The following is a 52,715-nucleotide window of genomic DNA, read 5'->3' on the forward strand; positions in this document are numbered from 1 at the left end:
GACGCAAACTTCACCCATGATCCGGCGCTGCTCGAGCCGGATTCAAAAATTGCACCAGTAGGAACGCCGGCGTTTTGTGAGACCGTGCCAAGCACTGCCGCTACAGCAGCAGTTCCCAGCCCGAGCCCGGTGCGAGCGTCAGGAGCATTCTTACCGCCGGTTCCGCCTTGGGCCACAGAAAGCGCTGTGGTCAGAGCCGACAGGGAATTGATGTCGCTGTTGGCGCCCGATTTCGCAGCGCCTAATGTTTGCCTAGCGGCACCATCATCAGCATCATTGAGTAATCCCTGCATGAATATCGACAGGTCTGTAATGCCTGTGCCGCCTTTTTGCGCGGGCAGGACGTCATAGTTGCCAGTGGTTCCGAGCGCGGAAAGAGTCGCGCCCCATTGCCGATTGATTTCGCTGAACGCGTCAGCGAGCGCCTTCGGATACCCTTGAACGGGCATGATCGCGTATGCCGCACCACTTGCTGTTGGCCCTTTATAAGCCGGGATGATGGAGATGACAGTGGCGCTGGCGACGTTGCCAATCTCATAGTTCGCACCGTCCGGGCCGACGAATGCGTCACCATTTTTTGCATTAGCAGCAAAATCTGCATTCGTGCCGACAACGGTCGTTGATCCGTTGGTGACGGCAACAGTCCCACCTCTAAGCCAAGGCATGGAAGTATCCTAATTCTGGTCAATAAAAAACCCGCACTGGGCGGGCCTGGGTTCTCATAGCGGACGCATGGGTCGTGCTGCAAAAGTGGTTCTGCCGTTTTTGGCAGTGCCTCCCTCAGAACTGACCATCGCCCCGACGTAGCCGTTGAGTGTTGTGCGGATGCCGGCATGGAAGCCGCAAGGTGTCTCAAGCGTCGAGTTGCCGTTGTAGATTTTCCCACCAAGCAACGTGGAGGCGAGGAAATAGTCCTCGTACAACCCCGTCCATGGCATCTGGCACCCACTCCAATAAACCCCGGATACCTCGCCCCCGCGATTGTCCAGCGACCATCCCTCGTTGATAGGGAAGCCGGTCATCACCAGAAGATTGTCCGCGCCGACAAAAATCTGCTCATTGGCAGCATTGCGTAAACGCAGATCGTATTCATTGGGTGGTGACGTAGACCGAAACGTAGCGACCAGCCAACGCCCACTGCAGTCGGTACTGTTGAAGGGCGCCATCAGGTGCAATTTGAAGTAGAACCCGGTCCAGTTGCCCGGGCCGCCGGTCTGCATCAGCGTGTGATACATGCCGTGGTTGTTCGGATTCAAGAACACGTGTGGCGCTTCGGCAGTTGTTATTGGTGCTGGGTAAGTGATCACCGCCGTGGTGATCGTGGTCGATGACGTGGGGGTTTTCCCTATGGCGTAGCTGCCAGATGCCGCCACGTTCAAGACTTTGTTGTCACTGTCGATCTGGAAGAAATTCTGGCCGTTACGCGACCTGAATCCATAGTCCATGCCGCCTCCTATTGGAAAGTAAGAATAAACACGTTGAGCACCAGACCCGGACCCCGCCGAACTCTGAGCTGCCCTGCCGACCAGAAAACAGCGGGCAAAGCGAGGTTTTCATTTGTGTGGCTGGCGAGGGTCACGCATACAAACGACTGCGCGGTGATCTCAGGCATGCTGATGAAGCTGGTGAAGTCGCTGGTGATGGGCGGCACGGTGACTTGCCTGGTCACAATCGACCGGACTGTCATCGTTGATGACTCAAGCGTCACCCGACCCATCGCGTCTTTCGTTCTCGCACCGTAGTAGTCCATTACGTCATCTTCCCGAGCGCTGCGCGCTCGATGTAGTTCAAGTCGTAGACGTAGATGCCGTTATTGTTCAGCAACGTATAACCGGTGCTGGACTGGCCACGAAGCGTGAACGTACCCGCCGGTATATTGATCTCCAGCAGCGGCAACCCTTGCGAGTTGAGAGCCGCCGATCGCAGGGTCATGCCCAGGACCAGCTCCTTGATAAAGGCTTGGCTGATGATTGCGGTGTTCATGAACACCTGGCCACCCTGCACAACAAATGGCGCAATCATTTGGCCGCTCACCTCATCGAGGATCGCGAACCGTTGGGCGAACGCAAGGATCTGCGACTCTTGCTGTTCACCTTCCACGCCGATGGCGAGACCGGCCATTACCGTCCTGTTCCCAACAGTGGTGGATGTTTTGATGGTCGTCAGCGCAGACACTTTGCCGTTCAAGCCGGAAACAGCGGTGCTCGCGGTTTCGGCTTTTGCAGTGGCATTGTTGGCAGTGGCCGAGATCGTCTCGATGCGCTGCGCAGTCGCTTCCTTGTCCGTTGCAACCGCAGACTCAAGCGTTGAGAGATTGGCGGCATTCTTCCCCACCGCAGCATCGAGGGACGTAAAGCGCGTCGCTGACGCAAGCTTCTCCTCCGCTATCACCTTCTCACTCGTCACGATGCTGGCCGTGTTCTGATACGCCTTGAGCGCCTCGCTCATTGCGCCGGTGCCGTCATCCTCTCGCCACGCCGCTTGCAGGGCCTGCATCGTTGACGCCTGCGCGGTGACCTTGCCGTCGATGGTTTCGATTTTGGTCGAATGCTGCTGGATCTGCAGCGCCATCGCGTTGGTGGTCTCGGCAATCGTCCCCATGTCGTACCAGAACTCGGCATTCGGAGGAACAGTGCCGACCGGCACGGCCTTCATCGCCGAGAACAATCGTCCGTCAAGCCGGACCACCTCGCCTTTGCTGTAAGGCCTGGTCGGGTCATAAGCCATGGCGTCGGTGATTTCGCTGATCAGGTCCTGCAGTTCCTGCTTGGCCTGCTCAAGCCTCTCATTCACCGAGCCTTCACCGTTACCAGAAATCTTCCCGATCTCCTCAAGCAGCTTTTGGCCGAGCGCCGACTCCTGGATCTTGCCAAGGAAGTACTGCTCGTATTCGGCCTGGTCGATGCTTACCTGCCCGTTGACACCGTTTACCGCGGGGAACCATGGGCCGACATTTCCAGTTCGATCGACAAGCCGAGCCCAGAAAAACAGGCTGGTACCGGGGACGACGTTCTGCATTTCGTGGTTTGCCTGTGGGTAGGCAAAGTCTGCCAACTTCACAGCAGCGGCGAGGTCGTTGGTCTTGCTGTTCCAGATCTCGGTGCGCTGAGTATCTTCCGCACCAGGTGGAAACCCCCACTCAAGGCCAATGCCGTAGACCTTGCTGACGGTACGTAGGAACGACACTGCCGGCGGCAAACCGGTTTTGCCCAGCAGGTCCGTCAGCACCGAGTTGGTCGGCACCGATGAGACATTCATGGCGCTGACCGCGCGCACACGCGCCAGGTACTGACCCGAATAGATCCCGCGAACGTCGACCATCAGCTCACCGGTGCGCGGAACCTTGATCCACTCCCGCGCCCCCCAACGCCATTCGACGTCGTAACCGACCGCACCAGGAGCAGCGTCCCAGGCGATCGCCATACTGGTCACGGCAATGCCTTGCTCGACCACAACGTTCTGACTGATCAACACCCGGGCTGGTGCGGCCTGAGTGCCGATAGGAATCCCGGTGATTGGCCGAGTATCAACCACGGCGCCGAAGTCGATCGCGTCAAACTTGCTGGGTTCGTGCTGAATCATTTCCAGCTGGAACTGGTGCCATTCCGGGCGCGTCACGTTGCGCACATAAAACTGCATCAGCTTTAGGTCGTCGTAGTCGAGCGCCCACCCGCATTCAGCTTCTGGCGCTTCGCTGTAATCCGCCATGACAGTGATCGCCCGGCCGACAGCAGACCGGACTACACGGGCTTCCGACTTGCCACTCGGCAGGTTTACGAGGAGTCGAGCGCCTGCTGGAACCGGAGTGTCCCGGTCAAGCGTAATGACCCGGCCAGCGACCGCCGAGATACGCCCGCCATTCGCACGCCCGGCCAACGACGGATCGGCTATCGCGATAACTTGACCTGGCTTGGGAATTTGCCCATCCAACCCCACGCGCATGGTGGCGCCTCGTGTTTGCAACTGCTCGGTCAACAGCGCCCACTGGCCGGCGCGCTGAGCCTGTCCAAGCGATGTGCAGCCAATGGCATCTACTGAAAGCTCGCGCACCATGCCTAGCTCGGTCATGGCCTCGTCATCAAATACCGGCTCCTTGTCGGTCTCAAAACCTTGATCCGGATTGTCCCAGGAGACCATGGCCAGCGTATGCCGATCCCGCGCGCGAGTGCCCTCGTATTTGATTTCGCCGTTGTTCAGGATCTGGGCGGGACTGTAGGTGTACACCGGATCACCAGGCATATCAGCATTGACGACGATCTGGCTACCATCCCAATAGGCCATGCCGTGAAAGATCGAGGCCAGATCCTGCAGCACGGCGTAGGCCTCGGCTTGCTTCTGGAAATACAAGTTGCAGGTGAACCGCGGAACCTGACCGCCCTCGCCATCCGGCACCATCTGGTCGCAGTACTGGGCAATTCGGTACAACGACCATCGATCAACCATTGTTGCGTCGATGCGCTCGCCAAGCCCGTAATACGGATGCAGCACCAGGTCGTAAAAGATCCACGCCGGGTTGTTGGTGTAAGCCTCCTTGAAGGTGCCGTCCCAAACACCGTTGCTGGTGCCGGGGCCGCCAGTCGAATACGTACGGGTGTCGGCGTTGTAGTTGGCCGGCACACGAATAATGCGACCACGCATCAGGGCGGCGACCTTGGCGATATCGCCGCCGAATTGCTGGGCGTCATACTCGAGGCAACCCACGGCGGTCAGCGGGTATTCCTGATCGCTGTCGACAACCTCGGCAATAGCCTCGACCAGCATCCCGTCTTGCACCAGCGAGCTGTTCGCCTCTGACGTCAGGCGCCGCGCGCGGATCGTCCAGCGACTTCCGGCAGGCAAGTCGATCCGATGCGATCGCTCGTACTTGGTGACGTTTTTGCGATCAACGAACGAACTCAGGACCTGCAAATATGGGCCGCTGTCAGTCGAGACCTCAACGACATATTCGATCCGAACGCCGTTGATGTTGCCGCTAGCGTCCTGGCTCTGCAGTTGTGGCCAGCCGAAGCGAATCCGCACCGCATCAATCTGCGAATTGGTGATGCTGTGCAGCCAGGGGCTGGTGCTGCGCAACTCCTGGTTGACCTGAATTTCGTTGCTGGCTTCCGAGATGCCATCCAGCCGTGGCTGGTTCAATTCACCGGAGCGGAACTGCCATTTCACACCGGGGTAGTTGAGCGTGCCGTCTTCGGCCTGCATCGGAGTGCCATCGAGCTTGATTGAGCGCAGCCCGTTCACCGGCCCAACAATTGGCCCCCAGCTCCAGAGATAGACGATTCGCGCGGTAGCAATCGACGGCACGCTATTGGTGGCGATGCTCGGCTGCTTCTGCTTGGCCTGCCCGCCCTTGCTGCCAGCGACAGCGCGGCGCTTTCTCGGTGCTGCGCGCGAAGCCTTCTTTGCTGCTGCGCTCATGCGCCCTCCTGAATGCAAAAACCCGCCGAGGCGGGTTGGGGAAATAGCAATTTAGATTGGTAAAAATCGGTGCAGGACTGTGAACATTTCCGTCAGCTTGCTATAAGCATCGGCCTTAATACAGGGAGTTCAATCATGACTGTTTTTACATTATTTCCAACGAATGCTAATGGGGAACCGCTTGAGGATGCGCCGAATGGAGTCTGGTACGTACTGGAAGGGGACTACGTTCATTTCAAATGCACTGACCCAAAACAAGCATTAGCGATACTCGAATATATAAAAAACACAACAATTCCCGCAAAAAATCGATGCACCAAGCTGGCACATGAATTTTATGAGCTGGGAGGAGCCAGAGCCGAAGCCACGTCTCTATTTGCAAAGATGACTCTGCGCAGCATGAAATGGTTAAAGTCTGAAACACTCAGAACCCCCCTTCCAGATCGAGCCCAGCAAACTCCAGAAAAACAGCAAAAAGCGAGTTCTAATGGCTCGCGAAAAAACAATCCGACCTCGCCCGACAGCAGCAAAAACAAGATCTAATGTCAGGCATCCACGATGCGAGTTAAATGTTGTCTTGGGTGTAGATGCCACCGGACTCGATAGCCCCGCCTATCTCTCGCTCGCCATAGAGCAGCGGATAGGGGTTGCCTTGAGCGATGGTGGTCACCGCGCCGCCGAAGCCGTAGCTGGGGTTGTTGCCGTCTTCGTTGCGGTCGCTGGTGTTCGCCTTGGTAGTGGGTGAAAGCATCTGTACCACACCACCCAGCCCGACAGCCGCGCCGGTGGCCAGCAACCCCATGCCCAGCGCCGAGGTGGTACCGCCGGTGAACAAGCCCGCCACGATCAGCGCCACGCCCAGCAGCGTTTGAAACATGCCCGCCTGCTTGCTGCCCTGAATGATCGGCATGATGCGGATAGCGCCGGCGCTGGGGTCTTTCATGGCCAGTTCTTCCGGGGCGATATTGCGTTCGTCGACGAACACAGCGAAGACCAAGCCCCGCTCTTCTGCGGTGCGCATGAACTGCTCGAAGCCCGGCTTCAGGTTGCACAGCGCGCTCGTGGCATCCAGCACGCCATTGACATCAAGGACGTACTCGCGCCCAAAACGCTTACCCAGCACTCCGCCGAGTTTGATGGTGCGCTTCATGGTCGGTAATCCTTGTGCCGGAGAATCAGCTTTACCCGGTTGGCCATCGACCAGCCGTAAATCTCACGGCTGGCAAGTCGCCCAGGCATATGGTGGTAAATGAACGGCCCAGCACCACCGAGAGTGGCAGCGGGTTCGCTCACCAGCGCGGGTTCGTCGCCCAGATAGATCACTGCGTGGTTGGGGTGGAAGCAGTTACGGCCCGGCGTTGGGATCTGCAACACCAGCATGTCGCCGCGCCGCGCCGCGCTCACCTGGTAAAAGCCGCTGGCTTTGAAGTTGTCTTCATAAAGGCTCGGCCCGGTTTCGTCTTCCCACCACAAATCCTGTCGCTCGAAGTTAGGCAATTGCAGCCCAGCCTCGCGTGCGTACCAGTCGCGGCACGCCGCCCAGCAATCGAGCAGGCCGTGGGAGAAGTCGCGGCCCAGCAGCGGCGCCTGAAAGCCAGAAGGCTTGAACCATTCGAACTCACCGCCGGGCCAACCGACGATGCCCCAAGGCAGTTCGTGCAACTCACAACTGACCCGATCGGCCATGCTCGGCGCGGGTGCTTTGTCGGGATGGCTGTGAATGATCGCCAGCACTTCGCCGCGATCCTCTGCGGCAGCCTGATCTCGCTCACAGATTTGGAAGTTTTCGCGATCTGTCTTTGCCCGGTTGGCGCACGGCACGTACTCGCGGCCGGTGGCGGTGCTGATCAGAAGACCACAGGCTTCAGCCGGGTACGACTGTTCCGCGTGGGCGCGAATCGCGTCCTGCAGCTGTCTGTTAATGCGCATGGGTTACCTCGAACTGGTGATCAGGCTCGCGCCCATTGAGCCGCCAAATCGGCGAGTGTTGCCGCGCAGCTTGCAGCTGCTCCACCAGCCGCCACAGCGATCCAACGCTGGGTTGTCGGTGGGTTCGTTCTTCTTGGTGAACATCGCGCCGCCCATGTAGGCGCAGGCCTCGCCCCGGTATCCACCGCGACACGCCCAGCGGCAGAGCTTGGTGATTTGCTGGGATGGCAGTTGCTGCCCTTCCATGTCCGTGGGGCTGGACAACGAAAACACCACCGCAGCTCGGGTTTCTTCGGTCTTCTGCTCGATGTACCAGAGGTTGACCTTGCTCTGATCACTGGCGTCCGGATTACCTTCTGGAAAATTTGCCGCATCGAGGAAATGCCGGAACGTTTCGATGACCCGAACCTTGGCGCCAGCAAGATCACGGAACTGCAAGCACAGCGCCGTGATGGCTCCAGGTACGCCGTCCAGCTCGTTGACTACCTGCAGCGTTGGGGAGGCTGGTCGGCCATCACCGCGAATGTCGAACCCCTTCGCGGTGATCTGGATCGGGGAGTAAACCTGCCCTTGCCAAATGATCTCGCCCTCTTGGGCGTGGCCATGGAAGCGCCAGATATTTGCACCCAGGCGCGTGGCATCCAGCTCGAACAGTCGGATCTGATTACCCGGCTCGAGTTTCTGAATATCGGTGTTGTAATTCATAGGACTCCAGAAACAACAAACCCCGCACGTGCGGGGTCAGTCATTGCTTTCAATCAGGGGGTGTAAACCTGCTTGAACGCGAAGGTGAGAGTGAAGAGGCCAGGGCCAGCAGCGCGTGGCTTGTATCCGTTGCACCGGTACCGACCACGGACGCCACCTGGCGGCGTCCAGAGGAACGACTTGTAGCCTTCATGCCGATCGAGGAACGCCCAGATCAACGGCAGCTCCTCCCCCTGTTCCATGGAGCCGGTGTGGGTGAGATTCCAGGCCTGGCTTTTCGTGTTGATGCCGATGCCGCCGGCCTGCACGTAACCGTCGCCAAACTCGTTTTCCCAAGTCCGCTGGGAGACGTCGCCATCGGCGCCCACCTCGACATCGTAGATAAATTCCTCGGCCATCAGCCTCGCCTCCAGAGTCGCCCGCCTTGGCGCATCTCCCGATCAAGAAACTGTCCCATCCGAGCTTCAAGCGCCGCGCCAATCGAATCGCCCTGCGCCTGTGCTTCCTGATTGCTCATGCCTGGCTGAGCCTGAACGGTCACTGGCGCGTTGAAAATGATGGGCGCCGGCACCGACGCGGGCGAACCACTACCCGCGCTCGAACCGGATTGCCCGACCAAAGCAGCTTTCCCGTTGCTCAGCGCTTCAAGCGTCCCTACGCCAATACGTGCCGTCGCGTCGGCATTGAACACGTATTCGCCGCGGTGAACCGGGCCGGCGATCTCGTCTCGCCGACCGTCGCCGGTGTAGCCGCCCTCCATGAAGCCAGCGCCAGCCATGGCGGTCATGCCAACGGCGGACGCCAGCGGGCCAGTTACGCTCAGGGCTGTCGCCATCGCCGCCGGCGCAGCTGCCGGGCCGATGATCGGGATTGCGGCTGTCGCGGCGTAAGCATTCAGACCTGCCTGCAACGACATGGCCGCAGCGTTCGCGCCGAGCGTGCCTGCGGCACTGGCCTGCGTGGTTTTACCGACCAGCATTTGCACGCCCTGATAGATCAACCACTGAGCCGCCATGTCACCCAGCGCCTTCAGCATCGACTTCGCAAAGTTGCCAACCATATCCCCCAGCGCATCGCCGGCGTCTTCAGCGCCGCTCGCCACGTCAGAGAAGAAGGTGCCCAGTTCACTGGTCCCGGTGCTCAGCGCGGTAGAGGTCACATCGGCAGCGATCTGCGAGTAGTCCCTGGCGGCGTCCGCGTAGTTCGCCCAGGCCTCGTTGACGCCATTCATCCAGTTCGCTTGCTGCTCATCGGTGGACGCGTAGAAGGCTTCCTGAGCAAGCAGCCGTTTGTTCAGCTCATCCTGCAGAACCTGCGTTTGCTTGGCATACAGATCCGGCGCAAGCTGCCCGGTGTTGCGTTGCTCGTTCAGCGCAGCCACGTCGGCGGCGTACTTCTGACGCATGGCCAGGTCTGCGCGCATCCGATCGCGCGCCTTTTCGCCCATACCAACGCCGGCCAGTTCCTGGTCGAAACCGTCCTTGGTCGTTTGGGTGGTCAGCGCCTGAGCGTTCTTGAACGCCGTCAGCTTCAGGTCGTCTTCGTTGGCCTTCTTTAGCTTGTTCAGCGCGTCGAGCTCGGCGGCCATTCCCATCAGCCGCTTCTTTTGCGCTTCGCTGAGCTTGCCCAGCTTTCCTTCCTGGAGTTCGAACGAAAGCTTTTGAACCTCGGTGGCGTCCTTCTGCTTGTCACCGGTGGTGTTGATCAACTCGATCTGGCGCTTGTAGCCTTCCTCGGCGGACTCGAACGATTTGAGCTGTTGCTTGGCGGCAGAGGCACCCTCGGTAGTGTTCTTCCGTGCGGCTTTAGCGGCCGCATCATCAGATGCTTTCTGGGCGTCCTTCGCCGCTGCCGCTGAGCGGATGGCAACGACCATTTCTTTTGTGAGCAGACTGTTCTCGGCGATATACCGATTTGCCGCTTCCAAGCTGGTCTTGTCCTGAGCCGATGCAAGTTGCTTAAGCAACTGGTCCAGATACTTTTGCCCGGCTTCGTTTGCGCCAGCCCGGGCCGCAGCATTTTCACGCTCCGCCCGGGTATTGGCGTCCGTCTCGCCGGTGAGCTGCGCAATTACCTCACTCAGGCGCTGAACTGTCTTCGCCTTTTCCGTTGCCGCGCCGCCGCTATCTGTCAGGGCGTCGGCCATCTCAGCAGTAATGCCAGGAATCACGCGCAACTGATCCGCGACAGCCTTCCAGTCAACAATCTGGCCTGCCGCCTGGTCAGCTGAAGCCTTCTTGATTATCTCCATGGCCGACTGAAACTCAGCCGGCAAAGGCGCGATGCCAGCCATGAAGCCGGACGCGCCAGCAAGACCTGCGTTTGTCAGATTGCTCTGAAACTCAAATGCGATCGAACCAGACGCGTCGGCCAGTTCCTTCTTGGCATCCTCTAACTCAGACTTCAGCCCTCGAAGGGCGGTCGATTGTGAGGCACGGTCCAGCTCGTTGAATTTCTCTATGAGCTTGTCAATCGGGCTAGATAGATCTCCGAGCTTCTTTTCGAGAAAGCTGGTGTTGTCGCGCAACGTGAGAAACGCGGCGGCAGCGCCAATCGCCAGTGATGCAATACCGAGGGGGCCGCCGAGGACACCCATAATTACACCCGTGGTACGGCTCAAGCCCGCTTGCGCGGCCGCGACAGCGGATGTAGCGCGAGCTTCAACCAATCGCGCTTCCGCGAGCTGTATCGACATTTGCGTTTGCACTGCCGTGCCGCGCGCAGCAACTGCCTCTTTCTGAGCCAAAAATACGGATGTCTGTGCTTTTTGTTGCTCGGCCTGCGCAGCTAGTAACACGGCTGCGGCTTGGGCTTTTCTCGCAGCTGCGTCTTTGAAAGCGGAGTAAACAGCAACGGCTGCAGAATCTGCAGCACTCACCCCGTAGCGAGTGAGGGCCGCAATCGCCGAGATGATAGCGACGTCTGCGAGCGTTTCGAAGTTGTCACCGAGCGCGCTTATCCCGCTGGCGAGAGTTCCGGCAAAATCAGTCGTTTCATTCAGGCGGCCGATGTAAACGGCGAAAGCGTTTGAAAGATTTTGCACAGCATCGCGAACCGCCACGCTCATGCTGTCGGCCAGAATTCCGTTTGCCACGGAAGATTTTTGCAATCCCTCGGTCAGGATATCGAGACTCAACTTACCCTGCGCGCCGAGACTGCGGATTTCTTCTGCTGTCTTTCCGGTGGACTTGGCAATGGTATCAACCACGCTCGGCATGGCCGCAAGAATTGCCTGCCAGCCATCGGCTTCAACTTTGCCCGTCTGAAGTGCCTTGGAATACGCATCGATTGCAGAGCTGGCTTTGTCTGCCGTGGCGGAGTTGGTCACCAGCAAGAAGCTGAAACTGTCCATCACATCCAGAGCCTGGCTGGTGTTCTTCCCCATCGAGCGCAGGCTGTCAGAGGTTCGGATGTACAGCTCCTGGGCTTCAGCAAGGGGGCGATACGTACGCTTCGCCGTCTCCAAAAGCCGGCCTTGCACTAGGTCGTATTCGCTAACGCTCGAAGTAGCCATTCCGATGCGATCGGACATCTGACCGTAGGAGTCAGCAGCCTCGATTATCTTACCGATGGATGCTGCTCCAATGGCGCCAGCAAGCGCGCTCTTGATCAGCCCAGCAGCATCTTGGGCGCGGTCGCCAGCACGATCGAAAGCCCCGTCGATGCGGCCCAGACTTTTGTCGATCTTGCCCGAAGCCTGAGCAACGCTGGAGTCTGCGCGCGCCATTTCCTGACGCAGCTGGGCTGTAGTCGCCTCGATGCGGACGAGCATCCCGTGTACGTCGCTATCGGCCATGCTTTTCTCCAAGCATAAAAAAACCCACCGAAGTGGGCTTAGAAAAGTGTTGTTTAAATCACCTCAATACCCAACTTAGCCTCGTCGCTATAAACTCGGCCAGTTTTGATATTCACAACTTTCACCCAATACACTTTCGCAGAAAAGAAATAGTTATTTATCACAGACTCAAACGGATTCGATATTTTTGGCTGCTGATAATTTTTTGTGACCTGCAAATAATTTGGTGTTGCTTTGACTGTAAACACTATACGGATGTTTTCGCGTTCGGACTCCACCTCCGCACCGGTAATATTAAGCCTTGATCTAACGTGGAAAAACAGCGTATTTAGCGGAGGCTTTGGTACTGGACTAAAAACAAGATAGTACCTGTTAATCGTCCTTTTCGTTATAAGTGCCGATGCACCGTAAGAATTTTGCCCCGAATACTGACTTTCATTGTAAATATCCTCACCCGCAATGAAGGCTGGGTAGACAGTTTTTAAAGCTGTCACTGCATCGAGGTTGCTTTTAAAACCGAAGGCCTGAGCATTGTGCATCGAGGCGTCTAAAGTGAATTCACCAGAAGCCGCATTGAACTTTATCTGAGCAGGTGACACCTTCGAAGCTATTGAGAAGTCGCCAAGTTTAGACATCCGCCCATAGAACGCTGAGTCTGTTTCGTATTCTCCCCTTGCGCCGCCCAGTTTTTCCACTTCGCGCAAAAGCTCTTCACCAGAACTGAAGAGTCGTGCCTTCACCTCTTTACCTGCTGGATCAAGATTTAAACTAACTTCCTGTGATCCAACTTTCCCAGAAGAGGACGGCACACGTTGAGTTTGACTCGACTGCGGGACAGAACATCCGGCAATCAGCGCGAAGACAGCGATATAAAGACAGCCACGCATAAACGATACTCCCTGTAGAAAAGGGGAATTTATCATTACTGAATGCTCGGGTGCAGACTTTGAACATTATCTATCCTGCCGCCCCGTCAGAGCCTGTCGCAACTTCGCCGCAACGGTAGATGGCTTTGGCTTCTCCTTCTTCCCGCCAGGCTTGCCGCCGAAGGGGTTGGTCATTTGCGTCCATTCGAGCTTGGCGTCCATTGCCAGGAACAGCTCCGGCATGGGCGTGCGCCACGCCAGATCCGGCGACCAGCCGAGCCAGCCAGTGGCTACTGCATACAGCCGGTCGACGTAGCTGCCATCCTCGACAGCACTTACGCCGCCGCCGGCTTCGTCTTTCCCGGAGCGGTACCGCGCGGGTTGTACAGCGCCACCAGGTAAGCGTTGAGCTGCACAGATACTTCCAGAACGCCAGCCTGCCAGACCTGTTCGGCGACAGCCTCTGCGACCTTGCCCTTCAAGCCAGCGCCGCCGGCGATGATCACCGCGCAGCCGTCGACACTCAGTGCGTTGATTGCCTGGGACGCGCCGCGCAGGCCGCCGAAGTGCGCCTCGATCGCGCGAACGGCCTCAAGCGTGGGTTTCAGTGTGTAGGTCTCACCATCCAGCTCGACTTCAACGGTGCCGTAGAGGGTTTTGCTCATGCGTCAGATCCTTGGGAAGCGGGGCCGAAGCCCCTCAGATTACGGCGCAACGGCGGCCGGGAGGATTTCGAGAATGTCGGAGTTGATGCCGATCGTGACATTTCGGCGAACCACGTTGTCAGCGGCGCCAGCGGCGACAGTGTTGTTCATGACCTTGCCACGCATGTAGAACGTGGTCGGCAGCACTGCTGGCGTTGCGTCCGGGTCGCCGTCGTTCAGGGTGATCTTGATGTTGTAATCGCCCTTGCTGCGGTCCTTGTGCGCGACCTTCAGCGCAGCCTGGCCGGCGTCGCCATTGTCGAGGCCTACGGTCAGCGTCATGTCGCCGGCGTCCGCGGTGCCCTTGTACTTGCGCACCCGGCCGTCGCGCAGCGAGGTGAAGGTCACCGAGCTGAAGGTGTCGCCGAACTCACCGAGGTCTTCGATCTCGCCCACTTCGACATAGGTGTCAGCTTTGTAATCCGTTTCGGTCGTAGCGCCGGACTTGGTGCCCAGCGAGAATCGGCAGCCGGCGGCTGTGTTGAGGTTGTCATCGGCCATGGGTAATCCTCCAAAGGCACATTGGATAAAGCCGCGGTGCGGCCGGTGTTGGGTTTAATGGGTGGTGATGACGCGGACCGTGATCGATCCCTGGTACGTAACGCCGTCGGCGTCACGCTGCGCATCTGCTTGCTCAACCCTGACCGATACTGCCCGGCCAACAGCCAGAGGCAGGCGGCGCTCGTCCAGTGCTGAAACGACCTCGCCGATGATCCGCTTTACCTCGGCCTGGCCATGAGCGTCTGACCAGACCGAAAGGTAGATCAGTCTTTGCTCGCGCTTTCGGCCGGCAATCGGAGAAGTGTTGGTCGAGATCTCGCGGTCGATCGAGACATACGGCATATCAGTGTCCATCGGCGCACCGTCGTAGACCGGGCATGAAACCTCAGCTTCGAGCCTGGCAAACACCGCTTCCTGCAGAGCAACAGACGGATCACTCATTGCCCGCTCCCATGCTGGCTTTGCGCAGCGTCCTGGATACCGCGGCACGGATGTTGGCCAGCACGAATTCGCGGTTCACGTCCTTGGCGGGTCGCAACCATGGGTGTGCCGGCCGGGCTGGAATGTCCGGATACTTGCCGTAGAAAGTGGAGCCGTCGGACTTGTTCTTCGTGTCGCGCGCGCGCAATGCGTTGCGTCGACCGGACAGCTTGGACTTGTCGCGGTTGTTGGTGTGCTCACCGCCCACGGAATTACTGTCTGCTCGACGGTATAGCGTGCCGCTGTACCCCTTCGTCCCGTACTCCAAGAAGCGGAGGTAGAAAAAGCGCTGGGTGTCACGCTTGCCCCGGATGCCGATCTCGGCGTTCAGTCCGCTCTTGGAGACGAACACCCTCAACGCAGCGGAAGCGGCGCCGGTGTCCTTCGGGATGAGTTGCCTCATCGTAGCCAGGATCTGGTCGGCACCTTCACGCATCACGCCGACCAGCTCGTTATCCATCGTGGCGTGGATGTTGCGCAAGGTTTTGCGCAACTTGAAATCGCCAGACATGCGCGACCGTCGGGCGGCCATGGGTTACTCCTTGGCCTTGGCCGGTTTATCTGCTGGTGCAGCCTCGGCCGCTGGCTTCACCAGACCGCGCTGAATGAGGTCGGCGCCGAGCTTGGCGTCGACCACGAACTCTTCGCCTTTTTCCCGATCGCCAGTGGCGCCCGACAAGGCGCCCAGTGCAATAACTTTCATAAATTCACCCTTAAGGGTTGGGAACGTTTGAGCAGAGCAGCCGGAGCATGCTGTGCTCGTTGTCGATCAGCGCGGCGCCGATCAGGTAGGTGGTGGTGATTCCTTTCGCCGTGTGCACGATGCGATTTCCTGCGACGGCATCGGCCCTTGGCCGGACGCGGATCTCGGCGGTGACCACAGCCTTCAGCTGCTCGGCCACCGGCGCAATTCGCCCGGTCGGGATGGTTATCTCAGCCCACAGTTTTCCAACTTCAGTCCAGACGACTTTGAAGCCGCCGGAACCGTTCGGGGTGCGCACCTCTTTATGGATGGCGCACCGGTGACGCATCGGGCCTGCTCTCATCAGAAACGCTTCCTTGGCCAGAGAAGTCGGTCAACGGCCAGCGGAACAGCCGATGAGATAGTGCCGATCACCACGGCCTCGCGGTTGGCGTACCAGTGCCCAACGAGCAGCAGTACCGCCTGCTCGACGTCCGGGGTGAGAGCCATTTGCTCAGGCCCGGTCGGCACCGATTCGACGAGCTCGCGATCGCAGTGCATGGCCACGTGCGCCTTTGCGGCCTCGAGGTAACCGGTGATGATCGAATCTTCGTCGTCGCCGTCCACTCGCAGGTGGAGCTTCACGCGTGCCAGATCGATCATTTAGGTTGCCTTCGCTTTCTTGACCGAGGTCGGCTTCTCTTTTGGAGCGCCGCCGGCTTCGACTTCCTCGGCCAAATCCATACTGATCAAAGCCTCGGCGATGTCATCCGTTACCGGGCGCTCCTCGAATTGATCGAAGTGGCCGGCGTGATAGTGCGAGAACTGACGCAGAGCGCGAATCGTCTTCATGCTGTGATCGGGGCAGTTACCTGCCCCCCTCCCGTGGTTATGCTGCAGGGGTGAAAGTGCCTTTGATGATCGCGGTCGGACGATAGTGGGTCACCGCCAAACGCTCTTCGCACAGGATGGTCAGCATGTTCTTCACGAAGTTGTCGCGATCCTGGTTGCTGATCTCGATAGTCGCGTCCATGCGGTCCCAGATTTGCGATGCCAGGTCGAAGCCGCCGACGGTGAATGTGCCTTGTGCCTGAGCCTTGGTTGCCACCACCGGCAGCCCCCACATGACCTTGGCCGCGAAGGCCGCTGGACCACCGAAGACGTAGCGACCGTCGGCGTCTTTCAACAGCGCGATCGCGTGCCAATCACGCGGGTTCAAAATCAGGCCGGACGCTTCGAACTCGGACTCGCTGGTTTGGAAGATAGCGTGGGCGATCTGGTCTGCGCGGGTGTCACCGGCGGCATTGAGCGCAACGTCGTAGGCGCTAGCCACCTGGTTCAAACCGATCAGGTTATCGCCGGTACCGTCACCGTTGAGCAGCTGGCCTTCTTCGACCAGGTCCAGGCCGAACAGCAAGCGGCCGTTCACGTAGGACTCCAGCATCGGCGCATCGTCCATGATCTGGCGCGAGGCCTGAATCCAGTGGGCGATGGTTTTGACGTTGGCCGTTTCCTTCGTGAAGGTCAGCTGCGATTCCGGCTTGAGCGCGCCTTCAGCCACCGGCGCGGCGCTGTTGGTGAATACGTTCTCGCGCACGTACTCGATGGCATTGGATGTAGTTCGACCCTGCGCCAGCAAGTCACGGATAGTCAGGCGCCGCAGGCCTGGCATCAGGATGCCGGCGTTCTGCTGCGGCTGAACCAGTGCGCCTGCCGAAGCAGCGCCAGCGCCCAGGGCTTTGCTGAAGCTTTTCACGTCAACCTTGCCGGACGTGGAACCGTTCCAGCCTTTTTTGAGGTCTTCGGCGGCACGTTCGGCAAACGACTTTTTGGTTTCCGGGTTGTCGAGGTTGCCGGTAGCGAGCTTCGATTCGAGATCGAACAGACGAGTGCCGGCGGTTTTCAGTTCGTCCTGGACGGTTTGCAAATCGGTCTGCAGCTTTTTGCTGATCTCGCCGGTGCTGCTGATTTCTTTCTTCTGCGCATCGAACAGTTCGGTCATGTTCTTCTGCGCGTCTTCGATCGCCTTTTGGATTTGGGCCAATTCGGACATGGTTTATTTTCCTACAGATGGGAAGGACTTGATGCGCTGCAAGAGCGCGGTGATTTCGCCACCTTCGGAATCACTCCGAACTGCGGACTTGAACCGGGCGATGAAGCCCAGGGCTTGCGACTTCGAAAGCCCAGCCGAATCCCTCAGCCAGTGCTCAACGTCGCGAATCGTGGTGATCGATTCCATGCTCTTCATGGACTCGACGGTTGCTTGTTCATTGGCCGGGAAGGTGCAGATGCTGATCTCACGAAGGGCTTGCACATTTTTGAAAGCACGGCCGGTATCGATCATGTCGAAGTCGTCTTTGAGGACGGTGAATCCGACGGACATACCTTCGACTGTCTTGTGCTCCATGGCCGCGCGTAGATCGGTGGACACCGACAGGCCCGGGGTCAACTCGCCGTGCGTCAGCAAGCCTTTGCTGTCCTCTTCGAGCGACAGCCATTTGCCCACCGGCAACTCCCAAGTGCGATGGTTAAAAAACATTCCAACCTGACGGCTTTGGCTCGATAGCGCTTTTTTGAAAGCGCCGGGCAGGATGATGTCGCCGTCGCTGTCGACCACGCCGAAGACGCTCGCGTAGCCCTCGAAAGTCCCCTTTTTTCCGGACGAATCGAACTTGATCTCGACCTGATCAAAGGCCAAGGTCTTTTGAATATTTGACATTGGGTAGCTCCAGAAAAACTAAACCCCGCTAGGTGCGGGGTTCGTTTGGCCAAGTTGGGTAAGCGGCACGTTCTGAGACTGCCGGGTTGCGACATCACCACCAGGCAGTGGTGGCCGGTTATCAATGCGGCGTCCTTCGTTGATCGTTAGAAGCCCCGTGTCCACTTTGGTCTTCATGTAATTCGCCCGCGCAGTCGAGTCACCACTCAACAATCCGTCGCGGTTGTGCTCGGCGTGGATTCGCCCAAGGTCTGCCGGTTTGACAAGCCATCGTAGGATGCACCCCTCCCAGATCTCGAGGTATGCGTCGAGGCTGTACTGGAGGAATCCAAGGTTCTGCTGCTCGATGCCAGAGCCCCAGCTTGTAGACTTTTCAACGTCGCCCACCAGGTGCGGTGGCACGCCGAAGAAACGGGCCAACTCGCTGACCTGGAACTTGCGGGCGGCCATCGTTTCGGCGTCTTGAGGGCTCACGCCGATGGGCTGGGTCGTAAACCCGCCCTCCAAGATCCATAGGCGTTTCTTTACCGGGCCGCCGGCGATCTCCTTGAAGTTGGCCTCCGTCTGGTTGCGCTGCTCAGAGGTGAGCAACTTCCCATCGCCCGTCATGAGCAACTGAGGCGATTTCGCGCCATTGGCGTAGAAGTCGCGCTGCTGATCCTCCATCGCTACAGCGACGCTCGCTGTCTTGGCGGCGAAGGCGATCGGCGAGAGGCCGACCAGACCGTTGAAGCCGAAGCCCTTGAGATGGAATATCTCGGCTTGCTTGAAGTCGGCGTACTCGGTATCCCTTCGATACCGGTAAACGATTCGCTTCCCCTCAAGGCGAACGTCCATGTTCACCGACATCAGAGGCACAAGGCTGATGACATCACCGACGCCGTTGCGCTCGATCAGGGCGTACGCGTTGCCGTAGTAGCAGAGCTGCATGGTCATCGCGACGCGAAAGTCGAAGGCCGTCATGAAATCGTTTGGTCGGTACTTCAACAGTCTGGCCAGCGGTTGGTCCAATCCCACCTTGGTCCGGTCCTCCCCTTTCGTTTCAAACACATCCAATGGCATGCACGCGGTGACGCTGGAGATAAGCCGAACACAGGCGAAGACTGTAGCGATTTGCAGGGAGCGCTCGTCCGTTACGGCCGAGTCGCCGACCTGGCCTGTGGCGGATACTGGCCCCGTTTGCGAACCCTTCTCTGGCGTCGACAAGCGACCGCCGACAAAGAAGCTCGCCAAGCGCGCCCAGAATGGGCTGCGAGTGCGCAGGTCAATGCTGTAGTCGGTATCTGCCATTACATGCTCATCGGTCGATTGAGGAAGTCATCAAGGTTCTGCGTCACGGTTCTTTGCTCTGCTGCGCCCACGGCCATAGCCAAGGCAACTGCGCCGTCGATCCGGCCAGTTCGTTTTCGCTTCGAAAAGCATCTGTTTTCCTGAGCGTCGGCCTCCATTACGGCTGACGCGACGTTCCAGGTCAGGCATGGGTTTTCCAATACCTGAATCTGCCCGGTGAGGATCAGGTCCTCCACCAGGTCAATGGAGTGGGTCATCCAGAGGTTCGACTCGCGCGCCGGCCGGAAACCTTGTCCATGGGGGACCAGGTTCAGCTCAATCCCCTGGGCCTCCAGCTCTATCTCCAGATAGGTCATGTGGTACGGGTCAAAGGCCAGCGCCTTTATGTCGTACTTCGCGGCGAGCTCGCCCAGGCGTTTAGCGACGAAGGCATAGTTGATTGCCTTCCCCGGCGGTGCGTGGATGTGTCCATCCTCAAGCCAGACGTCATACGGGACGCCATCGATCGCGGCGCGGTCGAGCATCGTGTCCTTGGGCGTCCAGAACTCAGCGATTGATTTCCCTTGTTCCGGGAAGTACAGGTTCAGCGCCGTGAGGTCGCGCTTGCCTGAAAGGTCGAGTCCCGCATAGCAGGCTTCGCCGGCCAGCTTCTCGGGGTCAAACTTCGCACAGCAAGACAACCAGGTGTCGATATCAACCCATGGGTTTGCTGCGTCCACCCACTGACAGAAATTCAGGCGGCGGACAGTGCTCGCTTTGGCCGGCATACCCTTCGCATCGGTCACCTGCTCACGCAGATACTTCGGCTGAAATGTGTGGCCCAGCGATGGGTTGGCCTTGCCCCAGCACTTCTCATCCTTGAACGGATCGTCGCCTTTATCCAGCGAACAGATGAAGGCAAAGAAACCGTCGTTGAAGTGCCGGTGCCGCTTGGTCACACCCTTGGCACCAGCCTCGCAGACGTTCACGCCGAGCTGGTGATAGCTGTAGCAAACCGAATTACGGTCGTGCCCGCTGTTGGTGATCATCAAGATCAACGCTTGGCGCCGGCCCTTGGTGCCCGCTCGCATGAACTCGACGGTCTTGTTGTTCTTGTGTTCGTGGACCTCGTCGATCAGAGCGCAATGCGGACGCGGACCAGACTGCCCATCGTCGGAGCTGATCGGGCGAAAGAACGATCCGGTTGCCAAGTAGGCCAAGTTCCAGACCTTCTCATCTCGGCCCGACTTCTTGATTTTCTTCATCAGCGCCGGCGACTGATCGACCATCGCCACCGCATCCCGGAACAGGATCATTGCCTGATCGCGCTTCGTTGCTGCGGCATAGACCTCAGCGCGCGGCTCGTTGTCTGAGGTCAGGCAGTAGAGGCCGATGCCTGCTGCCAGCGGCGACTTGCCAGAGCCTTTTCCCGACTCAATGTACACGGTGCGGAATCGCCGGAAGCCGTCGGGAGCCATCCAGCCAAATATCGAACCGACGATGAACGCCTGCCAAGGCAGCAAAACGAACGGCAAACCTTCGTGCTCGCCGCCGTTGAGCTTCAGCACTGTCTTGAAATACCGGATAGCCCGGTTGGCTTTTTCGAGATCCCAGGTCAGCCCGCGCTTCGGCCCATCTTCAAGGTCTCGTAAGTGGCGACCACAGACGTTTCGAATATCTGGACCGGCCAACACCTTGCCGGCGTAAACCTCCTGAGCCCAAGCCGTTACTGGGTCGACCGCATAGGAAACCTTCTTGACCTCAATTGAAGAACTCGTCTTCCGGGTCTTTGCTTGGAGGTTCGCCAATGGCCTGGACCTTGGATCGGGCGGCGGGTGTCATGCCGAAGTGGGTAAGGTAAGAGAGCAGCCGGCGGTCGGCGTCAGCCGCCATCGCGACGGCCGGGTGCGCTTTTATCAGCCCGGCATCGGTCGAATAGGTATGGCCCTCTTCGGAAATAACTTTGGTCAATCGGCGAACCTCGGCGGCGACTTCGCATAGACGCTCAAGCGTTTGCAGATCGGCTTCAGTGAGCACGCCCATTGACGCGGCGAGCGGGCAGAATATTTTCCACACCGCCTGGCCCTCGGCAGTCATCGAGGCCGGCGCCGACTGATATGATGCGACCGCGAGCTGAGGCTCCCGCTTGTTTTCCCGACTGGCACGCAAAGTGCCGGTGACCTTTTTCTGGGTCGTCGGGGCGGGGGTTCTTCCCTTCAAAAAAAACTCTCCAATTCTGGCTTTTTGCGTAAAGAGGGTCGAGGGCGGTCCTATGTGGGGAAATCCTGAACTTTTCCCCTCCCCCGTGGGGCAGTGACGTGCCGCACATTTCGGGCGCCATAGCCGAGATTCCTTCTCGTCTCATCGCTTCGACCGGTTCCAATGATGGTTAGGGTCGATGGGCAATCCGTTCACGTCACAGCCGACCACAACACCTGACTTCTCTTCTCTCTGCTTGGCGCTGTCGTGGCAGAGCTTGCACAGGCTTTGCAGGTTGGTCCCATCGAAGAACAGCGTGACGTCGCCACGGTGCGGCTTGACGTGGTCGGCGATGATCGCGGCGACAGTCCTTCCCTGCGAAGCACAGCGACGACACAGCGGCTCAGCCTGAAGCTGTGCCCAGCGGAGCCTGTACCACTCTTTGGTCTTGTACAGGTGGTGCCACGGTGAGGTATTAGCCACTACCAGCCTCCTGTCATCTTGGCGCCTACCGCTACACCAATGAAGAACACCAGCACGATCCACAGCGCCCCGGCGCTTGGCATCACCGACGCGTTAGGGTTCCGAAACGGCGGCGGTGAGGGAAGCCCGTGCCATTCACTTGTGAGCGGAGGCATCAGTGATCGTCGGCAGGATTCACACATCAGGCCGCTACCGTAGTACGGCACCGCCTCTGTCTTGATGTGACGACACCCGGCACATTCGAAGGCGTGCCCCATGATCACGGCTCCAGCGAAAGTTTGATCGAGGCAAGGATCACACCGAGAGCTGCTGCTTGTGAGGAGTTGGCTATCTCAATCACCTGAGCTTCGACGCGCGCAACTTCGGCCTGCTCATCGGCCGGCATGTCACTGACCATTCCCTTGATCTGGTAGTACTCGGCGCTGATGCTGCTCATGATTAAAGTCCTGACGAATCGGGTTTCGGGGTATGGTTGGGAGTGACATTCACTTACAAGGAACTCCGCAATGACCGACCGCATCGATGAACAATCGATAGTCCGGGCCGCACGGGAATGGGCAGCCCGATCTAACAAAGACGCTGAAACGGTTGTGGGCGGTGCCCAGGAAGTGATGGCGGTACTGAAAGACAAGCTCACGCCGGTCCAGTATGAGACCGCGCTGATCGACTTGTATCGCCAGTACAACAATTAGTAGTCGAGGTGTCGCGACACGATTTAACGGCTCGCGAAAACGTGTCGCGACCTATGGTGTTTGCCGTTCGACGGCTTCGTTGACCTTCTCTGCTGCCTTGCTGGCGGTGTCAGCCGCTTGCACTGCCGAGTTCGATGCCTCTTGCACCTTCACTGCGGCGTCCTGCGTCTTCTCGGCCAGGCTGTTGAGGCGAACGTCACGCTTGCCCAGTGCGGCGTCGTAGGCGGCGCGCACCTCAGCGAGCTGCTTGGTCTGCTCACTACTGGCTGACCACACGCCGGCCTGGTAACCGAGGATCAGACCGCCGGCGAGCAGCAGCGCGGCGATCACCCAGATCTCTGCCCGACGCCACCAGCGGCGAGCAATGAATTCCATTGCGCATCTGTCCATCAGTTCATGCCTCCCAGCTTCATTCGCAGGCGGGCAATCTCTTCGCTCTGCGTGGTTACCGTGGCGGTGAGCTGGGCGACCTGGCTCGTCAGTGCTTCGATCTTTCCTTCCATACGCCCGACCGAGGCGGCCAGATCGTTGCGCTCTTTCGCGAACTGATCGGCACGGGCTTCCGCTTCCTTCCGGGCGGTTCGCTCTGAGTCGAGGAGTTCGTTCAGGCGGCGGACGGTGCCGATATCGGCGTTGTCCATCGCCCGGTCTGCAGCATCCTTCGAGAGGAACTTGCGCAACCAAAGGAAGGCGCCCAGCAATACGGTTCCGGTACCGCCCAGCCAGGTAGCTGTGCCTGGGCCGAGGTCAGTAGGGTCCATCGTCGCTCCATGAAGATCTGGCCCATTGCACGCCGAACGCAGAGCGACGGGTGTGGAGAGCCGAAAACGAAAGGCCCGTGGTTTCGGGCCGTGAATTAGTGGCTGACTGGGTTCAGCGCTGCCAGAAGCAGAGCTTGTCCCTTGTACAGTTCGACATGCGCCAGGCTGGTCAGCTTGGAATCTGCAAACGAGTGTCGCTTCAGCAAATCTTCCATTTCCTCGAGCGCAGCCTTCAACCCGAGCGCTTTCTTCAGCACCATCTCGTCATGCTCGCCACGCGCTTTCTCGACTGCTGCACAAACCTCCGCGAACGGCAACCCTGCGCCGGCCGGGTGTGCGTTCTCGCAGAGGAAAACGCCGGAGGTGTACGCCGCACCGAAGACGTATCCGTCACGGTGGAAGAACGGGCTCCTGGTACCAAAGCAGATCGAAGAGAAGGTAGCGCGTTGCTCGGTGTTCAGCAGTTGGCCGGTGACGGTGGAAAATTCATACCCGGGCAATTGCGAGAGACGTACGAGGCCTCGTTCGAGCCGATCAAGATTCCCTCCGACCACTGCGTCAACCACAAACTGAACGGCCTGATTCTCTGCTTCGGACATTACCGTGCTCCAGAAATGAAGAAGGCCCGGATATGGCGAGCCTTGGAATGGGTGCGAATGGCGACCCTGTCAGATCGCTGTCGTGGCGTTTCCCTCCAGTCCCCACGCTGACTGTTTCCCCTGCACGTTTCCGCCGGGCTTTGATCATTCGCATAACGTGCGTGTCTTCCCACGCTGCCCGCCAGTGCCACCCCGCAAGCACAATCGAGGACTAGGGTGCGTTGGCTGCCGGTGTTCTTCTGTAACGCGTGACAAACCGGCGATACCGCGTCCAGGCCCCGCCCGAAGGCCCACCCTGGCTATGGCTAACGCCCACATCAAATTTTTGGCACAAAAAAGCCCGACGCAATGGCCGGGCTTTGTCTGCTGTGTCGCGCTTGAAAAGCTGAACACGGTGCCATGAAAACAGGTGTTTATCCGCGTGGAAAGATTTTTTTACGCAGCCTCTCGAACTCGCTCCAGTGCGCAGTCAACCCAAGCAACACCGGCCTTGATCACTTCCCTCGCTTTGGCTTCCCCAATCCCGGCCGCCCGAGCAATTCGCAGAGCAGGCCACTTGGCTCCGAAGTAAAGCCAGATGAAGTCGCCCATCTGCGTATCTCGATTGATCAGGCGGGCAACCGCACCGTCGACGATCAGCGCCAGGTCATCAGTCAGGCTGTATTCCTTCACACCGCCAGTGCACGGCGTGTTGTCTCGGATCAGGGCATACAGCGGCGACACGTAGCTCGGCACTCCCATGCCGTCCATGCGCCAGAAGCCCCACTGCTCCAGAAGCCATTCGGTATCGCCCAGCGCCTTACCCACGTACGTTCGTTTTTTCATGCTGCCTTCCTCGGGTTTGGCTCATCCATGCCGAACAGCTCCCGCAGCAGCTTGTCAGCGATCTTGTTTTTTGCGTTGCCTTCGGTGATCCAGCGCCGGGCGAAGTCCTCGAAGCCCAGATTGGCGCGGGACGCGTGCCAGTCGGCAATGATGTCCATGAAAGCCGCCGAGCCGATTCGGCCATTGGTCTTTTCCAGCAGCAGGCGATTGCCCTGTTTCAGGAACTGGCACTCGACTGGGGTCAGGCTTTTGCGCGGCAGCGCCGCCGTTACGTTGTTCATAGCGTGGCACTCGAGACTTTCAGATATTCGTTGGTATTCATGTTGTTCCGGGCTTGGGCGGAAAGCGCGAGGTTCCACGCTCGATACGCGGCCGCCGGCGAACTGCCAATGCCCATCCATGGCCTGCCTTTGGCAAAACAGCAGTAGGTGGAATCGCGGCCGATGATGGTCGCCTTTGGCGGGCGCCCAGTAAAAACAGTCTTCCGGTGGCCCAGCCAGTCCTTGACCGCGGGCCAAATGATTTGCTGCTCTGCTTTCGAGAAGTCCGTCTTACCGTTGTTTTCATGCACCTCGGCAAGGCCGTAGTCCTCGTTCGCGACCCAGAGCCGGAAACCGCTCGGCACGTGCAGGATGTCGTACCCCTTCCGCGCCCAGGCCCAATCATCTGGAAAGTCACGGATCGAGGCGGCAATGCGCTCGGCTTCCGGGTATTTAGGTGCCTTCACCACTACTGCACCTTTCGGGAGGACGATTGCGCTGCCCGGTTCTAACAATGGCGGCTTTGAAACCTCGCAGTTGGTTGCTTCGTCAGTAGTCGCGCAAGGTTTCTCCGGCGGGCATTGCCGCGAACTGGTGAGATTTTCAAATTTAAAGCCGGTCAATCGACGGAACATCTGTTTCATCTCGATCATGCTTTTTTCCTCCCCTTGTACTGTTCGGAGAAGGGGCGAGCGATCTCCACCTCTTCTTGGGTGGGCTCGCGGCCCGCAAAGTTTACGAAACGGCCAAATTGACCTTGGCGCTGTACCAGGCATGAGCCAGCTTCCGCCTGACGTCCCTTGTCGAGGATCAGCTCAGTAACTCCCTGTTCTCCCATTTCAGACTCTCGGTCGTAGTGCACCAAGATCACCGCGTCCGCATCCTGCTCGATCTGGCCACTCTCCTTGAGGTCGCTCGCTTGCGGCTTCTTGTTGGTCCGATTGGTGGGGCCACGGTTTAATTGAGCAAGCACCAGTATCGGAATCGCGAGCTCTCGACTGAGGTTCATGATTGCGATGGACACCTTGGCCACCGCATCCGCCCGGTTCTGCGACTTCCCATCACTCCCTACGATTTGCACGTAGTCGATCATCAGGATGTCCAGCCCGACCTCGCGCCGAAGCTTGAGCGCTTCGGCGCGAATCGCCGGCATCGTCAGCCCGGGCGTGTCCAGCAGGTAGAGATCAGCATCTTTGATTTTTCCGGCCGCGACGCCGATCCGTGTCCACTCCTCCTGCTCCAGGCACTTGACCTCATCCATCCGGCGCAGATCTACGCCGCCCAGACTCGCGATCGTCCTCAGCGTCAGTTGCTCGCCCGGCATTTCGAGGCTGACAACCAGTCCTACGCCGCGACCTTGGGTGGCAACGTGATTCATGATCTGCAGGCCCAGCATCGTCTTGCCGCTACCAGGTCGGCCCCCTATCACGACCATCGATTTCTGGCGAAGGAAGCCAATCAGCTTGTCGAGATCCGCAAGCCCGGTGGATAGCTTCGGTGGCGCTCGATCGTTGAGTACGTCGTCCATGTGGTCGAGCACCGCCGGCAACACGTCACTCATGCGCTTGTAACCGGCTTTGCCGGATGCTTGCAGGTCTCGCAGGTCTGACAGCGCCAGGCCGCACTGATCAAGGATTTCATCCGCCGGAAGATCATCATCGACGCAGGTGTCAACGATGCGCCCGAGGTCACGAAACTGGCGCACCAGCGCCCACTTCTTAACGGTCTGGGCGTAACTCTTCCAGTTAGCAGCTGACGGAACACCCCGGCAAATATCGATGGTGTATTGCAGGGTGGATGCCCCGCTTGGCAGGTAGCGCTGTATTGACCCGAGAGTCACTGCGTCAACTGGCATCCGCTGCGCATGGCAGTCGCAAATCACATCGAACAGCGCCGCGTTATCTTCGTGCCAAAAGTCTCCCGACTTCATCTGCAAAACGATCTCGTCCAGCATTCCGGCGCTTTGATTGAGCGAGGCAATCATTATCGCGCCCAGCACGCCCTGCTCCGCCTCAAGGCGGTAATACCTATCCTGCGGATTCATACGCGCCCCCGTGCCGAGGCCCAGGTGAAGCCGACCAGCAACGCGCTGTTCTCACGCAGCCGATCCAGTGCCCGGGCACCAATGTATTGCTCGAGGCTTGGTGTCGATTTACCGTCTGCCCCCTGTTTCGACGTGGCCGGCAGGTTGGAAATCAGCACGGTCGGCTTGACCAGGTTGTACCGGCGGTCAAGCACCTCATGCAGGACCGACAGCTCGTAGTGAGTGCCAGCCTGGGCGCCAACCTCATCGATCACCAACAGGTCGAAACTCGCCAGTTCGTTGATCACGTCGCCCTCGGTGTACCCGGCATTTCGGTCCATCGAGCGCTTGAAGACGCGGATGATTTCGGAGGCGGTGGTGATCACCGCCACGGCCCGGTGCTGGCGTATGACTTGCTGGACGATGCCGCTGGCCAGGTGCGTCTTGCCGTTACCGACGTTCCCGCACAGCAGCAGGTTGCGGCCCGCCTGGAAATGTTCACCGAAGTTGTCGGCGTAGCCCTGGCAAGTTTCCAGCGCCAAGGTCATGGCTGGTGTCGGGGTCCGGTAGGTCGCGAGAGTGCTATCGGCAAACCGAGGGGTGATGCCAGAGCCCACAAGCGCGCTGTTAACGCTTTCCGCTTGCAGGTTGGCCAGCGCCAGCAAATGCTCCTCACTGGAGCGAGGCGCTACGCGCAGGCCGTGGAACTGGCACTGCTTGCACGGGCGCACGGCCATAGATCCATCGAACTGTTCAATTTCGGAGCGATCAATCGCGCCGTGGACCGGGCAATCGCCGGCGAAGGTGCGCTGCTCAGGCTGGCGGCGGAAATTAGAACGCTGGGCCATTGCCGCCTCCTTGGTACATTTCTTCGGTGTGCTTGGGAAGGTCGGTATAGGCCGAATTTTTCGCAGCGGACGCCGGTACCAACTCGTCCGTCCAGCGCTCTCCGTTGAGCCAGGTCGAAGCCATCGGCACGTATTGCCCGTCGTCCTTCGTCCAATCTCGGGAAAGGCGGTGACTGCCCAATGCGGTCATCAGGGTTTGTCGTAGTTCGGTGCTTGGCTTGAGCTTGTCCCAGGCCTTGCGAGCGTTCGCCTTGGCTTTTTTGTTCGGGTACAGCTTCCAGAACATTTCAAAGGCCTCAGCTAGCCCTTCTTCGCCCATAGGTTTTTCAATACTTACTGCTTTATTCAGTTCTTGTTTATCTTCAATACTTACTAGTGTCGGATTTGCCGTATACGGCTGAGCCGTTTCCGGTGAAGCCGGATACGGTTCTTCCGGAAGCGGTGATTCGGACACCAAATAATTGATCTCGCCCAGCACGCCCGAGTCAGAGCGACCCTGGTGGCGACGTACGTAGCCGGCACTGATCAGCTCTTGCAGGAGGCCGTAAACACCGTCCCGGCCGGTAGGTTTCGAAGACTTGGCCGTCTCGCCACGCAAGTGCGCCACAGAGATTTCCCAGTGGTCGGGCTTTCCGAGCAGGAACACCAGCACCCCGCGTGCTGCCCAGCTAAGCCGGCGGTCCTCACTGATCGCTTTGTTCAACAGATAGAAGTTCCCCTCGGGGCGAGGGGCGCGAATGATGCTCATAGATCCAGCTCCCCAGTCACACGACGAACGAAGGCGTCATAAGGTTCAGCCATCACCAGCCCCTGATCCTCCAGCGCTTGGCGGAGCGCTTTCGCCGATCCGTACATCACCCAGCGATCACGCTCTGGCAGATGGCGGCAGTTCGAATAGCTGGGCCAGGGGCCGGCGACCACCTCGGCAGTGGCTGGCGAAACTACCGGGATTCCGGTAGTTGTTTTGGTGGTGGTCATTGGGGTTTACCTCCTCTGACTACCGTCAGCGACGGCGGCAGCTTTGGACCGAATGGCGCACCTGGTGCAAACGGATCAGGCAACAGATCACGAGGGCACTCCTTGAGGAAGTCTGAAAAAGCAAGGTGGCAAGCATTGAACAGCGGCGTGTCGTTCCACTCTTGCCCCCGGCGGGCAGCACTCTCCTCAACCGCATGACCAAACACCAGATCCGAGACCGACGTGTCCCCAGCCTTCCTTGCCTTCTCACGCTCGACAATGTTGACCTCCAGCAGGTCGCACAGGCGGTCAAAGCCCAGGCCTGCCGTGAGCCCCTCGGTGTCCAGCATCAATGATCGGCCAAAGGCAGCCAGCACTTTTCGCAAATCATCAAGCTGCTGCTTGCGATGCTGACTTGATTGCTCCTGGAGCTCATGGATCTTGTTTGCGGTGAAGGGAAGGTGATGACGCAACTTGCCCGCTTCGCGACGAAACGCTCGTCTCTCCGAACTGATTGCATCGAAACGCTCACTGAATACCCGACAGATACGGCGTGTAGTTATGAGACTGGTGCTCATGCTGGCGCCGGGCTTTTGTGCTATGCGGACGAGTTCGCGCACCAGATTGAAGCCGGCGGGTAGCTGCTCGGTATTGCTGTGTGGTGTGTTCATGAGGAAGTCCTCTGGCGCAGCTTGAACCGGCCTTGCTGAATATCGGGGTGGGTGGCTCGCTCGGCCGTGACGAAAGTGCACTCGTCAACGAACCGGTCGAAGCGACGGGTGATGTCGGCTGTTGGCCAGATCGCGTATGGCTGGGCGCCGTCGTCGGCGTGGGCACTGCGCACCATGGCGAACGGCAGTGGCGCGCCGGGGACATCGCGCATCACGGCGTTGACCACCCACGGCGGGATGCCATGGCGCAAGTTGATACGCTCGCGGATGGTGGTCATGGATTCGAAGCCGGCCGGCCGCGAGTCGAGGTAGCGGACGCTCTCGACCTGGGCTACACGGTTTTCGATACCCGCCACCGCTTGCTCGGTCTGATCTTGGCGGCGCTCCATGTCCACCAGCAGCTGGGCGTTAGCGAGCAATTGCTCGGCCGGGCTCAATTTTCGTTGGTAGCCACCGGTCTTGCGGATGCTCGGCAGCACCTCGCCCACCACCCACTCTTCGAAGGCCTCCGCCGCTGGCATCTTCGAACGCATGATCAGTCGGTAAACATCCCGCTCAGGCATGATTTTCGTCATCTGGTCGCCGCCTGCGGAAGGGATGAGGATTTCCCTCACTCCCTTGCAATGAGTGCGGACCGCCTCATGAGGGTTCGAGTACTCGAGGAGATCGGCGACATCCTTGGCGACAAACCATGGCTCACCCTGGGCATCGGTGATCACGCGGATCTCAGCGCCGCTGAAATTGAAGGGGGTCAGGTTCATTGAACACCTCCCCCGGCGTTCTCGGACTTGGCAATGAGCGTGGCGAACTCATCACCACGGTTCATCAGCTCGCTGCCGATCAGGCGCAGGCCTGCCGCCAAGCCACCAACCACGTAACCGTCAAGTGCCTGGTCGCACAGCTCCGGGTCATGGGCGCCCACTGTGCCGATGAACTTCGCCAGCGCATCAACGAAGTAGCCGGCCTGACTCATTGCCTCGGCCTCGATCTTGAGGCGACCAACGGAAATCCCAACAGGAATCGAAGTCATGACCGTACCTCCGCAGCTTCTGCGTCAAGCATCTGCTGCTCGAGCGTCGAGTACAGGGCGTAGGTGATGAACTCAAGCGCCAGCAGTACCCCGTATTCCTCGTTCGGTGAAAGGGCACGTTCCTCGGCGGTGTCGCCCGTCCCATGGTTTTCGCGAAGCAGTTTCGCCAGGTGGTAAGCACCAAGGCCTGCCCGGTGGTTGCGCTGCGCTTCAATTACGTCGATCGATACCGGCGCGCTCATTGGGCACCGCCTTGGCTTTTGGCATGCATCACGGCATTGGTAGTTGAGTCCACCAGAGCTTTCGAGACCTCAACCATAAGGCGGAGGCCGTAGATGGCGTTCGTTTCCATCCCTTCATCAGTGAGCGCTGTCATGATTTCATCGACCGCGCCGAGCAGCATCGAGGCTGAATTCAAAGCCTCCTCGCAGTCTTGCCCGGCCTGAACAGCAAGAAGAGGACGCGAGTGAATGCCGTCTGCGCTGACGCTTTGGTGGTAGAAATCCGAATGCGTGGTGAGCATCTGCTGTTGCATCCGGTTATGTCCGGTGCTATTTTTCGGGTGCGTCATATCGTTCTCCAGAACGAAGAAGTACATATAACCACTCGTCCTACCGAGTGGCGTGATAAGCCCGCCTCCTACAGCGGGCTTTTTGTTGCCCGGAGAAAAGTCAGCCGGACAGCAAAAACTTGGCGGGGGCGTGCTGGCTCATGCCGTATTCCTTTTCATTGGGCAGGCAAAAGCCAACCAGTGGAAGTCGCTCAACAGGCCCTGGCGAGGGCCTTCCCTTTTCACCCGTATTGTGTAAATCCGTAAGGTACCCATGAATCGAGGGCCTCAGGAGGGGCGAGTTTTCGAGTACGCATGCCAGCGGCATTATGTAATTCCTCCGAAATTTCCTGCCTTACCTAGGTAGTGCTTGGCAACAACCCCCGATAAGGAAAGAAAATTTCGGCATAGAGCCATTTGGCTGAAACCACACACGATTTGGCGGTAATGGCATACAAATAGCTCAGGAAACCGCGCATGCGCGGAATCATTGACCTGAGCGCATGCGAAAACTTTCATACTCACTGCCCAGCACTGGATAGATAAACAGATGGTTCGTCAGACTCTTCAAGCGGCAATGAGGCGCGTATCTTTTGGCTCATGGTCGGGGCAACACGAGGATTTGAGCTGAGCCGCGATGGAAAGCTCCTGGTTTCAAAAGCGGTAAACCTGCCGTCAGCGTGTTCGATGACAAAAACGTCGCGGCCAACGCGTAATGCCTTGCTCAGCGCACCTTGGGTAATTCCCAAAAGAGACGCTGCCTCTGGTTGGCCGCGAGCCTTCGCGAAATCTTTCAGCTGGGTATGTTTCACAGCAAATCTCCAAACAGAACTTTGCCAAAATAGTACCTTTGGCATTTTCACAAAGCAATACCTTTGGCATTTGTTAAACTATTACCGATGGGAATATTATCGACTGATGAAAAAACCATTACCTGCTGACCGCAAAGAAGAATGCCTACGCTTGAAGGCAATTTTCACAGCCAAAAAGAAACAGCTGAAGCTGACTCAGGAAAAACTGGCTGAGCAACTCGGTATCAACCAAAGCTCTGTCTCACACTATCTGAACGGTGTGAATCCGCTGAACACCGAGATCGCGGCTGCATTCGCCAAAATTTTGGATGTGCCGGTTTCTGACTTCAGTCCGCGTCTAGCGGCGATCATCGAGATGGTTGCGTCGTCGCGCGTCACCGCAGACTCATTTCGAACAACCTGGGCTAAAGCCGCTCGCATCATTGATGCCCCGCCACGCGAGCAATATGTCCTGATACCGCAGTATTTAGACGATAACTCTTTCGTTCCGAACGTGAACGACGAACATCGCGGGTTGACCGAGGGCATGGTGTTCAGGCGCGGCTGGCTCCAAGAAATGGGAGTTTCGTTTAGCAGTCTCAACATCGTTTACGCCGGCGACGACAGTATGGCCCCACATATTTTGTCCGGCGACGTGGTCATGATTGACACGTACAAGCCGGCCCTAAAGGATGGTGAGGTCTATCTCGTCCGCATGCCTGATGGTAGGACTAGCGTCAGGCGGGTAGCGCAGCAAATTTCTGGAAACTGGACGCTCAGATGCGACAACCAGGACAAGCAGCTATTCCCCGACGAGGTGATCCCGAGTTCAGCAGCCGTCGATCTCCCCTTGATAGGAAGAGTGGTATGGCGCGGAGGGAGTGTGAGGGTATCCAGACCCTAGTCGCAAAAAGCCGCCGCTGTTGAGCGGTTTTTTTTGCCCAGTTAAAATTAATATTGCCAAAGGTATTTACATAAATAATTACCTTTGGTAATTTTTACTCCATCGCAGCCAGCATGGAGCTTCACGAAATGACCACCAGCACTCTGACCGCCGGCAACTGGCAGGGCAACCTCAAGATGGGCCTGGCTCCTCGGGAGCTTGAAGCCACCCTGTGGGCTGCTGCCGATATGACGGTGAAGCAAATTGGTCGTGCAATGAGTATCAGTCCAGCCACCGCTGAAAAACGTCTTGAAAGCGCCCGCTTCAAGCTTGGTGTCAAGACGATGCGCGGCCTTGTGCTGGAGGCATTCAAGCGCCAGATCATCGCGCCCCTCGTGGTCCTGCTGTGCTTAGTGATGACTGCCCAGCAAGCTAACACCGAACAGTTTGGGCGCATCCGCCGCCCAGGCGAGCGCCGTATTGAAACCCGCGTGGCCGTGCGCCGCATCGAGGTTGCCCTCACCGCTTAACCCAACCTGATTTTCGCGAAAGCCAACACCGCGGCCGGGCTTCGCTCGGCCTTGAGAAAGCTTCTCCCAACTCAAAGGAGCAGGACCATGTTGATTCTTACCCGCCGATCTGGCGAGACGATCCGTATTGGCAATGACGTCAGCGTCACTGTTTTGGGTATCACTGGCCAGCAAGCGCGCATCGGTATATCCGCGCCGGAGTCGGTCGCAGTGCACCGTGAGGAAATTCACCAGCGCATTCAGGCAGGTATTCCGAAGGATCAAAAGCCGATGCACATCGACGATCGCGTCCGGATGCTCAACGCCGAGCCGGCCTTCCTCACGGTCGTGTTCAAGCTGCCGAGTCTGAGCGAAGCGAAAGCCCTGCTCGAACACTTGCCTTTCCGTGAAAAAGCCCTGGGCACCGAAGCAGAAGTATTCGGGTACTCGGCCGGCAATCTGATGGAGAGCACCCCATGCGAGCAATGATCATCGCCGCCCTGCTGCTGATTGCCGGCCAAGCCGGCGCCAGCGAACAAGTCATCAGCGTCCAGCACGACAGCGAACGCGGCGTTACCTGCTGGATTCTGAACAACACGGGCATCAGCTGCTTGCCGGATAGTTCGCTCCCACAGAGCGGCTCTGCCGAGCGTGAGGCAGGCAGGGCGTCTCAGGCCAGTTCAGTGACTGAGAAAAAGCCTTCGGTAGCCACTCCGCTCCCACAGGATGAGAGGTTCAATCTATGAACAGCCCGAACAGTTTCCTGGAACGCGACCGTGAGAGCGTCACCGCGGGTAACGAGTTTGCAAGCCTGGGCGCCCGCCTCGTTCGTTTCGGCCAGGCGCTTCAAGAGCCCAGCACCACTGTCAGCGAGCTGGGGCGCCTAGCGCAGGCCTGCGGCATCAATTTTAAGTTGCGCGTAGCCGCCGACTCGCAGGAGCGTTCGCATGAATGAGCCGATGACCGCTAAGCGCAACCGCATCCGCTGCCACACTCCTGGCTTTACCCACTCCCCACAAAAGTGCGGTGGTCATGGTTTCGCCAAGGCGTTCGGTGTACGCCTCTTCGTGAATGATCTTCAGGGCCTCGGAGTAAACACCGACAAACAACTGAGTAGCTCCTTTGCGGGAAAGACGGACTTGGACATCTATGATGATTCCGCCATCCAAGACCTCACTGTGCGTTCTGTGGTGAAGCTCGCAATCCGCCCACATCCAAAATGTCGATCCGCGATGAGGCATTTTCGTCGCACTCCTTGTTTACGAGAGATTGTTGACCGCAAAAACAGAAGCTGTAGATACCTCCACTCTTTTGGGACGTCAATGGATTCTTACAAACGTTACAGGTGTAACGTTTTAGTAGGGCTGTACAGCCGTCGCGACGCCACGCGTGTGACCGATCCCGATCAGCGAGGCCTTGCCAATCATGAGGCGATCACCAGCGCGACCGAGCGGTTCTTGAACGAGGACACCGGCAAGTTCTACGGGCGCACCGATGCGCTTGTGGCGGAGCTGGCAGCAATTGCAGGAGGTGGCGTATGAGCGCCGATCTGAAGAATCTGAAATCTGAGCTGCTGATGGCGATCGAGAAAGCTGAGCATAAGCCAGGTCAGTGGGCGGAAACAGCACAGAGCATGGGAGGCATCTGCTCCCCCGGTAAGCCTTTCAAAGTCGGGGAGGCGTGGGCGAAGGAACTTCCATGGGCCAGTTTCAGTTTCAAGCGCGACTCTTGGCTGGCAGTGGCGGCTGTAAACGCGTTGCCTGCGATGCTCGCGAAGATCGACGAACTCATGCTTCGGGCCTGTTATTGGAAGCAGCGCGCCAAGAGTGCCGAGGGGCATTTGTTCGCCAGCGATTTCGAGGCGGCAGCCAAGGCGCTTCACCGGAACGTCAGCCTGTCGAGCATCCCGTGGGGAGAGCTAAGCGGCTGTCAAAAAGGCAAAGTTTACCGGGCGACTCTGGCTGTAATTGTTGCCGTCAACGAACGCCGAGATGCTCGCGCTCCGCGAAATGCAGAAGAGGTCGCGACATTGTCCACAGATAACGAAAACGTGTCGCGACACGATGAGCGGTGAAGCCATGCGCTACGTGACCGTCAGGAAATTTGCCAGCGAGTCTGGCTACACAGAAGACGCGATCCGCTCAAAGATCCGTGACGGGATCTGGCGGCTCGGTGAGATATGGATCAAAGCGCCGGATGGCCGGACGCTTCTCGACATAGAAGGATATGAGTCATGGGTAGAGGCGGGCGGGGAGTTCGGGCAGTCTCCGATTCGAGCATCGAAATCACGTTCATGTATCGGGGCGTCCGGTGCCGCGAGCGGATCACGCTCAAGCCCACCGCCACTAATCTGAAGAAAGCCGAGCAGCACAAGGCAGCGATCGAGCATGCGATATCGATCGGCACCTTCGATTACTCGGTGACCTTCCCTGGCTCGGCCCGGGCGGCGAAGTTCGCGCCCGAGGCCTCCCGCGAAACCGTGAACGGCTTTTTGACCAGGTGGCTCGAGGCGAAGAAGAAACACGTCGCGAGTAGCACGTTCGATGGCTATCGAAAGCTGGTCACCCTTCGCCTGATCCCCGCCTTGGGCGACACCATGCTCGTGGATCTGAAGCGGAAGGCAGTAAGGGACTGGCTGGACACCCTGGAGGTGGGCAACAAGACACTCAGCAATATCCAGAGCTGTCTCCGCTCCGCGCTAAACGATGCGACTGAGGAGGAACTGATCGAGCAGAACCCGCTAGCGGGTTGGACTTATACGCGCAAGGCAGCGCCGCCAAAGGAGGATGACGTCGATCCGTTCAGTCCTGAGGAGCAGCAGGCGGTGCTGGGCGCCCTCACCGGCCAGGCGCGCAACATGATGCAGTTCGCCTTGTGGACTGGCCTGCGCACCAGCGAGCTCGTTGCGCTGGACTGGGGTGATATCGATTGGCTGCGGGAAGAAGTCATGGTGAGTCGCGCAATGACCCAGGCAGGGAAAGGAAAGGCCGAGACGACGAAGACCGCGGCAGGCAGGCGCAGCGTGAAATTGCTTCGTCCTGCGATGGAAGCGTTGAAAGCGCAGAAGGCGCACACGTTTCTCGCAGATGCTGAGGTGTTTCAAAACCCGCGCACGCTTGAACGCTGGGCGGGTGACGGACCGATACGCAAGACGATGTGGGTGCCGGCGATGAAGAAAGCTGGCGTACGGTACCGACGGCCGTACCAGACTCGCCATACCTACGCCTCGATGATGCTGTCGGCTGGTGAGCATCCGATGTGGGTCGCCAAGCAAATGGGGCACTCCGATTGGACTATGATCGCAAGGGTATATGGACGATGGATGCCTTCTGCTGATGCGGAAGCTGGAAGCCGTGCCGAACAAATGTGGGTGACGGAGGATGCGCAGGCCAATGAAGAAACCAACGGAAGGATATTGCATTTATCTTGATGCAATTAGTTCTGATCTTAGCCTCGAGCACATAATTCCAAAATCGTTGGGAGGTCTCGATGATTTCTCGATCTTGGCGGACAAGAAGTTCAATAACAGTACCGCTTCAACAATCGATGCGGGCTTGGCAAACGACTTCTTGATGCTGTTCGATAGAGACAGACAGAAAGCAGCAGGTCATTCAGGCACGCACCCGGAACCACGCGTTAAGAAAGCGACGTTAGAGGACGGCACCCCTGTTCAAGTTACCTTCGCTGCATCAGGTTTGAGAATTTACAAATTACGTGAGCGCAGGTACTTAACTGACCACGAAAGATCCGGTCGAACAATCAGCCTAGAGGGGGTCACCATTCATCTAGACGCTGACCTGAAGTTCGTTGCGAAGGTCGGATTAGCTGCCGGTTTTTTTGCATACGGAGACCTGTTCCGTGAGCAAGTCCAGCATTCGGAACTGAGAAAAATCGTTAATGCTGAGCATTTAAATCAGATTACCCCTGACGTGCGCGTGCACTGTCGCTTTCCCTCCGAGCAGGAACTTGAAAGCGAGGCTCTAGAGATTTTCAAGTTGGCCACCGAAAGTGTCGAGTGTTCGAGCGTCTTGTTGATGCCGGGGAAAGGCTGCTTTGGTATAGCTGTAGGGGTTCTTGGAAATTTCATGGGAATGATAAACGTGAAGGCAGACATCGCGGGCTTTCCAAATACAGGCGCGTATGACGCGGGTCATTGCATCTACTTGCAGAATGGCCGGATGTATCGAAATTCGCTGCGCCATGTGTTCAAGAAGCTCGCCGACCACCTCGATTCGAAATGACAGCAAAATGTCAGCATCAGCGCTGAAAGCCTTGCACTGTAAGCCCAAGACGGGGGTTCAAATCCCCCCGGCTCCACCAACTCGATAAAGAAGACGCCTCAGGGCGTCTTTTTTTATGCCAGCGAATCGTTGAATTAACCCTTGATCGCCCTCAAGCGGCATAGAACGTCCAGATCCAACACCCCCTGCCATCCCGGTCGCTAGCCCGTTGCAGCCAGGTCGCCGTCATGCGTTCCAAAACACAGCCAGGTTTCCATAACATTTGGGCCAGCACGACACAGGCTGTCGCCACCCGCTGCGATTCTGGCTGCACTCGGAAATCATCAGGTGCAACCATGCCCACCGCCCCCACGCCCTACACACTGGCCTGCCAGTACTGCTCATGGAAGAAGACCTTCCTTCCAACCAGTGACGTATTGGTGCTGAATCGCGACTGGTTCAATTGCTGTCCAAACTGCGATACCCCTTCACCCCAGCGCCGGATGGCGACCGCGAAAGAAGTGCTCAAAACCAGGTTGGAACAATTCCTGGCAGGCGACTGAAGCTGCTCGAAGCATTTGATGGCACAACGCCACTTAATTGAGTAGGATTCGCCATCATGTCGCCGGTTCGCTGGCGCTCAGTAGAAACACAGGACCAGGTAGATACCATGCCCCAAGCGAAGGATACGCTGCTCAGGTTGTTCGCATTGCTACGCCTGATTCCGACCGAACCCCAGCGCATTGCCACTCCGACCCTGCTCGAGAAGCTGCGTGACAGAGGATTTTCGGTCACGCTGCGCTCAATTCAGCGTGACTTGAGCCGGTTGTCTATCCCGTTCTCCCTGCAGTGTGACGACAGCGAAACGCCCTTCCGCTGGAGCTTCACGCGTGAGGCGCCGCTCAAGCTGGAAGACATGGATGCACCCACCGCACTGGCGCTGTTCCTGTCCGAAAGCCATTTAAGTCCAATCCTGCCGCAAAGCGTCCTGGACCAGTTGGGCCCGCAGTTTCGTCGTGCCCGCAACTTCCTCAATGGGCTGGGTGGAAACGGTCTGGCCGATTGGGCCAGGCGGGTGCGTTCCCTGCCCAACGGCAAAGCCCTGCTGCCTGCGCACGTCAGCGCGCACACGTGGGCGCACGTGTCGGCTGGCCTGCTTGAGCGTAAACAACTTGAAGTGGTGTACCGCAGCCGTAGCAAGGGAGAACTCAAGCGTTTTCGCCTGCACCCCGCCGGGCTAGTTTCAAGGCATGCGGTGAGCTACCTGCTGGCATCCGTGGACGGTTACAACGACCTGCGTCAATTTGCCTTGCACCGGATCATCGAGATCACCGTGCTTGAAGACGGTGCCCACGAACATGAAAGCTTCGACGTCGACGCCTACATCGCCAGTGGCGTTTTCAGCTATCGAGAAGCCCATGCCCACGTCGAACTGATTGCTGACGTACGCCCGCAAATCGCAGCCCTGCTGAATGAAACTCCGCTGAGCAGCCAGCAGGCCCTGAGCGATATGTCCGAGCAGGGCTGGCACCGCCTGCACGCCACCGTGCCGCTGGATCGCGAGACGCTGTGGTGGATCTTCGCCCTGAATGAAAACATCCGCCTGCATGCGCCCCAAGTTTGGGTGGACGAAATGCGTGGGCGGCTGGATTCGATGCAAGCGCTCTACCAGAACACTCACGCTATTAAGCCACCGCAACTCGCCTGACCTTCAACCATCAAAAAGGACATTGCTCATGCCACTTCCCCTGATCCTCGGCGCTGCTGCGCTCGTCAGTGCTGCATATGGTGCCAAAAAAGGCTACGACGGTTACCAGAAGCACTCGGAAGCAGACGATATCGTCAACGCTGCCAAGACGCGCTATGCCGATAAAAAGGCCGCCTTCGATATTCAGGAAAAGGCGACCAACGCAGCCCTTGAGGCGCTGGGCAAGCAGGAGCTGCAGATCGGCAAGCAATTCGACGCGTTCAAGACCCTCGCTGACAAGCTGCTGCTCAAACTCAACACAGGCCGTCAGGACAAGCTGAAAATAAACATCCCCAAACACAAACTGCAAAGCATCGAAAGCTACAGTTACACCGCCGTCGGCGTTTTGGGCGCAACCGCTGGTGCCGGTGCGGCCGGTGCTGCTGCGGGTTTCGCCGTGTATGGCGGGGTCATGGCACTGGGCGCCGCGTCCACCGGCACGGCCATCACATCGCTGGCCGGCGTGGCGGCTACCAATGCGACCCTGGCTGCAATTGGAGGTGGCTCACTTGCCACCGGTGGCCTGGGCATGGCGGGCGGTACGGCAATTCTTGGCGCAGCCGTTGCGGGCCCGGTATTAGCGATCGCCGGTTGGGCTTACGACAGCCATGGCGATGAAGCACTGAAGAATGCGCATAAAGCCGACCGGGAAGTGGACAGTGCTGTTTCCAAACTGCAGAAAGCCCAGAAACAGCTGAGCAAGGCGGAGGATTATGCGTTCGACGTCAACGACGTGCTCAAGTCGGTGTACGCGCAATTCGACAAGTACTTCGAACACCTCAAATTCATGGACAACCGCCTCGAAGACATTCGCTCTCGCAAGCTGGATGCGCAGGCTGAACTGGCCAAACTGGGCGACGCCATCATGCGTTCGGTCGACAATGGTTTCATGCTGGCGGCGATCCTTGTCGACCTCATCACCACACCGTTGTTCAAGGTCAAGGAAGTGAACGGCATCGTCGTCAAAGACAAAAACGATGTGCCGGTCATGGCTACCGATTCCGACGGTTCAATGATCCTCAATGACGACAAGCTGCAGGAGCAGATCAACCTGACCCAGAACAATGCGGCTCAGGTAGAACCTGCGTGATTCGCGCGCGGGGCTGAAAAGCCCCGCCTTCGCTTTCTCCCTTCCTACATTCGTCATGGATTCCTCTATGCGCGCCGCAGCACAAGACTTCCCCTGGGCCGAAGAGCTCGAAAAAACCGTCATCGCCAGCCTCACGACCAGCTTCAGCCTGGATTTTTTGCTGTTCAAGGACAAGCAAGGCGGCGAGGTCGACACGCTTCACAACGTACGTAACGGTATATGGGCGACCGATGCAGAAAAGCAGCGGTTCGAGCAGCGTGGCGAGTATGACTCTACGCCCTACCACCAACACGCCAATTACATCGCAACTGGACGCGAAGACAAGGCCAGCCAGGCAGCCGGAACACTGCATGATCCTTACCGCAACACAGTGATGGCTGCCCATGAACAGCGCAACCTGGATCATGTAATCAGCGCCAAGGAAATCCACGATGACGCCGGGCGGGTGCTGGCAGGGCTCAGCGGCGTGGAACTGGCCAACCAAAGCAGCAATTTGCAAACCACCCACGAAACGGTCAACAAGTCGAAGAAGCAGACGCCGATCAATGAGTATCTGGATAGGCTGCCGGGCCTGATCCATAACCATGAAAAATCGCTGGCGGGCGACCGCGCACGGTTGGCAAAAGCTCCGCGAGAAACGCCGCAACAGCAACATGAAGCCCGTGCGCTGGAAGACAAGATCCGCAAGACCGAAAGCAAGATCAACGAGCTCAAAGCCGTGGACCATGAAGGCATGCGCAAGCGTGATGCCGAGGCACGCGCGCCTTACGAGCAGCAGATCAATGCAGCCTACTACACCAGCAGCAAGTTTCTGCACCAGACCGCGTACACAACGGGGAATGCAGGTTTGGCTATGGGAACCCGGCAGATGCTCGGGCTGGTGATGGCAGAAGTATGGTTCGAGTTGCGTGAGCAACTGCCGGCACTGCTTGAAAAGCTGAAGCATGCGTTCAGCCTGGAGACCTTCGTCGACGGCATCAACAAGTCGCTCAAAGGCATCTGGAAACGGGTGCAGGCGCGTTTCAACGATTTCCTGGTAGCGTTCAAGGATGGTGTGTTTGCGGGTGTGCTCGGGAGTCTGACCACTACGCTTTTCAACATTCTCGCCACCACACAAGCAATGGCGATCAAGATCATCCGCGAGCTGTGGGGACAACTGGTCAAGGCCATCAAGCTGATGGTGTTCAACCCCGACCAACTGAGCTTCGTCGAGCAGTGTCAGGCGGTGACATCGTTGTTGTCGGTGGGCGTTGCCACGGTGGTGGGCACTATGGCTTACACCCAGTTGGTGCCGTTCCTCAGTTTCCCTTTCGGCACCGAGCTGGCTGCGTTCGCCGGAGCGCTGGTGACGGGCGTGATGACCCTTGGCCTGAACTACTTTCTGTTGCACAGCGCAATGGCACGCAAGCTCTGGGCCTTCATTGAATCCTTGACGCCGCACGCCGGCACGGTGCGCGAGTTCCAGGCAATCAATGCAGAGCTTGACCGTTATCTCCTGGAGCTGGGCCGGGTCGAATTCAACATGGATGTGGAGGAGTTGCAGGCCTTCACCCAGGAACTTGAGGCGTGCAATGACGAAATTCAGCGCAGCACGATATTGCAGAAGGCAGTGGCGGCCCGAGGCATCGAGCTGCCCTTCGAAGCAGGTAACGCGACCAGCACCCGCAACTGGCTGGCTTCGCTGGTATGACGCTACCGGCGTTTCCCTGCACGCAATGCGGGCTGTGCTGCCGCAATGTGCATCTGGCGGAACAGACGCAGTACCTGGATCGGGGTGACGGCGCATGTCGGCATTACAGTGATGCCGACAAGCAATGCCTGATCTACGAGACCCGGCCGGATATCTGCCGGGTCGACCGGCAGTACCGCATGCACTATGCGCAGCGGTTCAGCTGGGAAGCATTCGTAGAAGCCAATACGCAGGTTTGCAAGCTCCTCCAGCAGCAGCTAAAGGAGTGAACGGGAGTTTTTGAACGAGCTTCAGCGAGGTGTTACGAACTGATATCGGCTGGTCGATCGCTAACACCTCGTCAACCTGATGCTAGACCACACGTCCATCCAAAAAACCAAACCCAGGCCGCAGCGCAACTAAAGCAAACCACTCTCGCGCAAAAAAACCTTGGACACCCCCTCAATCGACTCCCGCCCCACATCAACCCGTGAGTTGAGTCCCGCAATCGTCTCGTCATCCAGCCTGGAAGAAAGCGCATTCAGCAATTCCCCTACCTTCGGACTCGCCTCAAGCACCTCTGTCCGAATAACCGGCGTCAACGCATAGCCAGGAAAGAACCCCTTATCATCCTTCAACACCACAAACCCAAACGCCGGAATGCGTCCATCCGTCGAAAGAACCAACGCCAAATCAACCTGACCATCCCTGAGCGCCTGATAGGTCAACCCGCCATCCATGCGCACGATATTCTTGCGCTCGAATTCAAACCCGTACTCCTCCTGAAGAGGGCGCAGGCCATCGGGCCGGGAGAAGAACTCGGCGTTCGATGCGAGTTTGTAGGATTTGCCCGCTTCGATGTTTTTTGCCAGATCGCTGATCGAGACGACGCCGCCCTTTTCGGCGTCGACTTTGCGCATGGCCAGTGCGTAGGTGTTGTTGGCTTTGGAAGGGTTCAGCCAGGTGATGCCCTTTTGCGCATCGAGTTCGCTGATCCTTTTATAGGTTTGCTCGGCGCTGAGTTTGTCAGTGATCTTGTTGTAGGTAATCAGGGACGTGCCGGTGTATTCCCAGTACACATCGATCTGTCCGTTCTCCTGTGCGGCGCGTAATACCGACGAACCCAGATCCGCGCGTTTATCGACCTTGTAGCCGTTGGCTCGCAATAGTTGTGCGGTCATTTCGGCGACCAGTTGCTGTTCGGTAAATTTCTTGCCGCCGACGACAATTGCGTTGTTGGCAGAGGCGTTGCCGACAACACCGGCAACGAGACTAAAGCTGAAGATCAGACTGGCCAGCATTCGATAAATCATCGTGCACCTCATGTTATTGATTCAGATGGAGGGTGTTCAGATTCATTGGCGCCCGGCCATTCGCAAGCCTCGGGAGACTGCAATGTGTTGAATCAGCCGAGGTCGACGGCGATGGCCAGAAGCGCGGTCGCTACGGCGCCGGCCAGCATCATGCCGAAATCGTTCAGGTCGATCCCGGTGAAGATCAACTCGCCCAGTCCGCCGCCACCGACCAGGAATGCCAGCGGTGCGGTGCCGACGTTGATCGCCAGCGCGGTGCGGATGCCGGCAAAAATCACGTTCAGTGCATTGGGGATTTCGACCTTCCACAGTGTCTCTCTCGGCGTCATGCCCATGGCTTCGGCCGCTTCCACCAGATGCTGTGGCACTGCGCGCAAGCCTTCGCAGGTGTTGACCGCGACGGGGAGCAAGGTCGCAACAAACAACCCGATGATGGCCGCCCCGCTGCCAACACCGATCAAGCTCATGGCCAACGCCAACAGTGCGAGTTTGGGAATCGCCTGCCCGACGTTCAGGACTTGCATGCTGGCCATGGCATAACGCTGGTTCGCCGGGCGGCTCATCCACACACCCAACGGAAGCGCAATGGCGATGGCCAGCACTCCACTGACGGCGACGATCTGTAAATGCTGGACCGTCAGGTAGCTGATGTCGCCCCAGTAAAACTGCAGCCCCTGCCAGAATCGGTTGAGTGAGTCCGCCATCGTCAGTGCACCGCCGGAGTGATGTTTTCAACCAGGCGCGCGAGGATGTCAGCCTGGTGCACATAGCCGATAAAACGCCCGTCGCAGTCGTTGCATAGTGCCCAGTCCTGGCCGCGACCGAGCAGTTGCGAGAGTACCTGGCGCAGGTCATCGCCCGGTTTGACGATCAGGTGCGAGTGGGCAGCGATGCCGCTGCTGCTGCCGACGATTTGCATGTGTTGGCGCGGGGCGATCTTGCTGACGACATCCGCCGCGCGCAGCAGGCGCAGGCGTTTCATGATTCGGTCGCCACCCATGAAGTTCGCCACGAACTCGCTGTTGGGCCGGGCCAGCAAATCATCCGAGCTGCCGAATTGCTGGATCTTTCCGTTGTGGAACAAGGCAACGCAGTCGGCCATCTTCACCGCTTCGTCGATGTCGTGGCTGACGAACAAAACAGTCTTGTTGACGAGGCGCTGGATGCGCCTGAATTCGTCCTGGATCACTTCACGGTTGATCGGGTCGATGGCGCCGAAGGGCTCGTCCATCAGCATCACCGGCGGGTCCGCTGCCAGCGCCCGCGCTACGCCTATGCGCTGCTGTTGCCCACCGGAAAGCTCGCACGGATAGCGCTTGAGAAATTTCGCCGGATCCAGCGCGACCACTTCCAGCAACTCGCCCGCGCGCTTACGGCTTTTGCTCTTGTCCCAACCCAACAGATCGGGCACGACGCAGATGTTTTCCTCAACGGTCATATTCGGGAACAGGCCGACTTGCTGGATCACATAGCCGATGGAGCGTTTGAGGGTGACGCTGTCCAGCTCGGACGTGTCGCGGCCATTGATTTTGATGGTGCCGGAAGTTGGCGTGATCAGTCGGTTGATCATCTTCAGCGTCGTGGTTTTGCCGCAACCCGACGGCCCGAGCAGTACGCAGATCTGTCCCTCTTCCACATTGAATGAGACATCTTCTACCGCCGTGATAGCGCCGAATTGCTTGTTCAGGTTTTCGATCTGGATCACGTCGTCACTTCCTTCATTCGGCCGGTGGCCAGTTTGTTCTTGTTCAACCCGTTCGGCGTGAGCAGGCGCTGCAAGCCGTACAGCGCATAATCGGCCGCGATGGCGATGACACTGATGACGATCGCACCGGCCAGAAGCTGTCGAGTATCCGATTGGGCGATGCCGCGAATGATCAGGCTGCCCAGGCCGCCGGCGCCGATATAAGCCGCGATGGCAGCGATGCCAATGTTGATGACGGTCGCCATCCTCACGCCGGCCATGATCAGCGGCACCGCAACAGGTAGCTCAACCTTGCGCAATCGTTGCCCGGTCGACATGCCCATGCCGATCGCGGCTTCGCGCAAGGCTGGATCGATGTTGGAGATCGCCGTGGTGGTGTTACGGATGATTGGCAATTGGGCGTAAAGAAACAGCGCAATGACCGCCGGCACCACGCCGATCCCGTAGCCGATCTGCGATAGCACCGGAATCATCAGCCCGAACAGCGCGGCGGAAGGAATGGTCATCAGAACTGCGGCGAAGGCCAGGACCCAACGACGTGTTCTGGGGTGTTGGGAGATGGCGACTCCCACGGGCACACCGGTCAGAATTGCCAGCCCCACCGCTATCGCCACAATGAGCAGGTGCTGGCCGAGCAGCAGACTGATCAGCCCGCCGTTTTCCTGAATGAAACGCAAGGTTTCCATGAGGGTTGTGCCTTCTGTACGTCATTGTTGTTTTTATTCGGCGCGCATCTGGATTGAACGCCGTGTCTGGAAAAGACCTTACCGCGCCAGTGCGGGCACTCTGAGCTGCGGGCTCGACGTTTTCTATCAAAAAATCGACGTTGCGCAGAAAACCAAACCGCTGATCAGCGCATTGGGTTCAGGGCAACAGGCGGGTCGCTGGTGACAAACGTGTACGGTAATCCGCCTGCCAGACGGGTCATGCGTCAGCCAGGGGATGTGCCGACTGGAGAGATCCGAAGGGTCTGGACGGATACATTATGTAAATGAAATCAGGAGTGAGCATCATCAAATTTCCGCCGCTCCTCTCCGGGCGTACATCCCCAGACACGACGGTAAGCCGCACCGAGGTGTGATGCCGAAACGAACCCGCAGCTGTAGGCAATCGAGGCAATGGGCTGGGTGCTCTCACGCAGCAATCGGCGTGCTTCGTTCAGCCGCAACTCCAGATAAAACTTTTTAGGCGTCATGCCGAAGTGCTGGTGCCACAGCCTTTCGAGTTGGCGATGGGACAGGTTGCAACGGTCGGCGATTTCTTCGATGCCGATGATGCTTTCCAGATTGTTCTCCATGAAGGCGATGGCGGCGGTCAGCCGGCGATCGTGAATGCCGAACCGCCACTGGATCGACATTCGCTGATGCTCTTCCGGCGCACGGATCCGCGCGTGGAGAAACTGTTCGGCGACACTCGCCGCAAGCTGGTTACCAAAATCGAGTGAAATCTGCGCCAGCATGAGGTCGATGGCCGCCGTCCCTCCGCCGCACGTCCAGCGGTTGTCATGGTTGACGTACAGCTCCCGGGTGACCTCGATCGTAGGAAATTCTTCGCAAAACTGACCAATGGATTCCCAGTGCAACGTACAGCGTTTGCCCTCCAGCAATCCGGCGCGGGCGAGGATGAACGTACCGGTGCTCAGTGCGCCGACAGTGACCCCGCGCGATGCGGCACGTTGCAGCAAGCGCAGCATTTTCGGTGGTTTCTGACGCTCGGTGTCCAGGCTGGCGAGGACAAATACGCGATCCAGTTCCGGCGCCTGATCAACCGCCACGGTGTGGATTTCGATGCCGCTGCTGGAGCTGACCGGTCCGCCTGACTCAGTCAGCAGTGTCCACTCATAAAGCGTTTTGCCGGACAACCGATTGGCGGCACGCAACGGCTCGCTGGCACCCGCCAAGGCCATCATCGAGAACTGAGGAAGAATGAGCAGCCCGATTCGCTTGGTAGGACCGTTATTCCCGGACGGCGCTGAATCATTGGTGGCTGTCATCGCCAGAACCTTTCAAGGGGGACCAGCCGTTCAAGCAGACGGCTTTTGACCCGCCATGTTAGGGGCTGGGCACGCATTCAGCCAGACCGGCACACACTCCGCCATGCTGGGCAATCGCTGCGAGGCCTCAATACCCGAGGTCTCGCAGAAGAATGGCGAGCGGATCAGCCACGCGTGCGGATGGCTTCGTCGATACTCTCGATCATCGATTTGAATACCGGGTTGTCGGCCTGATTCTGCTGACCATGCTGCATCTTCGGAATGATGAACGCATGCGGGCCGGCATCGCCCGGATAGTTTTGATGCAGACGCACAGATTCCGATGGCATGTGCAAAGTGTTGTCGGCACCGTGGATGATCAGCGCGGGCGGAAAGCCTGTTGCGCCTTCGATGGATTGCTCCGGGTCATATTGCACACAGGACTTGTAGGATTTCGCCGTCACCCAGGTGCAGCCCGGCCAACGGTCCGCGCCCCCCGCTTCGGTATAACCGCCCAACTGCAGGTCGACATACGCCTGGGTTTCAGGATCCAGCGGGTAGTAACCGAGTCGGGTCTCACCGGTGCCGGTGTCGAACGGCGGGATCGGCGCGTCATCGGCGAGTTGCACAATGGCCGCATCGGCCGCCGCCGGGTCTGCGCGCAAGGCCTGCAAGTTGCGGATGTTGGTGTAGCTCATCGGCACCCAGAAGCGGATCTGCTCAGCGCCCGCTGCGGCGAGTTCAGCCACCGCTGCAAGGCTGGCCACCGAGCCGATCGCCCACGATGCGACCGCCGGCATCTCACCGAAAGTTTCGCGCGCCCAGGCAACGGCTCCCAGCACTTCATCTTTCTGGTCTTCGAGAATGACGTTAGTGATGACCTTGCCACCTGATTCGACGGCGTTACGGATGTGCTTGTTGGAAAAGAAACCTGCCACGTCATACGTCATGACCCGATAACCAAGGGCCGCCAAGGCGCGACCAAACAGTTGGCCGTACATCGTGACTCCACCGGTGAACCCTGAGTTGAAAATTAGCGGTGGCAGTTTTTGCGAGGCAGCGTCGCGTTGTTCTGGCTGAAATACCGTGCCTTTGAGGCTGAGGGTTTCATCGCCGTACTTGACGCTGAAGTTGATGTCTCTTGTTGTAATGTTCGTCATTTGTGAGTGATCTCGAAGTGAGAGGTGTGGGCGTAGGTCAACTTGCCAACTGGCCAGACGCTCCTCGCAGAAGTTGGCTAACAGGAATTTCGCTTGCTTGGGAAACATGCCGTGCAACGGCATCTACAAAGTTGAACGCCTTGTTCGGATCGAACAGCTCGGAATAATTGGCTCCATCGTTGTCCGTTCCGACATGAGGCGCATCGGTTGCTTCCAGCAGGATCTTGTCTGCGCCGACGGCGCGGACTATTTGCGTCACGAAACGAGCGGTTTCTTCGGGGTGGCTGCTGGTTCGATAGCCGGGCCCCTTGAACCACACGTTGCCGCGCGCGCAGGCTTCAGCAAGCAGCGCGATCCAGGCAGGCTCGGCGATGCCCCGCTCACGGTGACAGGTGCCCAGGTGATCGATGATGACCCGCACATCGCGAGGGATCTGGCGCAGTACCCGCAAATTGGTCTCGGCTTCTTTCGCGTAAATGTGCAGATGCTGGTGCGGTTGCAGGCGTTGATAAAACGCTTGCCACTGTTGATCACTGAAGTGGAGAGGAGAAACGGTTTCCGGCCGTGCATCGTGCAAAACGATGCGGGCGCCAATTACCTGTGGGTGCGATAGTCGTTGCCGGGTGGCGTAAGCGGGGTCTGCCTTGATCGTCCCCACTAACCTCACGCCGCCGTAGCGCTGAGGGCTGGCCGCCTGAAGACTCTTGAGTTCGTCAAACGAGGCAAATACGTTTTCCGAGTCCGGCAAAATACTTAGATGAACGTTGTTGATCAGCGTCGGAGCAATACCGGCATCGATCAAGTTATCCAGATAAACCGTCAGCGAGTGCGGCGCGGGTAATGCATAGGGCAGTGCAGCAGATACTCGAAGCAGGTCTTGCGAAGTAAAAAAATGAACGTGACAGTCTGTTCTTTCAATCAACGGCAACATGATTTTTTGTTTCCTGCATTTGTGCGAAAACAATAATCGTCGTCAGGCCCTCGTCGCTCCCGCCAACTCGACGTGTAGTATCAAAATTTCGCCATGCGCGACTTTGTGAGCAAAGATGTCCTGAAAATCATCGCTTGGTTTTGCAGGCATTGAAGCCTGTGGCGGTAACTGGGCAACGGCCCGTCAGAAAGCATGGCGAAAAATTGATGCGCCTGTTTCGACGTGAATTTTTCTTCACCGCGCCCCGCCCCGCGAACCGATAAAATCCTCCTGCTCATTCAAGAAACTACGGTTCGCCCGCGCTCCTGGCGGGCTTTTTTTCGTCCCTGATTTCTGCGCACCTTGCCCCTCCCCGGCATATACGCGACTCTGCCGGCAGATCCCTCGCCAAGGAGCGCTCGATGCCACTGTTATCCCTGCCCTGCCCGCGCCTCACGCTGGCGATCCTGTCCCCCGATCAGGCCAAGCTCGAAAGCGCGTTCTACCAGCGCAACCAGCGGCACCTGGCCCCTTGGTCGCCCATCCGCACCACCGATTACTTCTCCACCGCGAACATCCGCCGTCGCCTCGAGATCCAGGCCAGCGCCTTCGAAGCAGGCCTGGCGATGCATTTCGCGCTGCTGTCGCCAGATGGTCAGCAAATGATCGGGGCCTGCAATTTCAGCGGCATCATTCGCGGGGCGTTTCAGGCGTGTTATCTGGGTTATCACATTGATGAAGCGCATCAGGGTCAGGGTTTGATGCAGGAGGCGCTGGAAGCGGGGATTGGTTATATGTTCGATACGCAGAATCTGCATCGGATCATGGCCAATTACATTCCTGGCAATGAGCGCAGTGCGCGTTTGCTCGAACGTTTGGGCTTTGAGCGCGAGGGCTATGCGAAGGCGTATCTGAATATCGCCGGGCGCTGGCAGGACCATGTGCTGACGGCGCTGCTCAATCCCGGGTTCGAGGCGCCGGATCAGCGTTGGTCGCGGCGTCTGGGCTGAGGGGTTCCAAACCATCTGACAAAATCCTTTCAGCTCTCGGGTTTGCGGCCGATACAGACCTGCTAACACCCCTGCTGGCTCAAAAGAACAACAATCTTCCAGCCTAACTGACGACCAAGAAACCCAACGTTTCTGGAGGATTTGCATGAATAGCTGGTTCGGTAACATCAGCGTGAACATGAAACTCGGCCTGGGCTTCGGCCTCGTGCTGGCCCTGACCTGCATTCTGGCGCTGACCGGCTGGACCAGCCTCGGCGGCCTGATCGACCGCAGCAACTGGATGAGCGACATCACCCAGCTCAACGCCGGCCTGACCAAATTGCGCGTGGTGCGCCTGCAATACATGCTGACCAACGGCGACGAAACCGCCGCACAGAATGTGCAGACCACCCTTGAAAGTTTCGCCGCACAGCAGCAGGCGCTGATCAGCAAATTCAAGAGTCCTGAGAACGTCGCACTGCTCAAGCAGCAGGCGGCAACCATCGCTGAATACCAGACCTCGCTGAACAAAATGCGCAACGCCTATCGCACCGGCAACAGCGCGCGCGACACCATGAGCGCCAACGCCCAGACCGCTTACAACCTGATCGAGTCGATCAGCCAGCGCGTGCAGCAGATGGAGTTGAGCGATCAGCGTTTCGAGCAGTTCCAGGCGGTTACCGCGGCGAAGGAAGCGTTCATCCTCGCGCGCTATGAAGTGCGTGGTTACACCGCGACCAGCAACGCCGAGACCGAGCAGAAAGCCGTCGGCCAGATCGACGCGGCCGTCGCCAGCCTCAAACCGCTGAATACACAATTTGCCGCGACTCAACAGGACGCCTTGCGCCAACTGGAAACCGCGCTGACCAGCTATCGCAGTGCGTTGATGGCGTACAAGAACGCCAATGCCGATGCCGTGCAGGCGCGCAAGGAAATGACCGATCAGGGCACCACCATCGTCGCCCTGAGCGAGCAGTTGTACCAGATTCAGCTTGATCGCCGTGACGCCGAAAGTGCTCAGGCGCGCACCTTTCAGTTGATCAGCACGTTGCTGGCGCTGCTGGTTGGTGTGATTGCGGCGGTGATCATTACCCGTCAGATCACCCGCCCGCTGCAGGAAACCCTGGCCGTGGTCGAGCGCATCGCCAGCGGCGACCTGACCCAGAACGTCACCGTCACTCGCCGCGACGAACTCGGCGTGTTGCAGCAAGGCATCGCGCGCATGGGCGTGACCCTGCGTGATTTGATCAGTGGCATCCGCGACGGCGTCACCCAAATCGCCAGCGCCGCCGAAGAACTCTCGGCGGTGACCGAGCAGACCAGTGCCGGTGTGAACAGTCAGAAAGTCGAGACCGATCAGGTCGCCACTGCCATGCACGAAATGACTGCCACCGTGCAGGAAGTTGCGCGCAATGCCGAAGAAGCGTCGCAAGCCGCCGCTGCGGCGGACGGCGAAGCCCGTGAAGGCGACAAGGTTGTAAACGAAGCCATCGCGCAGATCGAACGTCTGGCCAGCGAAGTGGTGCGTTCGACCGAAGCGATGAGCGTGTTGCAACAGGAAAGCGACAAGATTGGCAGCGTTATGGACGTGATCAAGGCTGTCGCCGAACAGACCAACCTGCTCGCACTCAACGCCGCGATCGAAGCAGCGCGTGCCGGTGAAGCCGGGCGTGGGTTCGCCGTGGTTGCAGATGAAGTGCGCGGTTTGGCTCAACGCACGCAGAAATCGACCGAGGAAATCGAAGGTCTGGTCGCCGGTCTGCAGAACGGCACCCAGCAGGTTTCTGCAGTGATGAACAACAGCCGCGCGCTGACCGACAGCAGCGTCGCCCTGACGCGCAAGGCCGGCGCCTCGCTGGAAAACATCACCCGCACGGTGTCGAACATCCAGTCGATGAACCAGCAGATCGCTGCGGCGGCTGAACAGCAAAGCGCCGTGGCCGAAGAGATCAGCCGCAGCATCATCAACGTGCGCGACGTGTCCGAGCAGACCGCCGCAGCGAGTGATGAGACGGCCGCGTCGAGTGTTGAACTGGCGCGTCTGGGTGGTCAGCTGCAGCAGATGGTCAGCCACTTCCGCGTTTGATTTCGTCTTGCGCTGAGGCTTGCCCGCAATTGCGGTGGGTCAATCAAAACCACTTTGGCTGACCCACCGCCTTCGCGAGCAAGCCCGCTCCCACAATGTATCTGTGTGCCACGCTGGATTTCGATCCCGCCGCAAATCCCTGTGGGAGCGGGCTTGCTCGCGAAAGTGGCGGGTCAAAAAAATCGTCGCTGACTGACACTCAGCATTCGCGGGCAAGCCCGCTCCCACAACTGATGTGTGTGCCCCGCTGGATTTCGATCCCGCCGCAAAATCCCTGTGGGAGCGGGCTTGCTCGCGAAAGCGGCGGGTCAAAAAAATCGTCGCTGACTGACACTCAGCATTCGCGGGCAAGCCCGCTCCCACAACTGATTTGTGTGCCCCGCTGGATTTCGATCCCGCCGCAAATCCCTGTGGGAGCGGGCTTGCTCGCGAAAGTGGCGGGTCAAAAAAATCATTGCTGACTGATGCTCAGCATTCGCGGGCAAGCCCGTCCCACACTGGTTTGTTGTCGCGGCCCGGATTCTGAGCACACGCCAAACCCGCTCCCCACCGGAATCTGTGGTGTCAGCACTATTCGGGGTAGCCAGTGATTTTGCGAATGCTTTGGTACAGCGGTTTGAGCTGGCGATACATCCGCAGATACACCTCTGTGTACAACCGCTCATAAACCTTCTGAGCTTGAGGCTGCGGCGTAAAAACCGCTCCAA

Annotated in this window: 66 protein-coding genes and 4 pseudogenes (1 of these 70 running past the window's edge); 20 read left to right on the plus strand and 50 right to left on the minus strand. The window is 58.4% G+C overall.

Going from position 1 to position 52,715, the window contains the following annotated elements:
* From ACP7D9_RS28200 to gpJ, 4 genes and pseudogenes are all read right to left on the minus strand, one after another.
* Positions 1-665 (minus strand): annotated as a pseudogene (locus ACP7D9_RS28200) (hypothetical protein); the annotation flags it as partial.
* A 54-nt stretch (positions 666-719) separates the two neighbouring features.
* On the minus strand, positions 720-1,445 hold the full coding sequence (locus ACP7D9_RS28205) for a hypothetical protein (protein ID WP_426160263.1): 726 nt from the start codon (positions 1,443-1,445) through the stop codon (positions 720-722).
* An 8-nt stretch (positions 1,446-1,453) separates the two neighbouring features.
* On the minus strand, positions 1,454-1,750 hold the full coding sequence (locus ACP7D9_RS28210; protein ID WP_426160264.1) for a hypothetical protein: 297 nt from the start codon (positions 1,748-1,750) through the stop codon (positions 1,454-1,456).
* Complete coding sequence (gpJ, locus tag ACP7D9_RS28215) at positions 1,750-5,415, minus strand: TipJ family phage tail tip protein (protein ID WP_426160265.1); 3,666 nt, start codon at positions 5,413-5,415, stop codon at positions 1,750-1,752. The genes ACP7D9_RS28210 and gpJ overlap by 1 nt, the downstream gene beginning before the upstream one ends.
* 135 nt (positions 5,416-5,550) lie before the next feature.
* On the opposite strand from gpJ, the gene ACP7D9_RS28220 reads away from it, so the two are divergent.
* The gene (locus ACP7D9_RS28220) at positions 5,551-5,958 is read left to right on the plus strand and encodes a hypothetical protein (protein ID WP_426160266.1); all 408 of its coding nucleotides are present in this window, start codon (positions 5,551-5,553) and stop codon (positions 5,956-5,958) included.
* 22 nt (positions 5,959-5,980) lie between these two features.
* Here ACP7D9_RS28220 and ACP7D9_RS28225 read toward each other — a convergent pair whose 3' ends face one another.
* From ACP7D9_RS28225 to ACP7D9_RS28330, 22 genes are all read right to left on the minus strand, one after another.
* Entirely contained in the window at positions 5,981-6,565 is a 585-nt protein-coding gene (locus ACP7D9_RS28225) for a tail assembly protein (RefSeq protein WP_258708651.1), read from the minus strand.
* Positions 6,562-7,344, minus strand: coding sequence for a C40 family peptidase (locus ACP7D9_RS28230; protein ID WP_426160267.1), 783 nt, complete (start codon positions 7,342-7,344; stop codon positions 6,562-6,564). The genes ACP7D9_RS28225 and ACP7D9_RS28230 overlap by 4 nt, the downstream gene beginning before the upstream one ends.
* Positions 7,345-7,347: 3 nt before the next feature.
* On the minus strand, positions 7,348-8,049 hold the full coding sequence (locus ACP7D9_RS28235; protein ID WP_426160268.1) for a phage minor tail protein L: 702 nt from the start codon (positions 8,047-8,049) through the stop codon (positions 7,348-7,350).
* Positions 8,050-8,102: 53 nt separating this feature from the next.
* Positions 8,103-8,447: a phage tail protein gene (locus ACP7D9_RS28240; protein ID WP_426160269.1), complete on the minus strand. Its 345-nt coding sequence runs from the start codon at positions 8,445-8,447 to the stop codon at positions 8,103-8,105.
* On the minus strand, positions 8,447-11,845 hold the full coding sequence (locus ACP7D9_RS28245) for a tape measure protein (RefSeq protein WP_426160270.1): 3,399 nt from the start codon (positions 11,843-11,845) through the stop codon (positions 8,447-8,449). Before ACP7D9_RS28245 ends, ACP7D9_RS28240 begins: the two co-directional genes overlap by 1 nt.
* A 53-nt stretch (positions 11,846-11,898) precedes the next feature.
* Complete coding sequence (locus ACP7D9_RS28250; protein ID WP_426160271.1) at positions 11,899-12,732, minus strand: hypothetical protein; 834 nt, start codon at positions 12,730-12,732, stop codon at positions 11,899-11,901.
* Positions 12,733-12,798: 66 nt separating this feature from the next.
* Positions 12,799-12,954 carry a hypothetical protein gene (locus ACP7D9_RS28255; RefSeq protein WP_426160272.1) on the minus strand — a complete coding sequence of 52 codons (156 nt, stop codon included), beginning with the start codon at positions 12,952-12,954 and terminating at the stop codon, positions 12,799-12,801.
* Positions 12,955-13,046: 92 nt separating this feature from the next.
* Positions 13,047-13,376: a hypothetical protein gene (locus ACP7D9_RS28260; RefSeq protein WP_426160273.1), complete on the minus strand. Its 330-nt coding sequence runs from the start codon at positions 13,374-13,376 to the stop codon at positions 13,047-13,049.
* Between the two features lie 39 nt (positions 13,377-13,415).
* Positions 13,416-13,916 carry a phage tail protein gene (locus ACP7D9_RS28265; protein ID WP_258450320.1) on the minus strand — a complete coding sequence of 167 codons (501 nt, stop codon included), beginning with the start codon at positions 13,914-13,916 and terminating at the stop codon, positions 13,416-13,418.
* A gap of 54 nt (positions 13,917-13,970) precedes the next feature.
* The gene (locus tag ACP7D9_RS28270) at positions 13,971-14,357 is read right to left on the minus strand and encodes a DUF3168 domain-containing protein (protein WP_252885332.1); all 387 of its coding nucleotides are present in this window, start codon (positions 14,355-14,357) and stop codon (positions 13,971-13,973) included.
* Positions 14,350-14,928 (minus strand): HK97-gp10 family putative phage morphogenesis protein, encoded by a 579-nt coding sequence (locus ACP7D9_RS28275; RefSeq protein WP_426160274.1) that lies wholly within the window; start codon positions 14,926-14,928, stop codon positions 14,350-14,352. Before ACP7D9_RS28275 ends, ACP7D9_RS28270 begins: the two co-directional genes overlap by 8 nt.
* A 3-nt stretch (positions 14,929-14,931) precedes the next feature.
* Positions 14,932-15,099, minus strand: a complete 168-nt coding sequence (locus tag ACP7D9_RS28280) for a hypothetical protein (protein WP_426160275.1) — start codon at positions 15,097-15,099, stop codon at positions 14,932-14,934.
* 10 nt (positions 15,100-15,109) lie between these two features.
* Positions 15,110-15,442 (minus strand): head-tail adaptor protein, encoded by a 333-nt coding sequence (locus ACP7D9_RS28285; protein WP_076565740.1) that lies wholly within the window; start codon positions 15,440-15,442, stop codon positions 15,110-15,112.
* On the minus strand, positions 15,442-15,741 hold the full coding sequence (locus tag ACP7D9_RS28290; RefSeq protein WP_426160276.1) for a head-tail connector protein: 300 nt from the start codon (positions 15,739-15,741) through the stop codon (positions 15,442-15,444). Before ACP7D9_RS28290 ends, ACP7D9_RS28285 begins: the two co-directional genes overlap by 1 nt.
* Positions 15,742-15,930, minus strand: coding sequence for a hypothetical protein (locus ACP7D9_RS28295; RefSeq protein WP_353188540.1), 189 nt, complete (start codon positions 15,928-15,930; stop codon positions 15,742-15,744).
* Positions 15,931-15,967: 37 nt separating this feature from the next.
* Entirely contained in the window at positions 15,968-17,131 is a 1,164-nt protein-coding gene (locus ACP7D9_RS28300) for a phage major capsid protein (protein ID WP_426160277.1), read from the minus strand.
* Between the two features lie 3 nt (positions 17,132-17,134).
* The gene (locus ACP7D9_RS28305; protein WP_252885325.1) at positions 17,135-17,797 is read right to left on the minus strand and encodes an HK97 family phage prohead protease; all 663 of its coding nucleotides are present in this window, start codon (positions 17,795-17,797) and stop codon (positions 17,135-17,137) included.
* An 18-nt stretch (positions 17,798-17,815) separates the two neighbouring features.
* Entirely contained in the window at positions 17,816-19,087 is a 1,272-nt protein-coding gene (locus tag ACP7D9_RS28310) for a phage portal protein (RefSeq protein WP_426160278.1), read from the minus strand.
* Entirely contained in the window at positions 19,087-20,874 is a 1,788-nt protein-coding gene (locus ACP7D9_RS28315) for a terminase large subunit (protein WP_426160279.1), read from the minus strand. Before ACP7D9_RS28315 ends, ACP7D9_RS28310 begins: the two co-directional genes overlap by 1 nt.
* The gene (locus tag ACP7D9_RS28320) at positions 20,828-21,286 is read right to left on the minus strand and encodes a phage terminase small subunit P27 family (protein ID WP_076565723.1); all 459 of its coding nucleotides are present in this window, start codon (positions 21,284-21,286) and stop codon (positions 20,828-20,830) included. The genes ACP7D9_RS28315 and ACP7D9_RS28320 overlap by 47 nt, the downstream gene beginning before the upstream one ends.
* Positions 21,287-21,427: 141 nt before the next feature.
* The gene (locus tag ACP7D9_RS28325) at positions 21,428-21,748 is read right to left on the minus strand and encodes an HNH endonuclease (protein WP_353188535.1); all 321 of its coding nucleotides are present in this window, start codon (positions 21,746-21,748) and stop codon (positions 21,428-21,430) included.
* Positions 21,749-22,007: 259 nt separating this feature from the next.
* Entirely contained in the window at positions 22,008-22,184 is a 177-nt protein-coding gene (locus ACP7D9_RS28330) for a hypothetical protein (protein ID WP_426160280.1), read from the minus strand.
* Between the two features lie 70 nt (positions 22,185-22,254).
* Between ACP7D9_RS28330 and ACP7D9_RS28335 the strand changes: the two genes are divergently transcribed.
* Positions 22,255-22,440, plus strand: coding sequence for a hypothetical protein (locus ACP7D9_RS28335; protein WP_426160281.1), 186 nt, complete (start codon positions 22,255-22,257; stop codon positions 22,438-22,440).
* A gap of 51 nt (positions 22,441-22,491) precedes the next feature.
* Here the strand turns inward: ACP7D9_RS28335 and ACP7D9_RS28340 are convergent, their stop codons facing one another.
* From ACP7D9_RS28340 to ACP7D9_RS28415, 16 genes are all read right to left on the minus strand, one after another.
* Complete coding sequence (locus ACP7D9_RS28340) at positions 22,492-22,830, minus strand: hypothetical protein (protein WP_076565716.1); 339 nt, start codon at positions 22,828-22,830, stop codon at positions 22,492-22,494.
* The gene (locus ACP7D9_RS28345; protein ID WP_426160282.1) at positions 22,830-23,201 is read right to left on the minus strand and encodes a chemotaxis protein; all 372 of its coding nucleotides are present in this window, start codon (positions 23,199-23,201) and stop codon (positions 22,830-22,832) included. Before ACP7D9_RS28345 ends, ACP7D9_RS28340 begins: the two co-directional genes overlap by 1 nt.
* A 95-nt stretch (positions 23,202-23,296) precedes the next feature.
* Entirely contained in the window at positions 23,297-23,800 is a 504-nt protein-coding gene (locus ACP7D9_RS28350; RefSeq protein ID WP_426160283.1) for a hypothetical protein, read from the minus strand.
* Positions 23,801-24,235: 435 nt separating this feature from the next.
* A complete protein-coding gene (locus ACP7D9_RS28355; RefSeq protein WP_076565708.1) occupies positions 24,236-24,625 on the minus strand; it encodes an antiterminator Q family protein in 390 nt (129 codons plus the stop codon).
* Positions 24,622-24,906, minus strand: a complete 285-nt coding sequence (locus tag ACP7D9_RS28360) for a hypothetical protein (RefSeq protein WP_426160284.1) — start codon at positions 24,904-24,906, stop codon at positions 24,622-24,624. The genes ACP7D9_RS28355 and ACP7D9_RS28360 overlap by 4 nt, the downstream gene beginning before the upstream one ends.
* On the minus strand, positions 24,903-25,538 hold the full coding sequence (locus tag ACP7D9_RS28365; protein ID WP_426160285.1) for a hypothetical protein: 636 nt from the start codon (positions 25,536-25,538) through the stop codon (positions 24,903-24,905). Before ACP7D9_RS28365 ends, ACP7D9_RS28360 begins: the two co-directional genes overlap by 4 nt.
* Positions 25,535-26,929, minus strand: a complete 1,395-nt coding sequence (locus ACP7D9_RS28370) for a replicative DNA helicase (protein ID WP_426160286.1) — start codon at positions 26,927-26,929, stop codon at positions 25,535-25,537. Before ACP7D9_RS28370 ends, ACP7D9_RS28365 begins: the two co-directional genes overlap by 4 nt.
* A complete protein-coding gene (locus ACP7D9_RS28375; protein ID WP_426160287.1) occupies positions 26,926-27,756 on the minus strand; it encodes an ATP-binding protein in 831 nt (276 codons plus the stop codon). Before ACP7D9_RS28375 ends, ACP7D9_RS28370 begins: the two co-directional genes overlap by 4 nt.
* Positions 27,740-28,504: a hypothetical protein gene (locus ACP7D9_RS28380; protein WP_426160288.1), complete on the minus strand. Its 765-nt coding sequence runs from the start codon at positions 28,502-28,504 to the stop codon at positions 27,740-27,742. Before ACP7D9_RS28380 ends, ACP7D9_RS28375 begins: the two co-directional genes overlap by 17 nt.
* Positions 28,501-28,734, minus strand: coding sequence for a hypothetical protein (locus ACP7D9_RS28385; protein WP_426160289.1), 234 nt, complete (start codon positions 28,732-28,734; stop codon positions 28,501-28,503). Before ACP7D9_RS28385 ends, ACP7D9_RS28380 begins: the two co-directional genes overlap by 4 nt.
* A complete protein-coding gene (locus ACP7D9_RS28390) occupies positions 28,731-29,384 on the minus strand; it encodes a hypothetical protein (protein WP_426160290.1) in 654 nt (217 codons plus the stop codon). Before ACP7D9_RS28390 ends, ACP7D9_RS28385 begins: the two co-directional genes overlap by 4 nt.
* Positions 29,381-30,145: a BRO-N domain-containing protein gene (locus ACP7D9_RS28395; RefSeq protein ID WP_426160291.1), complete on the minus strand. Its 765-nt coding sequence runs from the start codon at positions 30,143-30,145 to the stop codon at positions 29,381-29,383. Before ACP7D9_RS28395 ends, ACP7D9_RS28390 begins: the two co-directional genes overlap by 4 nt.
* Positions 30,142-30,414, minus strand: coding sequence for a hypothetical protein (locus ACP7D9_RS28400; protein WP_426160292.1), 273 nt, complete (start codon positions 30,412-30,414; stop codon positions 30,142-30,144). Before ACP7D9_RS28400 ends, ACP7D9_RS28395 begins: the two co-directional genes overlap by 4 nt.
* A complete protein-coding gene (locus ACP7D9_RS28405) occupies positions 30,411-30,656 on the minus strand; it encodes a hypothetical protein (protein WP_426160293.1) in 246 nt (81 codons plus the stop codon). Before ACP7D9_RS28405 ends, ACP7D9_RS28400 begins: the two co-directional genes overlap by 4 nt.
* Positions 30,653-31,012 carry a DUF3077 domain-containing protein gene (locus ACP7D9_RS28410; protein WP_426160294.1) on the minus strand — a complete coding sequence of 120 codons (360 nt, stop codon included), beginning with the start codon at positions 31,010-31,012 and terminating at the stop codon, positions 30,653-30,655. Before ACP7D9_RS28410 ends, ACP7D9_RS28405 begins: the two co-directional genes overlap by 4 nt.
* 473 nt (positions 31,013-31,485) lie before the next feature.
* Positions 31,486-31,821: a Cro/CI family transcriptional regulator gene (locus ACP7D9_RS28415; RefSeq protein WP_426160330.1), complete on the minus strand. Its 336-nt coding sequence runs from the start codon at positions 31,819-31,821 to the stop codon at positions 31,486-31,488.
* Between the two features lie 61 nt (positions 31,822-31,882).
* On the opposite strand from ACP7D9_RS28415, the gene ACP7D9_RS28420 reads away from it, so the two are divergent.
* From ACP7D9_RS28420 to ACP7D9_RS28485, 14 genes and pseudogenes are all read left to right on the plus strand, one after another.
* Complete coding sequence (locus ACP7D9_RS28420) at positions 31,883-32,659, plus strand: LexA family transcriptional regulator (protein ID WP_126359956.1); 777 nt, start codon at positions 31,883-31,885, stop codon at positions 32,657-32,659.
* 128 nt (positions 32,660-32,787) lie between these two features.
* A complete protein-coding gene (locus tag ACP7D9_RS28425; RefSeq protein WP_126359954.1) occupies positions 32,788-33,168 on the plus strand; it encodes a LuxR C-terminal-related transcriptional regulator in 381 nt (126 codons plus the stop codon).
* 87 nt (positions 33,169-33,255) lie between these two features.
* A pseudogene (csrA, locus tag ACP7D9_RS28430) lies at positions 33,256-33,444 on the plus strand (carbon storage regulator CsrA); the annotation flags it as partial.
* 179 nt (positions 33,445-33,623) lie between these two features.
* On the plus strand, positions 33,624-33,893 hold the full coding sequence (locus ACP7D9_RS28435) for a hypothetical protein (protein WP_426160295.1): 270 nt from the start codon (positions 33,624-33,626) through the stop codon (positions 33,891-33,893).
* On the plus strand, positions 33,890-34,102 hold the full coding sequence (locus ACP7D9_RS28440) for a hypothetical protein (RefSeq protein WP_426160296.1): 213 nt from the start codon (positions 33,890-33,892) through the stop codon (positions 34,100-34,102). Before ACP7D9_RS28435 ends, ACP7D9_RS28440 begins: the two co-directional genes overlap by 4 nt.
* Positions 34,095-34,688 (plus strand): hypothetical protein, encoded by a 594-nt coding sequence (locus tag ACP7D9_RS28445; RefSeq protein ID WP_426160297.1) that lies wholly within the window; start codon positions 34,095-34,097, stop codon positions 34,686-34,688. Before ACP7D9_RS28440 ends, ACP7D9_RS28445 begins: the two co-directional genes overlap by 8 nt.
* On the plus strand, positions 34,685-35,221 hold the full coding sequence (locus tag ACP7D9_RS28450) for a hypothetical protein (RefSeq protein WP_426160298.1): 537 nt from the start codon (positions 34,685-34,687) through the stop codon (positions 35,219-35,221). The genes ACP7D9_RS28445 and ACP7D9_RS28450 overlap by 4 nt, the downstream gene beginning before the upstream one ends.
* Positions 35,222-35,380: 159 nt before the next feature.
* Positions 35,381-36,577 (plus strand): Arm DNA-binding domain-containing protein, encoded by a 1,197-nt coding sequence (locus tag ACP7D9_RS28455; protein WP_426160299.1) that lies wholly within the window; start codon positions 35,381-35,383, stop codon positions 36,575-36,577.
* Positions 36,540-37,388: a hypothetical protein gene (locus tag ACP7D9_RS28460; RefSeq protein WP_426160300.1), complete on the plus strand. Its 849-nt coding sequence runs from the start codon at positions 36,540-36,542 to the stop codon at positions 37,386-37,388. Before ACP7D9_RS28455 ends, ACP7D9_RS28460 begins: the two co-directional genes overlap by 38 nt.
* Positions 37,389-37,723: 335 nt before the next feature.
* Complete coding sequence (locus tag ACP7D9_RS28465) at positions 37,724-37,930, plus strand: hypothetical protein (RefSeq protein ID WP_426160301.1); 207 nt, start codon at positions 37,724-37,726, stop codon at positions 37,928-37,930.
* Positions 37,931-38,037: 107 nt separating this feature from the next.
* Positions 38,038-39,075: a helix-turn-helix transcriptional regulator gene (locus tag ACP7D9_RS28470; RefSeq protein WP_426160302.1), complete on the plus strand. Its 1,038-nt coding sequence runs from the start codon at positions 38,038-38,040 to the stop codon at positions 39,073-39,075.
* Between the two features lie 28 nt (positions 39,076-39,103).
* On the plus strand, positions 39,104-40,204 hold the full coding sequence (locus ACP7D9_RS28475; RefSeq protein ID WP_101158115.1) for a chemotaxis protein: 1,101 nt from the start codon (positions 39,104-39,106) through the stop codon (positions 40,202-40,204).
* Between the two features lie 67 nt (positions 40,205-40,271).
* Entirely contained in the window at positions 40,272-41,894 is a 1,623-nt protein-coding gene (locus tag ACP7D9_RS28480; protein WP_426160303.1) for a hypothetical protein, read from the plus strand.
* Positions 41,891-42,163, plus strand: coding sequence for a YkgJ family cysteine cluster protein (locus tag ACP7D9_RS28485; protein ID WP_397478809.1), 273 nt, complete (start codon positions 41,891-41,893; stop codon positions 42,161-42,163). The genes ACP7D9_RS28480 and ACP7D9_RS28485 overlap by 4 nt, the downstream gene beginning before the upstream one ends.
* Positions 42,164-42,292: 129 nt before the next feature.
* Here ACP7D9_RS28485 and ACP7D9_RS28490 read toward each other — a convergent pair whose 3' ends face one another.
* The 4 genes from ACP7D9_RS28490 to ACP7D9_RS28505 form a co-directional block, all read right to left on the minus strand.
* Positions 42,293-43,174 carry a glycine betaine ABC transporter substrate-binding protein gene (locus tag ACP7D9_RS28490; protein ID WP_426160304.1) on the minus strand — a complete coding sequence of 294 codons (882 nt, stop codon included), beginning with the start codon at positions 43,172-43,174 and terminating at the stop codon, positions 42,293-42,295.
* A 104-nt stretch (positions 43,175-43,278) separates the two neighbouring features.
* The gene (locus tag ACP7D9_RS28495; protein WP_426160305.1) at positions 43,279-43,890 is read right to left on the minus strand and encodes an ABC transporter permease; all 612 of its coding nucleotides are present in this window, start codon (positions 43,888-43,890) and stop codon (positions 43,279-43,281) included.
* Positions 43,891-43,892: 2 nt separating this feature from the next.
* Positions 43,893-44,891: an ABC transporter ATP-binding protein gene (locus ACP7D9_RS28500; RefSeq protein WP_426160306.1), complete on the minus strand. Its 999-nt coding sequence runs from the start codon at positions 44,889-44,891 to the stop codon at positions 43,893-43,895.
* Positions 44,888-45,577, minus strand: coding sequence for an ABC transporter permease (locus ACP7D9_RS28505; protein ID WP_426160307.1), 690 nt, complete (start codon positions 45,575-45,577; stop codon positions 44,888-44,890). Before ACP7D9_RS28505 ends, ACP7D9_RS28500 begins: the two co-directional genes overlap by 4 nt.
* Between ACP7D9_RS28505 and ACP7D9_RS28510 the strand changes: the two genes are divergently transcribed.
* A complete protein-coding gene (locus ACP7D9_RS28510; protein WP_426160308.1) occupies positions 45,558-45,782 on the plus strand; it encodes a hypothetical protein in 225 nt (74 codons plus the stop codon). The two genes, ACP7D9_RS28505 and ACP7D9_RS28510, sit on opposite strands and share 20 nt — an antisense overlap.
* Positions 45,783-45,888: 106 nt before the next feature.
* Here ACP7D9_RS28510 and ACP7D9_RS28515 read toward each other — a convergent pair whose 3' ends face one another.
* The 3 genes from ACP7D9_RS28515 to ACP7D9_RS28525 form a co-directional block, all read right to left on the minus strand.
* Positions 45,889-46,884 (minus strand): GlxA family transcriptional regulator, encoded by a 996-nt coding sequence (locus tag ACP7D9_RS28515; protein ID WP_312995053.1) that lies wholly within the window; start codon positions 46,882-46,884, stop codon positions 45,889-45,891.
* A 164-nt stretch (positions 46,885-47,048) separates the two neighbouring features.
* On the minus strand, positions 47,049-48,023 hold the full coding sequence (locus ACP7D9_RS28520; RefSeq protein WP_426160309.1) for an alpha/beta hydrolase: 975 nt from the start codon (positions 48,021-48,023) through the stop codon (positions 47,049-47,051).
* Positions 48,024-48,060: 37 nt separating this feature from the next.
* Complete coding sequence (locus ACP7D9_RS28525; protein WP_426160310.1) at positions 48,061-48,954, minus strand: amidohydrolase family protein; 894 nt, start codon at positions 48,952-48,954, stop codon at positions 48,061-48,063.
* Between the two features lie 401 nt (positions 48,955-49,355).
* Between ACP7D9_RS28525 and rimJ the strand changes: the two genes are divergently transcribed.
* The 3 genes and pseudogenes from rimJ to ACP7D9_RS28540 form a co-directional block, all read left to right on the plus strand.
* Positions 49,356-49,943, plus strand: a complete 588-nt coding sequence (gene rimJ, locus ACP7D9_RS28530; RefSeq protein WP_426160311.1) for a ribosomal protein S5-alanine N-acetyltransferase — start codon at positions 49,356-49,358, stop codon at positions 49,941-49,943.
* 280 nt (positions 49,944-50,223) lie between these two features.
* Positions 50,224-51,102: pseudogene (locus ACP7D9_RS28535) on the plus strand (methyl-accepting chemotaxis protein); the annotation flags it as partial.
* A 309-nt stretch (positions 51,103-51,411) separates the two neighbouring features.
* A pseudogene (locus ACP7D9_RS28540) lies at positions 51,412-52,008 on the plus strand (methyl-accepting chemotaxis protein); the annotation flags it as partial.
* A 570-nt stretch (positions 52,009-52,578) separates the two neighbouring features.
* Here the strand turns inward: ACP7D9_RS28540 and ACP7D9_RS28545 are convergent.
* Positions 52,579-52,715: the 3' end of an FGGY-family carbohydrate kinase gene (locus ACP7D9_RS28545; protein ID WP_426160312.1), read on the minus strand. Its footprint extends 1,414 nt past the window's final position; the window shows 137 of its 1,551 coding nt (coding positions 1,415-1,551); its start codon lies beyond the right edge, outside the window — the gene reads right to left on this strand; the stop codon is at positions 52,579-52,581.

It is taken from the genome of Pseudomonas sp. TSRC2-2 (genome assembly GCF_049897785.1).
GTDB lineage: Bacteria > Pseudomonadota > Gammaproteobacteria > Pseudomonadales > Pseudomonadaceae > Aquipseudomonas.

Excerpts from the sequence above, each read along its gene's own strand:
- ACP7D9_RS28205 (WP_426160263.1), bottom strand. The coding sequence starts at position 1,445 with ATGGACTATGGATTCAGGTCGCGTAACGGCCAGAATTTCTTCCAGATC.
- ACP7D9_RS28210 (WP_426160264.1), bottom strand. The coding sequence starts at position 1,750 with ATGGACTACTACGGTGCGAGAACGAAAGACGCGATGGGTCGGGTGACG.
- gpJ (WP_426160265.1), bottom strand. The coding sequence starts at position 5,415 with ATGAGCGCAGCAGCAAAGAAGGCTTCGCGCGCAGCACCGAGAAAGCGC.
- ACP7D9_RS28220 (WP_426160266.1), top strand. The coding sequence starts at position 5,551 with ATGACTGTTTTTACATTATTTCCAACGAATGCTAATGGGGAACCGCTT.
- ACP7D9_RS28225 (WP_258708651.1), bottom strand. The coding sequence starts at position 6,565 with ATGAAGCGCACCATCAAACTCGGCGGAGTGCTGGGTAAGCGTTTTGGG.
- ACP7D9_RS28230 (WP_426160267.1), bottom strand. The coding sequence starts at position 7,344 with ATGCGCATTAACAGACAGCTGCAGGACGCGATTCGCGCCCACGCGGAA.
- ACP7D9_RS28235 (WP_426160268.1), bottom strand. The coding sequence starts at position 8,049 with ATGAATTACAACACCGATATTCAGAAACTCGAGCCGGGTAATCAGATC.
- ACP7D9_RS28240 (WP_426160269.1), bottom strand. The coding sequence starts at position 8,447 with ATGGCCGAGGAATTTATCTACGATGTCGAGGTGGGCGCCGATGGCGAC.
- ACP7D9_RS28245 (WP_426160270.1), bottom strand. The coding sequence starts at position 11,845 with ATGGCCGATAGCGACGTACACGGGATGCTCGTCCGCATCGAGGCGACT.
- ACP7D9_RS28250 (WP_426160271.1), bottom strand. The coding sequence starts at position 12,732 with ATGCGTGGCTGTCTTTATATCGCTGTCTTCGCGCTGATTGCCGGATGT.
- ACP7D9_RS28255 (WP_426160272.1), bottom strand. The coding sequence starts at position 12,954 with ATGCCGGAGCTGTTCCTGGCAATGGACGCCAAGCTCGAATGGACGCAA.
- ACP7D9_RS28260 (WP_426160273.1), bottom strand. The coding sequence starts at position 13,376 with ATGAGCAAAACCCTCTACGGCACCGTTGAAGTCGAGCTGGATGGTGAG.
- ACP7D9_RS28265 (WP_258450320.1), bottom strand. The coding sequence starts at position 13,916 with ATGGCCGATGACAACCTCAACACAGCCGCCGGCTGCCGATTCTCGCTG.
- ACP7D9_RS28270 (WP_252885332.1), bottom strand. The coding sequence starts at position 14,357 with ATGAGTGATCCGTCTGTTGCTCTGCAGGAAGCGGTGTTTGCCAGGCTC.
- ACP7D9_RS28275 (WP_426160274.1), bottom strand. The coding sequence starts at position 14,928 with ATGGCCGCCCGACGGTCGCGCATGTCTGGCGATTTCAAGTTGCGCAAA.
- ACP7D9_RS28280 (WP_426160275.1), bottom strand. The coding sequence starts at position 15,099 with ATGAAAGTTATTGCACTGGGCGCCTTGTCGGGCGCCACTGGCGATCGG.
- ACP7D9_RS28285 (WP_076565740.1), bottom strand. The coding sequence starts at position 15,442 with ATGAGAGCAGGCCCGATGCGTCACCGGTGCGCCATCCATAAAGAGGTG.
- ACP7D9_RS28290 (WP_426160276.1), bottom strand. The coding sequence starts at position 15,741 with ATGATCGATCTGGCACGCGTGAAGCTCCACCTGCGAGTGGACGGCGAC.
- ACP7D9_RS28295 (WP_353188540.1), bottom strand. The coding sequence starts at position 15,930 with ATGAAGACGATTCGCGCTCTGCGTCAGTTCTCGCACTATCACGCCGGC.
- ACP7D9_RS28300 (WP_426160277.1), bottom strand. The coding sequence starts at position 17,131 with ATGTCCGAATTGGCCCAAATCCAAAAGGCGATCGAAGACGCGCAGAAG.
- ACP7D9_RS28305 (WP_252885325.1), bottom strand. The coding sequence starts at position 17,797 with ATGTCAAATATTCAAAAGACCTTGGCCTTTGATCAGGTCGAGATCAAG.
- ACP7D9_RS28310 (WP_426160278.1), bottom strand. The coding sequence starts at position 19,087 with ATGGCAGATACCGACTACAGCATTGACCTGCGCACTCGCAGCCCATTC.
- ACP7D9_RS28330 (WP_426160280.1), bottom strand. The coding sequence starts at position 22,184 with ATGAGCAGCATCAGCGCCGAGTACTACCAGATCAAGGGAATGGTCAGT.
- ACP7D9_RS28335 (WP_426160281.1), top strand. The coding sequence starts at position 22,255 with ATGACCGACCGCATCGATGAACAATCGATAGTCCGGGCCGCACGGGAA.
- ACP7D9_RS28340 (WP_076565716.1), bottom strand. The coding sequence starts at position 22,830 with ATGGACAGATGCGCAATGGAATTCATTGCTCGCCGCTGGTGGCGTCGG.
- ACP7D9_RS28345 (WP_426160282.1), bottom strand. The coding sequence starts at position 23,201 with ATGGACCCTACTGACCTCGGCCCAGGCACAGCTACCTGGCTGGGCGGT.
- ACP7D9_RS28350 (WP_426160283.1), bottom strand. The coding sequence starts at position 23,800 with ATGTCCGAAGCAGAGAATCAGGCCGTTCAGTTTGTGGTTGACGCAGTG.
- ACP7D9_RS28355 (WP_076565708.1), bottom strand. The coding sequence starts at position 24,625 with ATGAAAAAACGAACGTACGTGGGTAAGGCGCTGGGCGATACCGAATGG.
- ACP7D9_RS28360 (WP_426160284.1), bottom strand. The coding sequence starts at position 24,906 with ATGAACAACGTAACGGCGGCGCTGCCGCGCAAAAGCCTGACCCCAGTC.
- ACP7D9_RS28365 (WP_426160285.1), bottom strand. The coding sequence starts at position 25,538 with ATGATCGAGATGAAACAGATGTTCCGTCGATTGACCGGCTTTAAATTT.
- ACP7D9_RS28370 (WP_426160286.1), bottom strand. The coding sequence starts at position 26,929 with ATGAATCCGCAGGATAGGTATTACCGCCTTGAGGCGGAGCAGGGCGTG.
- ACP7D9_RS28375 (WP_426160287.1), bottom strand. The coding sequence starts at position 27,756 with ATGGCCCAGCGTTCTAATTTCCGCCGCCAGCCTGAGCAGCGCACCTTC.
- ACP7D9_RS28380 (WP_426160288.1), bottom strand. The coding sequence starts at position 28,504 with ATGAGCATCATTCGCGCCCCTCGCCCCGAGGGGAACTTCTATCTGTTG.
- ACP7D9_RS28385 (WP_426160289.1), bottom strand. The coding sequence starts at position 28,734 with ATGACCACCACCAAAACAACTACCGGAATCCCGGTAGTTTCGCCAGCC.
- ACP7D9_RS28390 (WP_426160290.1), bottom strand. The coding sequence starts at position 29,384 with ATGAACACACCACACAGCAATACCGAGCAGCTACCCGCCGGCTTCAAT.
- ACP7D9_RS28395 (WP_426160291.1), bottom strand. The coding sequence starts at position 30,145 with ATGAACCTGACCCCCTTCAATTTCAGCGGCGCTGAGATCCGCGTGATC.
- ACP7D9_RS28400 (WP_426160292.1), bottom strand. The coding sequence starts at position 30,414 with ATGACTTCGATTCCTGTTGGGATTTCCGTTGGTCGCCTCAAGATCGAG.
- ACP7D9_RS28405 (WP_426160293.1), bottom strand. The coding sequence starts at position 30,656 with ATGAGCGCGCCGGTATCGATCGACGTAATTGAAGCGCAGCGCAACCAC.
- ACP7D9_RS28410 (WP_426160294.1), bottom strand. The coding sequence starts at position 31,012 with ATGTACTTCTTCGTTCTGGAGAACGATATGACGCACCCGAAAAATAGC.
- ACP7D9_RS28415 (WP_426160330.1), bottom strand. The coding sequence starts at position 31,821 with ATGCCAAAGGTACTATTTTGGCAAAGTTCTGTTTGGAGATTTGCTGTG.
- ACP7D9_RS28420 (WP_126359956.1), top strand. The coding sequence starts at position 31,883 with ATGAAAAAACCATTACCTGCTGACCGCAAAGAAGAATGCCTACGCTTG.
- ACP7D9_RS28425 (WP_126359954.1), top strand. The coding sequence starts at position 32,788 with ATGACCACCAGCACTCTGACCGCCGGCAACTGGCAGGGCAACCTCAAG.
- ACP7D9_RS28435 (WP_426160295.1), top strand. The coding sequence starts at position 33,624 with ATGCGAGCAATGATCATCGCCGCCCTGCTGCTGATTGCCGGCCAAGCC.
- ACP7D9_RS28440 (WP_426160296.1), top strand. The coding sequence starts at position 33,890 with ATGAACAGCCCGAACAGTTTCCTGGAACGCGACCGTGAGAGCGTCACC.
- ACP7D9_RS28445 (WP_426160297.1), top strand. The coding sequence starts at position 34,095 with ATGAATGAGCCGATGACCGCTAAGCGCAACCGCATCCGCTGCCACACT.
- ACP7D9_RS28450 (WP_426160298.1), top strand. The coding sequence starts at position 34,685 with ATGAGCGCCGATCTGAAGAATCTGAAATCTGAGCTGCTGATGGCGATC.
- ACP7D9_RS28455 (WP_426160299.1), top strand. The coding sequence starts at position 35,381 with ATGGGTAGAGGCGGGCGGGGAGTTCGGGCAGTCTCCGATTCGAGCATC.
- ACP7D9_RS28460 (WP_426160300.1), top strand. The coding sequence starts at position 36,540 with ATGAAGAAACCAACGGAAGGATATTGCATTTATCTTGATGCAATTAGT.
- ACP7D9_RS28465 (WP_426160301.1), top strand. The coding sequence starts at position 37,724 with ATGCCCACCGCCCCCACGCCCTACACACTGGCCTGCCAGTACTGCTCA.
- ACP7D9_RS28470 (WP_426160302.1), top strand. The coding sequence starts at position 38,038 with ATGCCCCAAGCGAAGGATACGCTGCTCAGGTTGTTCGCATTGCTACGC.
- ACP7D9_RS28475 (WP_101158115.1), top strand. The coding sequence starts at position 39,104 with ATGCCACTTCCCCTGATCCTCGGCGCTGCTGCGCTCGTCAGTGCTGCA.
- ACP7D9_RS28480 (WP_426160303.1), top strand. The coding sequence starts at position 40,272 with ATGCGCGCCGCAGCACAAGACTTCCCCTGGGCCGAAGAGCTCGAAAAA.
- ACP7D9_RS28485 (WP_397478809.1), top strand. The coding sequence starts at position 41,891 with ATGACGCTACCGGCGTTTCCCTGCACGCAATGCGGGCTGTGCTGCCGC.
- ACP7D9_RS28490 (WP_426160304.1), bottom strand. The coding sequence starts at position 43,174 with ATGCTGGCCAGTCTGATCTTCAGCTTTAGTCTCGTTGCCGGTGTTGTC.
- ACP7D9_RS28495 (WP_426160305.1), bottom strand. The coding sequence starts at position 43,890 with ATGGCGGACTCACTCAACCGATTCTGGCAGGGGCTGCAGTTTTACTGG.
- ACP7D9_RS28510 (WP_426160308.1), top strand. The coding sequence starts at position 45,558 with ATGAAACGCAAGGTTTCCATGAGGGTTGTGCCTTCTGTACGTCATTGT.
- ACP7D9_RS28505 (WP_426160307.1), bottom strand. The coding sequence starts at position 45,577 with ATGGAAACCTTGCGTTTCATTCAGGAAAACGGCGGGCTGATCAGTCTG.
- ACP7D9_RS28515 (WP_312995053.1), bottom strand. The coding sequence starts at position 46,884 with ATGACAGCCACCAATGATTCAGCGCCGTCCGGGAATAACGGTCCTACC.
- ACP7D9_RS28520 (WP_426160309.1), bottom strand. The coding sequence starts at position 48,023 with ATGACGAACATTACAACAAGAGACATCAACTTCAGCGTCAAGTACGGC.
- ACP7D9_RS28525 (WP_426160310.1), bottom strand. The coding sequence starts at position 48,954 with ATGTTGCCGTTGATTGAAAGAACAGACTGTCACGTTCATTTTTTTACT.
- rimJ (WP_426160311.1), top strand. The coding sequence starts at position 49,356 with ATGCCACTGTTATCCCTGCCCTGCCCGCGCCTCACGCTGGCGATCCTG.